Genomic DNA, 56,465 nt, shown 5'->3' with positions numbered 1-56,465 from the left:
CTGTGCAATGATCGTATGTAGGCCGGGGTGCACCTGACCGGCTTGCAGAGCCGTACCATCCAGCAGGGCGAATCCCTCGATCGGATCGATGCGCAGCCGGGCGAACAGCGGGTCCAGAAAGCTCTGTCCGCCCCCAACCTCGATTTGAACGCCGCGGCCAGGCCCCTCTTGCAGCAGCAGTTGAACCGTACGCTCCGCGACCAGCGGATGCCCGGGAACCGCATACACGACCTCTTTTTCCTCGACCGCTTTGGCCAGCAGTGTTTCGGCAATCTCTGCATATACCCGGTCAAAGCTGCCGTGCCGCTCGTATATATCGTCAAATGCGGTGTACGCAACCTCTCCCGCCAGCTCCGCTAAAACAGGGTGCTCACTGGTCCGTACATACAAGTGGCCGGCTTCTTTAAGCGTGCGATACAGGCCGTACGGCAGCTGGTCGAGATCGCCTGCGCCGAGGCCAACAACGGTAATCGTACCTTTTGGATTCATCAAGGCGCGTAGCCTCCTTCTTTCAAGTGAACTATTTGCGCAAAAGCTTGAGACGAACGAGCAAAGAGGCGATGCGCTCACCCTTTGGCAAGAAGCGGATGTCGGCCTGCGTCAGACCGCCTGTTTTGAGCAAAGCGACGAGATAGACTGCACCGCCCGCCGCTACGGCAACCAGGCCGACAATTGTATGGAGTATCCGATTGGATCCGACAACGCCCTCCAGCAGGAACAGCATTCCCCACTCCACGACTAGCACGACAACGGCCATCGCCAAGACCGATAAAAACGGTCTCCACGCGATCCGCTTAAGTCCGATCCGGGCTCCGGTATATTTCCGCACAGCCAGCACATTCAGTCCCATCGCAACGAAATACGCCAGCACGGTCGCGGCAGCGGCTCCGGAGATGCCCCAAAGCGGCACCAGAGCCAGGTTGAGGACCAGCTTGACCATCACGCCGATAAACAGGTTGCGGGCCGGTCTCATGACTCGCCCGAGCCCTTGCAGGATGCCCGCGCTGGCAATGCTCAAGGTAGCAAACAGGATCGTAAAGGATTGAATCGCCAGGGCCTGGGTGCCTTTATCGTCACCGTACAGCATGACGTTGATCGGTTCGGCCAGCAGTGCCAGACCGAAGGACGCCGGCAGACCGAGCAAAAAAGTCAGGCGGATGGCGACTTCCGACCTTCCCGCAATGACCCGCTGCTGCCGCTGGGCGACAGCTTCACTGATCGCCGGGACAAGCGCGAGCGACAGCGAGGTGGCAAAAAACGTTCCGAATTGAATCAGCGGCTGGCTGCGGTCGAATGCCCCTTTTAAAAGCTTGGCCCCATCTTCATGCATGCCGCTCCACTGCAGCATATTGACGACGGTCAGCGAATCGACCAGGGGAACCAGCGGAAGCACCAATGCCCCCAGGCAAATCGGCAAAGCGTAATAGAGCAAGCTCCGAATCACCTGACGGTTGGACCAGCCTGATCGGCTGGCCTGATCCTCACCGGCCACGGATAACGGTCCCGTCTGCTTGTCCTTTTTCCAGTACCACAGCAGAACGAGAACGGCTGTAACCGCTCCGGGAAACGCCGCAAATACAGCGCCTGTTCCGGCCAGATACGCGTCCTGGTATGCATTCATCGCCCAGAATGCCGCGATCAGGATAAAGATGACCCGGACCAGCTGCTCCATCACTTGGGACACGCCGGTTGGCATCATGTTTTGATGTCCTTGAAAATAACCGCGCAAAATAGCTACCATCGGTACGAGCGGAAGCGACCAGGCTACGGCCCGCAGCGGTTGTGTCAAATGCTCATCACCCATGAACCGCGCGATCAGACCCGCTCCCCCGTATAGCAACGCAAAGAAAAACAGACCGAGAATCACCAGTGTGATACTGGCTACGCGAAACGCCTTGCGCGCTCCCGCCGCATCACCGACAGCGATGCGCTCGGAGACTATTTTGGAAATGGCAATCGGAAAGCCCGCAGTAGCTAAAATCAACAAGGTCGTATATAACGGGTACACCTGCATATACACATACAAGCCGATGTCCCCGGCAATGTTTTGGTACGGAATCCGGTACACCGCACCCAGCAGCTTGGAGACGAGACCAGCCGCTCCCAAAATCGCGGCGCCTTTCACAAATTGTACGGATGCCTTTTCTTGAGCCATGTGTGTGAACGTTCCCCTCTCCAAACACAAACTGCGTACATTATACCACAACCATCTCTCCACAAAAAAATCGCCATGCACCCGGGCCCTTTGCGGGATCAGGCCTGTATGAACCCTCATTCTCGGTGCTGAAAACACCCGCACACGCATAGAAAAAACAGCCCCGCATCGAGGCTGTTTGGGTCAGGCTATTGCTCCATTTGCTTGGCCAGGAAACCTGCTGCGGTTTCTGCCATTTTTGTTTCCAGATCGCCCATTTTCGTCGTCTCGCTTTTGGTGAGGAGAATGACCGACCCGATCGGGTCGCCGCCAGCTACGATCGGGGAAACCACGAAGGAACCGTAGTTCTCGCTGTAATCGCGACAGATTTCGTAAGTACCCGCGTTTTTCTCCAGGCGCGTTTTTCTTTCCTCCAGGCATTTCTCCACAATGCTGCCAATTGCTTTCTCCATGTACTCCTTCTTGGATGCACCCGATACAGCAATGACGCTGTCGCGGTCGGAAATCAGCACGGTATGGTTCAAGCTCTCATACAGAGAGTCCGCATATTCCTTGGCGAAATCACCCAGCTCGCCGATCGGGGAGTACTTTTTCAGGATGACTTCCCCGTCGCGATCCACGAAAATCTCAAGCGGATCACCTTCACGAATGCGCAGTGTACGGCGAATTTCCTTTGGTATCACGACCCGACCGAGGTCGTCAATTCGACGAACAATACCAGTTGCTTTCATGTCATGTTGCCTCGCTTTCCTGAGAAGTGGGTTGTGACTAAGTTGGTGGTTAGCTGTATTTTTTCCTCAGATTCTCATTTTAACTACGGACCATCGGCTGCAACATTTTCCAGCTTGTTTCTGTACTCTCCCCCGGGCGGTAGCGAGTGACTATAGTATTCACCCGGACTTCAAATATATGCGAGAAAACGAAAAAACAGGGAACCCTGGGGTCCCCTGTTTTGCCGATTAAGACGCTGGTTTTGGCTGTGGAATATTGTACTTCGTAATCAGCTTGTCCAGCTCTTCTTTGTTAAATTTGTCGTACTCCTGCTCCAGCATTTTATTCTGCAGCTCAGGCTTCATTTCCTCGAATGTTCTTTCCTTGCGGCTTTCCACTTTCATGATGTGGTAGCCGTAAGAAGTCTTGACCGGGTCACTGATCTGGTTGAGCGGCAGCTTCAGTGCCGCTTCTTTGAACTCCGGCACCCACTGGCTTACATCGGCGTTTTCGTACAGACCGCCGGTTTCCTGGCTGCCTGGGTCGTCCGTGTTTTCCTTCGCCAGCTTCGCAAAGTCCTCACCCTTTTTCAGGCGGGCCAAGAGGTCGTTGGCCACTTTCAAGGCTTCCTCCTGGTTGTTGTTGTGCTTTTCAAAGGAAACCAGAATGTGACGGACGGAGGCAACGGTAATGGATTCTTTGTCCAAGCCTTCGTATTCCTTCTTCAGCTTGGCGTCATCAATGCCTTTTCTCAGCACGGCCATGGAATTGTTAATCAATGCCATTTGCTTGACGACTGTGTCCTTGTCGATTGCTTCTTTTTCCATCAGCTTGGCAAACTTGGACTCGTCTTTGCCGAGCAATCCCAAGTACTGTCCTTTGAGATTTTCAAAGGTCTTTTCCGCAAGCTCTTGAGACTCTTTTTCCATCGCCGCATCTGCCCGGGAAGCGAGAATCTTCGTAGCCGTATACTCACGGGCAAAGATTTTCAGCGACTCCTGATCGGCGCTTTCGATCATAGCCCCTTGCATCGGGTTCAAGAAATTGATCACACGCAGGAACGTCTCGAATTCTTGCGCAGTCAACTCTCCACCCTGATACTCCACAATAGCGGTTTTGGGATCAACCGAATATGGCAGCGTCAGTTTTTTAAACTGGTCGAGCACATCATCAGACTGGGATGCCTGTTCACCGTTGTTCGCAGGTTGCTGTGTTTGATCAGCCGGCTTCGCTGCGGAATCCTTTTCCGCTGCTGAGCCACACCCGGTCAACAGAGATACAGCCAGTACCGCTGATGACAATAAAGCAACAGATCGTTTCATTTTGGTTCTCCCTTCTCAAGGAAGCCCGTCACCATCAGGAAACGGGTCTTTCCGTATTGGTGTCTTTACGCACCAAATGAAATTGTCGGAGCAGCTTTTCGACGAGCTGTATGCCCTCGTCTTCTCGTAACCCCTTTACTTTAACAGTTATGGTGATCTGTTGTCCACCCGACAAGCCTACCCGTCTGCTCCAATTGCTGGCAAGAGCGAACAACGCACCGCCATCAATATTGTTGTTCTGGCTCGGGTGAAAGACCAGTTTGATCTCGTCCGGATTTTTCTGGCTGATCTCGGTAATCCGATGCTCCAGGGCATATACCCGCAGCCGGGAGATGGTCAGCAGGTTCTCAACCGGCTTGGTTAACGGTCCAAAACGGTCCAACAGTTCTTCCGCCAAATCATCCACATCCTCCAGTGACGATACGGCGACAAATTTTTTGTACATCTCGATTTTTTGCCGGCTGTCGGTAATGTACATGGACGGGAGATAGGCATCGATTTGCAGGTTGATCTCCACCGGAGAAGCCGCTTCCTGCTTCACTTCCCCTTTCAGCTCATCGATTGCGTCTTTCAGCATCTGACTGTACAGGTCAAACCCGACAGAGTTGATAAAGCCATGCTGCTCGGCCCCGAGCAGATTCCCCGCACCGCGAATGGACAGGTCGCGCATGGCAATTTTGAAACCGGAGCCCAATTCGGTAAATTCCTTGATGGCCTGCAGACGCTTTTCCGCCACCTCTGTCAGCACCTTATCCCGCTGGTAGGTGAAGTACGCGTAGGCGATCCGGTTGGAACGTCCGACACGTCCGCGAAGCTGGTACAACTGGGACAGACCCATCTTGTCCGCATTGTGAATAATCAGCGTGTTCACATTGGGGATGTCCACCCCTGTTTCAATAATCGTCGTACTTACCAGCACATCGTAGTTGCCTTCCAAAAAGTCGAGGATGACCGTTTCCAGCTCGCTTTCGTTCATCTGTCCGTGAGCTACCGCGATACGCGCATCGGGAACCAGCATGGAAATTTGCTCGGCCATCTGCTCGATCCCCTGGACCTGATTGTAGAGGAAAAATACTTGTCCGCCCCGGGCCATTTCCCGCTCGATCGCTTCCCGAACAAGCGCCGGGCTGTACTCCATGACATAGGTCTGTACCGGAAAGCGATTTTCCGGAGGTGTTTCGATGACAGACAAGTCGCGCACACCGAGCATCGACATGTGCAAAGTCCGCGGGATCGGTGTGGCCGTCAATGTCAGAACATCGACATTGGTCTTCATCTGCTTCAGCTTTTCTTTGTGGCTGACCCCAAAACGCTGTTCCTCGTCGACGATCAGCATGCCCAGCTCGCGGAACTGAATGTCCTTGGACAAGAGGCGATGCGTCCCGATGACGACATCGACCGTACCTTCCTTCAGCCCTTTCATCGTCGCGTTTTGTTCCTTGCGGGAACGGAACCGGCTCAATACCTCCACCCGTATCGGGTAGTCGGCAAAGCGTTCGCGGAAGGTTTCGTAATGCTGCTGAGCGAGGATCGTTGTAGGAACCAGCACGGCGACCTGCTTGCCGTCCATGACTGCCTTGAAGGCTGCACGAATGGCCACCTCTGTCTTTCCGTAGCCAACGTCTCCACAGACCAGACGATCCATCGGACGCCTTTTCTCCATGTCGGACTTGACCTCGGCAATGGCCCGAAGCTGGTCAGGCGTCTCCTGGTACGGAAACATTGCTTCAAACTCGCGCTGTTCCGCAGTATCGCGGGAAAAGGCATGGCCGACCGCTGCTTCGCGCGCGGCATACAACTTGATCAAATCCTCGGCGATGTCTTTTACGGATGACTGTACCTTTGTTTTGACGCGCTTCCATTCGCTGCCGCCCAGGCTGTAAATCTTCGGCTGGCTTTCCTCGCTGGCGACGTATTTTTGAACATGGTCAATCTGCTCGATCGGAACAAACAGACTGTCGCCGCCCGCGTATTGAATATGAAGGTAATCTTTATGAATTCCGAGTATTTCTTTCGTTTCTATCCCTAAATACTTTCCGATCCCGTGATTGACATGAACGACGTAGTCTCCCGGTTTCAGCTCCAGGTAGTTTTTGATCCGCTCCGCGTTGGTGATCGCCTTTTGCACCTTGCGCGCTTTCCGCTGCTTGGCAGTAAAGACCTCGCCCTCCGTGATGACGACCAGCTTGTTTAACGGAAGCTCAAAGCCCGTTTGCAGATTCCCCAAAATAATGGTCGGCCTGCCCGGCGGAACGGCTTCCACCTCATCCGTCAGCAGATCGGCTTCCATCTCGTAATCGTGCAGCACACGCTCCAGTCGCTTTGCCCGCTCCAGATCGGCAGCCACGAACACGATCTGGTCCTGCGACTTTTTCCAACGGGTCAGCTCTGTTTTCAGAACATTCATTTGCCCATGGAAATTTTGCATGGTGCGGCAGGTCAGGTTGACGATGTTTTGCGGCTGGGTCTTGGGGGATTGACGCAGAAACAGCGACAGATACACAATTTGGCGCTTCTTGGAGGCGACGGTCTCGTCATACGAACGGGACAAGGTCAAATTCGCCATGAACTCCCCTTCGGCAATTCGGCCAGTCAGCCACTCTCCTTCTTCCTTTTGCAGTTGTGCAGCTGTATCCAGCACACGCGACGGTTCGTCCACGATCAACAGCGTGTCGGACGGCATGTAGGAAAGCAGCGTATCGTTCGCCGGATAAATAACGGAGATGTACGAGTACAGATGGGCAAAGCGCTGTCCCTGCTTCAGGCGCTCAACGTCTCCGCCGATGTATTCCACCACTTTTTCTTTTGCAGCCCCATCCTTCAGCTTGGCGACAGTCTCTCCCAGCTTCTGCTCCAGGCGGACAGCCGATTCCTGCAGCAGTGCTGTGGAGGCGATCATTTCTTTCGCCGGGCCGATGGTATAGGATTGGATCGATTCCAGCGAGCGCTGTGTAGCCATATCAAAGGTACGGATCGAATCGATGTCCACATCAAACAGCTCGATTCTCACCGGCCATTCCGAATCGATCGGGTACAGGTCGATAATTCCGCCGCGCACGCTTAACTCGCCTTTTCTCTCCACCATGTCCACTCGCTCATATCCGAGCTCGATGCATCGGAGCAAAAAGGCGTCAATGTCCAATTCTTCTCCTACGTTCAGTTCGATTTGCGCTTCCTTCCAGACATGAGGCGGAACAGCAAGACGGCGCAAACCGGCAAACGGCGCAACCAAAAAACCCGTAAAGCCTTTGGCCAAACGGTTGCATACATGAATGCGCTGTGCCAGGATATCGGGACTCGCGATCGCCAGCTCCGATCCGATCAACTCGTTTCCAGGGTAGAGCAAGACGTCATCTGGAGGAACGAGCTCGATCAAATCCTCGTACACCTTTTGCGCCTGAAACATGTTATGGGTAATGACGCAGACGGGACGGTCGCTCATTTGCTTCAAGGCGACCATTAGCGCTTGTCGCGCAGAGCCAGCCAGTCCGGAAACGAGCTGCTCGTGCAGCCCTCTTTCCAGACCAGCGACGATTGTCCCGACATTGGCGTCCTGTTTCATCGGGTTAATGATGACTTGCATTCACTAGTCCCCTCTCAGGTTTTTCTGTGTCGAAAATCTGGTTTCGCCAAAATCGGCAGTGCATTGGATTTTCCTTTTGCGGGCGGTCGGCGAGGCAGATCAGATGCTGACCATGCCGCCACCAGTCGACCATGCGAAAAGAAGCCTTAGCTCATCAAGCCAAGGCCTTGTATTTGCAAGCCTTCGAAAGCGTTTCCCCTTTATTGAAGCGGGTTGCCAACAAGTGAGAGCTCCGGGTTTAATTGCAGCGCGTCGCGGCAATACCCGCACGTGATGCTCACAACCGTGTCTCCCCCTAGTTCTTTGGATATTATAAGAGCACGCTCTTCTGCGGTCAAGGAGTTCAACCCCAGTTGTTCTTCCGTCACTCTGGTTTCGTCAAATTCCGCAATCCTCGCTCCACAGCAGCGGCACTCGTAACGAATGCTCATTCACGCATACCCCCCAGTCATTCCTAGGCTTAGTATGACCGGGGGAGTGGAAAAACATACTAACGTGTCAACTCTTGTAGAACAGGCGAGAAAAGCCTTGCCTACCCTTGTTTTTTGGAGACGTTGTACTGGTTCATCACTTTTACAAACGGTTCTTTTGTCCACATCGCCGCTGCCGCAGCAGCCAGCTCTGCAGCTTCATCGATCAAGGGGCGCTCTGCCGTAGAAAACGGATGAAGGACATAATCGCTGACGCTCCGTCCCGGCTCCGGACGACCGATGCCGATTTTGATTCGTTTAAACTCTTGTGTACCCATATGCAAAATCAACGATTTGATTCCGTTGTGGCCGCCGGCGCTGCCTTTTTCCCGCAAGCGGAGTTGTCCGGGCGGCAGGTCCAGATCGTCGTAAATAACGACGACATCTTCCGGAGTGAGCTTGTAAAATTTTAAGATTTCCGCGATGGATTCGCCGGAGAGATTCATGTACGTCTGCGGCTTTACCAGGAGCACCTTTTCCCCTTCGATCCGTCCCTCGCCGATGAGTGCGCGGAACTTGTTTTGCACGACGGGAATGCCCCATTTGTCATTAATCTTATCTATGGCGATGAAACCGGCATTATGTCTTGTATCTTCATATTTTTTGCCGGGGTTGCCCAGTCCGACGATCACTTTCACGCTTGTTCCCTCCTCGTTCTTCTCTTCATTGTACTAAAACATAGGGCGGAACAAAAGGAACGGGGGTGCCTTTTCATTTGCGCTTTGGCCGGGACTTTGGGGGGAGGAGATGAAAAAGGGAGAAAAATGCTCGGGTTCGGTGGGACACTTGCATGGGGTCGGCCTGTCCGGCTTTCTTTCCCAAGCGGAACCGCGTCCAAAAGCAGCCTGTTCGGGGATGTTTCTCAGAGTTGGACGCGAAAAACGGTTCCGCTTGGAAAAGAAAGCCTGGGAAGTGTCCCAAAGACCCTCGCTTTTTTCTCCCTTTTTCATCTCTACGGCTATTCCTTTTACCGGAGCTTTATTAGCAAATTCAAAGGAGAAATAGAAGGATAGGAAAAGAAAACAAACCTTCAATCCCACTGCACAAGCGGGTCGAAGGCTTGTTTTCTTTGTTCATTGTTCATTGTTCACCGTTCATTTTTCATTATTCGTTGTTCTATACTTTCTTCGCTTCCTCGGTCTGGGCCTTGGCATCCTCAGAGACCGCTTCGGCAGCCTGCTCGGCGTCGATCGATTCATCTGATTTTGCTTTCACAGGCAGGACACTGATGACGACTTCCATCTCGTCCAATGCCAGATCGACTGTCGCAGGAATATCCAAGTCTTTTACGAGGACGACATCTCCGATCTGCAGTCCGTCGACATTGACTGTGAACGATTCGGGGATGTCGCCGGGGAGGCAGGATACCTCCACGCTGTGGCGTACCAGGGTAGCGACGCCCAGCTCGGGATCTCCCGTCATCAGAATCGGTACGCTCGTATGCACCTTTTCATTCATATTGATTTGCTTGAAGTCGGCGTGCAGGATGTTTCCCATCACAGGATGGCGCTGCAGCTCGTAAACCATCACGGTATGCTTGTTTCCGTTTATGACCAGTGTAAACGGTTTGTTTGTCGTCTGCTGGCGAAGGGCTTGGTCGAGGACACGTCCTTCTACCTGAATCGACAGGTTGGGGGTTTCCGAACCGTAGATCACCGCAGGAATCCATCCCTTTCGCCGCAATTCATTGTTCGTCTTCGCGGTCTCTCCCTTGCGACGGATCATCGCCTGAATTGCTTCCACAAAAAAACCTCCTCTGGCAGCTAGATTAGAAGTTTCTTCCTTCTAGCTTGTCCAGTGGAGGTCTTTTCCATCCCCATGCAGTGTTCAACGCCTAGATCACGTCAGGCTTCTAGTCAAACAGCTTGCTTACGGAAAGTTCTTCGTGAACGCGGATAATCGCTTCCCCAATGATAGGCGCAACCGACAGGACCTTGATTTTGTCAATCATTCGATCCTGGGTCAACGGAATCGAATTGGTTACGACCAGCTCGCTGATTTTGGAGTTGGCAATGCGTTCGATAGCCGGGCCGGACAAGACCGGATGCGTGCAGCATGCGTAAACATCTTTTGCACCCGCCTCGATCAAGGCACTTGCCGCCAGTGTAATCGTACCGGCCGTATCAATGATGTCATCGATGATGATCGCCGTTTTGCCTTCAATGTTACCGACAATGTTCATAACTTCCGCGACGTTTGGTTCCGGGCGGCGCTTGTCAATAATCGCGATCGGAGCCTCCAGACGCTCTGCGAGTCTGCGAGCGCGCGTGACACCGCCGTGGTCAGGGGAGACGACAACAATGTCCTTCAGCCCTTTCTCGGAAAAATACTTGCCCAAAATGGGTACACCCAGCAAATGATCAACCGGAATATCAAAGAATCCCTGGATCTGGGTCGCGTGCAAATCCATCGTGATGACGCGGTGAGCACCGGCTGTTTCGATCAGATTGGCTACCAGCTTGGCAGTAATCGGATCGCGGGCGCGCGCTTTGCGATCTTGGCGAGCGTAGCCGTAGTAAGGAATAACCACGTTGATGCTCTTTGCCGAAGCGCGTTTCAAGGCATCCACCATAACCAAAAGCTCCATCAGGTGCTCGTTTACAGGAGCAGATGTCGGCTGAATGACGAATACATCACAACCCCGAACACTTTCGTTCAATTTGATTTGACACTCGCCATCACTGAAGCGAATCGCCTCCGAATTGCCCAGAGGAACGCCAATATGCTCGGCAATCTCTCTTGCCAGCTCCCGATTTGCATTACACGTAAAGACCTTCAGTTTGGGGTCGCGGTAATTAGCCATTATCTTTCAAGAACCTCCCGTTGTTATTCCTTTTTGCTTTTTCGCGGCAGTTTGTTCGCGTATCCTGGTTTGTTCACCTGACGCTCGCGGGCAATCGCCAAGGCGTCGTCCGGCACATCCTGATTGATCGTCGAGCCCGCTGCTACGTATGCGTTTTTGCCCACGGTCACCGGCGCCACAAGATTGGTATTGCATCCGATAAAGGAACCGTCCTGCACGACAGTCTTGTGTTTGACAGCGCCGTCATAGTTTACCGTGATCGTGCCGCAGCCAATGTTGACACCTTCGCCAATTTCCGCGTCGCCTACATAGCTGAGATGGGGGATTTTCGTTCCTTTGCCGATTTTTGCGTTTTTCAATTCGACAAAATCGCCGATTTTCGTCTGGGGACCAATTTCTGTTCCCGGCCGTACATAAGCAAACGGGCCGACTGTAGCCTGCTCATCCACTTTTGCGTCTACCAGCACCGAGTATGAAATGGTAACCCCGTCAGCCACTTTGGTATTGCTCAGGTCAGCTTGCGGGCCAATGACGCAATCGCTGCCGATGGTTGTCCCTCTGCGAAGATACGTACCAGGCTGGAGAATCGTATCGGAACCGATTGTCACATCCGCCTCGATGTACGTGGACAGAGGATCAATGATAGAAACGCCGTTTTTCATGTGCCGAACAGCGATTCGCTTGCGCATGTATGCTTCCGCTTCCGAAAGCTGTGCCCGGTCGTTGACGCCCATTGTCTCATCGGGGTCTGCGGCTTCGAAGGCAACAACCTTCTCGCCGGCTTGGCGCAGAATACCAATGCAATCTGTCACATAGTATTCTCCTTGCACGTTATCATTTTTCACCTGGGCCAGCGCATTCCATAATTTTTGGTTGTCAAAACAGTATATTCCCGTATTAATCTCTTTGATTGCCCGAACCTCGTCAGACGCATCCTTGTGTTCAACGATTTCCATCACTTCTCCGGAATCGTTGCGGACAATACGCCCGTAACCGGTTGGATCCGGAAGGACAGCGGTCAATACCGTTGCGGCTGCCTTCTGGTCTTCATGGAAATGCAAAAGAGCGGTCAACGTTTCCTCTGACAACAGAGGTACGTCTCCGTACAAAATAAACGTAGTTCCTTCTTTCGCCTGTAAAAACGACGCTGCTTGCTGCACAGCATGTGCCGTTCCCAACTGTTCTTTTTGCAATGCGTATGCGACACGCTCGCCTAAAGTGGCCTGAACGGTGTCGGCACCGTGACCAACGACGACAACGACATCCTCCACCCTCATGGAAGCCAGTGTATCCACTACATGCTGGACCATCGGCTTTCCGCAAACAGGGTGCAGAACCTTGTACAGCTTCGATTTCATCCGTGTTCCTTGGCCTGCCGCCAATACCACGGCATGGATCTTAGACATGTCAACCCTCCAGCGTAGAAGTTCCACAATGACTATATCTTAAATCATATAAGGATTTCAAGATAATAGGCGCAGTATTCTATTTTCGTAACAAATCAACGACTCGCTTTTGCCACGTTTGACGCCTGTTTGCACCTATCTTATGATGGAAAGGGAAAAGATGACAAATGAACACAAGGCAAAGGAGGATGGATGCGATGAGTGCCGGCGTGTACATCTTGACGGGCTATCTTGGCAGCGGAAAAACGACGCTGCTGCAAAAGCTGCTAGCCTATCTGCGCAAGCAAGACGGACAGGTCGTCGTGCTGATGAACGAAATGGGCGAAGAAGATATCGACGGGGAACAACTGCAAGGCTACGGCTTTCCCGTAAAAAAGCTGCTGGACGGCTGCATCTGCTGCTCCATTCAAGGCGAGCTGACAGAAGGGCTGCAGGAAATTCTCTCCACGATCAACCCCGACCATATCCTGATCGAAACTACCGGGGTCGCTGATCCCGTAGATGTCGTCGATGCCCTGACGCACCCCGAGCTTTACGACAGGATGGAGCTGAAGGGCATTGTCAGCGTCGTGGACGCTTCCCGCTTCCGGGACCTGAACTCCCGCTTCCAATCGAAAAGCTCGCTCGTAAAAACAGTCCGCAATCAGGTGAAATACGCCGACTTGCTTCTATTAAATAAAAGCGATCTGGTCGCACCGGACGCTCTGGAAAAGGTAAAAGCGAAGTTGGTCGAGCTAAACCCATACGCTCCCATTCACGTCACCATACAGGGCGATATGGACCTGGATCAATTGCTGCAGGTAAAGAGAATCGCCGAGAAGGTCGCTTCCGAACGGGCCGACGACCGGACGAGAGGTCCTTTTGTGCAAAAAAGCATAGGCAAAATGTCTGCAATTGAAAAGGTCAAGCAATCGCTAGGACTTTCTGCTTCCGAACCTTCTTTGTACAACAGCATCGAAACATTTTCCTACCATTTTACCTATCCTGTAGATCCAGAAAAATTTGAAGATTTTCTCTGGGACCTGCCGAAAAATGTGTACCGGGCAAAAGGCTACGTGCTGTTTAAAGGGCGGGATGAGCTGATCTCGTTTCAGCATACCGATAATCAGGTCCATTTGTTCCCCTTTGAAAATTTTGGCCCCAAAATGGTCGCGGTCTTTATCGGCGAAGGATTGGACAAGGAAAAAATCATCCGGGATCTAGAAGCTTGTTATGAATAAAACAAGGCACCCTGTCATAGGACGGGGTGCCTGTTTTTCATTAGTTACGCGCCTGCTTCGATGGTGCTCTCTTCTTCCTGACCTACACGCTCGTACTCACTCAGTACAGCAGCTTGGATCTTTTCGCGTGTCGCCGAGGAAATCGGATGAGCGATATCGCGGAATTCCCCGTCTGGGGTACGCTTGCTCGGCATAGCTACGAACATGCCATTGTTTCCGTCAATTACACGGATATCATGAACCACGAATTCATGGTCGATGGTAATAGATGCAATGGCTTTCATGCGACCATCCGTATTCACGCGGCGAAGTCTGACGTCTGTTACTTCCATCAAGTTCACTCCCTTTATCTATAAAAAGCGTTTAGGAGTATTTCCACGCACTGGGTAAATATTCCTGCTACGTTTACCGAAATTTTGCAAAAAAAACTATAATTTTATCCAGCATACTCCAATTACTAGCAAAAAACAAGCCCGACACGCGAGTTGTGTCGGGCTGTCGTAGCTATTTTTGTCTTGTCTGTCCGTTATTCTCCCAGGTACGCAATCACTTCGATTTCCACCTGTACGTCGCGCGGGAGCCTTGCGACTTCTACTGTAGAGCGGGCTGGCTTGTGATCCCCAAAATATTCGCCATACACTTCATTCAGGCGTCCGAATTCGTTCATATCTTTGATGAACACCGTTGCCTTCACTACATCGGAAAGCGTCAATCCCGCCTCAGCCAAAACGCCTTTGATGTTGGCAAAAACCTGGTGAGTCTGCTCCACGATGTCGCCTTCCACCAAGGTACCGTCCGGACGAAGCGGAATCTGGCCGGATGCAAACAGGAAGGAACCTGCCTTTACCGCCTGGCTGTATGGCCCGATCGCTGCCGGAGCCTGGCTTGTCGACACAAATGAGATTGCCATGCCCTTCTACTCCTCTCTATTTTTGAAAATAACTGCCCAATTCCAGTTCGATCTGCTTGCCTTTGATGTCTACTTCCTGAAGCTTTGCCAGAGAGACGTATTCATCTACGAGTCTCTCGGATACGTCTGCCGTTTCCACAAGGACACCGCAGCCGACCACTGTAGCCCGGAACTCCTGCAAAAGATCGATCATGCCGCGAACCGTTCCTCCCGCCTTCATAAAGTCGTCCACGATCAAAACGCGGGACTGCTCAGGCAAGGCGCGGCGAGCCAGCGACATGGTTTGTATCCGCTTGCTGGAACCGGATACATAATTGATGCTCACAACCGAACCCTCGGTCACCTTGTTGTCTCTCCGGACGATGACAACCGGTACATTCAAATAGACGGCCGTCGCATACGCGAGTGGAATCCCCTTGGTCTCGACGGTCATGACCAGCTCGACGTTCTTGTCCGCAAAAGCGGAAGCGAACAGCTTGCCGATTTTCGACATGGTCGCGGGGTCGCCCAATATATCTGACATGTACAAGTATCCGCCGGGCAAGAGACGTTCCGGATTGCCCAAGTGGCCGATTAAATTGTTCATGAAGGCAAGCGCATCGTCCGTCTTGACCTTGGGAATGTACTTGACTCCGCCGGCCGCTCCCGCCACTGTTGTCAATACGCCTACACCCTGGCTTTCAAACGCTTCTTTAATGATCGACAGGTCCTCACTGATAGACGATTTCGCAGCCCCGTACTGCTCGGCGAACACGGTAAGCGGAATCAGCTTGTGGGGCTCGGCAAGCAAGTGCTGCGTCATATCGACAAGACGGGCACTTCTGCGCAATTTCTTCATGTTTCTTCCTCCAAAAAACCGAATATTATGGTGCTAATGTATCATTTCCATACGTGTTTGTGCAAGCATTTCCCCTTTCAGGGACACCTAACATACGGGCCACAAACACATCTTTTACAAATCCACGCAAGGCATTGTAGATGCGATGCACTTTTGCTTCCTTTTGGACAAGGGCGAAAACGGTAGGGCCGCTGCCCGACATCAAGACTCCGTCCGCTCCCGAAGCCTCCATCAGGTCCTTGATCTGCCGTACCTGCGGGTGCATATTCAACGTCACTTCTTCCAGCACATTGCCCAGGGTGCGGCACATCAGGGAGAAATTCTGCTCCTGTATCGCACGCAGCATGTTTTCCGTGGAGGGATGGCGCTCAATCCCCTTCACGCGCAAATTGCCGTACACATCTGCCGTGGAAACGCCGATCGGCGGCTTCGCCAGGATGACCCAGCACGGGGGAGGCGGCGCCAGATGGGTAATCTGCTCTCCGCGTCCACGGGCCACTGCCGTCCCGCCATAGACGCAAAACGGTACGTCTGAGCCGATCTCCGCTCCCACCTCTGCAAGCTCGTCCAGGCTAAGCCCCAAATTCAAAAGAAGGTTTAGCCCTCTGAGCGTTGCCGCAGCATCGCTGCTTCCTCCTGCCAGCCCGGCAGCGACGGGAATTTGTTTATCTATGTACAAATGCACCCCATAGGGCACCTGATAGCGTTCCTTCAGCAACAGCGCCGCCTTGTAAGCGTGGTTGCGAATGTCATCCGGTACAAAGCTTGCCGAACAATCAAGTGAAATGCGCCCGTCATCGCGCAAGGTCAGATCAACCCGGTCCGCCAAGTCTACTGTCGTCATCACCATTTCCACTTCGTGATAGCCGTCAGGGCGTTTGGCCAGTACATCAAGAGTAAGATTAATTTTGGCGGGCGCTTTGACCGAGATACGCACGTTGTTCACCTCTGCCTACGATCTGTTTTCCTAGTCTCTTATTGTAGCACAGGGGTATTCTGCCTTGCCAGTAGAGGGGAAAATAACCATACTATTCGCACCAAATACAGTCCGGCAGAAAATAGTCTTTATCGGGTCAAGAGTTTGGCACAAAAGAAAAGCCGGGTCTCCCCGGCCTTCCCTGTCAACGAGTGTCTGTGGTATTTTGCTTCGCTAGCGCTTCTTCGGCAATCTGAATGGCGCGTTTCACCAGATTTCCGGCGTCACGCGTAGTGATGCCGCCCCATCCCTCGGTTTTCACTGTATCGTAAAACCCCAGTTCCTTGGCCAGCTCCAGCTTGAACTCATCAGACATAATGCCTCGTCTGCGACCCATAACACCCTCCCTTTCTCGTTGACAGGCTTAGTATGTACGGCGGAGAAATCGAGTAGGAGGGGGCGACTAACCCCCGTCCTCTCACACCACCGTACGTACCGTTCGGTATACGGCGGTTCACCAAGCTTGACGAATTTGAGAATATCGTTGCACTAAGCTTTTCAGCCCTTGTTGTTGCCAGTAGGCAATGCCGAGGGCTTTGTGTATATGCGGAGATTTTGTGGTACGCCATGCACCCTTGCGGGTATTTGCAATTTCAATGGCTTTTACGTGAGATATGCCAAGAGAACGAAGTTCTCGATATCTGGTTCTCACGCGTTTCCACTGCATCCACAAACAAAGACGGAGCCTGCGCCTTGTCCATTCCTCAATGGATTGTAGAATGCCCTTCGCGTCTGCAAGGGCGAAATATCCAATCCAGCCCATGAGGTACTGATTTATTCTTTCAATCCGCTTCTCCATCGAGATGCTCCACACCGGATTCGTGATCGTGCGGATTTTCTCTTTTAGCTTGAGGAGGGATTTGGGGTGGATGCGAATCCTTGTCTGTTTTGCAAAGGTAAAACTAAAGCCCAAGAATTTTCGTTTCCATGGTCGGTCTATCGCGCTTTTCTCCTCATTTACTTTTAGCCTTAGTACCTTCTCCAAGTGGTTTTGAATACTCTTCTTTACTCGTTCCCCTGCCCGTTTTGTTTTCACGTAGATATTACAATCGTCTGCGTAGCGGCAGAAACGGTGGCCTCTCTTTTCGAGTTCCTTGTCCAAATCATCAAGTAGGATATTTGCCAAAAGTGGGCTTAACGGCCCACCTTGCGGTGTTCCTTCACTTGATGTTGTACAGACGCCATTTATCATGATCCCCGCATTCAAGTAGGAACGAATCAGTCTTAAAATTCTCTTGTCCTGAACTTTTCGAGCCACACGGCTCATTAGAATATCATGATTTACGCGATCAAAGAATTTCTCTAGATCGATGTCCACCACGAAACGATATCCTTCGGAGATATACGCTTGCGCTTTCCTTACTGCCATGTGAGCGCTACGTTTTGGACGGAACCCATAGCTAGATTCCGAGAAGGTGGGGTCGAAGATCGGCGTTAACACTTGGAGGATGGCCTGCTGAATAAAGCGGTCTACCACGGTGGGAATGCCTAATAACCTTACACCACCGTCAGGTTTCGGGATTTCGACTCTGCGAACAGGTGAAGGTCTATAGGTTCCCCTTTCCATCTTCTCGCGGATGGCTTGCCAGTGTTCACGTAGATAATCGCGTAGTTGTTCGGTTGAAACACCATCGACTCCACCGACACCTTTGTTTTCCTCCACTCGTTGGAGTGCCATCCGTAAGTTTTCCCGTGATAAGACTTTTTCCAGCAAATCCATAATGATGTTCCTTCCTTCGCACATGCGGACTCCGTGCTTGCTGTACGATACTCAGCCCTCTTTTGTACCCTCGGGGCTTCACCCCTGCTCTTCAAAAGTAGTTCCTTGACAGAATTCTGCTTCGACGTACCGTATCAAAAGACATGGATCGCATGCTGACTTGATGTTCGGCCCTTCCCCATTCAAGCGTCCTCTACTCGGGTACTATGGCCTCTGCTGACTTCTGCATGTTCAGCGTCTCCTTACGGAGACGGTTACCAACAGTTGAAGGCGTTTCATGCAGACCTCCCCAGGTAAGAACGATAACTTTCATCCCATGTACCTGCCCAAGTTTACTACTGTATCCCTTGGCTGTATGGGGCTTTGTCTTGTTTGGCAGACTCGCCCGGATACAACAGCCTCAAATTGGGTTCGTGTACCTCAGGTCGGGATTTTGCCGCCGGCTTCCTTCAGATTCGACCTCGCGGTCGACACCCTTGCCTTGAGCTAACGGTTGGTACAGCCAACCCCCGTTCGGGACTTTCACCCTATAGCTATCGCCCATGCTGGGCGCACCAAAAAAAACAATAGAGCCGAAAATGGCTCTATTGTTGAACAAAAGTAATGCGAATGTGCTCGTTCTCTCTGCAGACAGTCAACTCAACGGTTTCCGTCAAGATGTCAGCATAGCTGTATGAAACTCGTTCGAACAATTGGTCGTCATCGAGCTTTACTACGAATACTGATGGGTATGTTTCTTCGAGGATGCCCGTCCGCTCGACGGTCTTGCGTCGACCGCCATTGGCTTTTAGTAGGATGCGTTCGCCAATGTGCCCGTCTAAACTGCGCTTAATGTCAAGTAACGCGTTTCTTGCCATTGTTCCATCCACCTCGCTTAATCCCATTATAACAGCATACGCTTATTTTGTCAAAGAAATAAAAAATTATAGCAATCCGGCCGAGTTTTTGTCAACGGCCTTTTTTTCGATAAATGCGTTGATATTTGTCGATTTTTCCTACATTCCCAATATAACACCAAAAATCCCCTGCTTTTGCTGATTTGTCGCAAATAGCAGGGGATTTTTCGCTTGTTATTTACCCAGCAATTGACGTCGAATAATCTCGTTTGCCAGGCTTGCATATTCATCGATCGACAAAGTTTCGCCTCGGCGGCTCGGTTCGATCTCAAGGTCGCTTAGCATCTGTATTACTTCGTCTTTTCGCTGTTTATCAAACAGCCCGCTCATTAAATTGTTCAGCAGCGTTTTACGGCGCTGGGCAAAACATGCCCGAACGACCCGGAAGAAGAAATTCTCATCGTCTACCTCCACGGGAGGACGGTCCCGGATTTTCAGTTTGATCACTGCCGAATCAACATTGGGTCGAGGAATAAAAACGCTGGCCGGAACGATCATCGCCACTTCCGTCTCCGCGTAAAACTGAGCAGCTACGCTCAGCGAGCCGTAATCCTTGCTCCCCGGCTTTGCCGCTATCCGCTCAGCCACTTCCTTTTGAATCATGACAACGATGTTCTCCAGCGGCAATCGGCTCTCCAAAAGCTTCATCAATATCGCCGTGGTCACATAGTAGGGCAGATTGGCTACTACGCTCACCTTTTCATACCCGCTTAGCTTGTCCCGCGCGAGAGCAGCAAGGTCCAGCTCCAGCACATCACCATGTACGACCTCTATGTTGTCATAGGGGGCCAGCGTATCCTCAAGGATCGGCAACAGCCGCTGGTCGATCTCGATGGCGAGGACATGCCCTGCGGCTCTCCCCAACTGCTCGGTCAGCGCACCGATACCGGGGCCGATTTCGATGGCAGCCTTCGAGCTGTCCAGATCGGCCGCTTCCACGATGTTATGGAGGATATTCGTGTCGATCAGAAAGTTTTGTCCCAAACTCTTTTTAAAAGAGAAGCCGTATTTCTCCAGAACCTCTTTCGTTCTGGTCGGTGTTGCGATATCTTTCCCTGAGGCGTGCATCACGACTTCCCCTCCTCCTGATCTAGTGCTTCTATCGCTTTGAGAAATTCCTCACGGCTTATCTGAAACGCATTGAGGCGGGAGAGCATCTGTTTGGCATTGGCGTAGCCGATACCGAGGCTTTCCCCCAGCTTGATACGCCGTTCCTTGGAATCAGCCCCTGAGGTAAGTCTGTAGGCCAGCATGTCATCGGCAGTGATTTCTCCTGCACTTTCCGCCATCTCGGTCCGGACGTCGCTCAGCGCGCGGATAATCGTCTCTACCGACGCATTTTCCACGCCGATATCGTCTTTCTTTGTTCCGTCCGCTTGCGTGATAAAGGCATGCTTGCAGCCGGGTACTGCCTTGCTGATGATTTTGCGAATCCGCTCTCCCTGGTAATCAGGGTCGGTAAAGATAATAACGCCGCGCTTGGATTGAGCAAGGCGAATCTTTTCGATCGTTTTTTGATTGATGGCAGATCCGCCTGTTTCGATCGTATCTGCGTTGACTGCCCGCTTGATGGCAGCTGTATCGTCTCGTCCCTCTACGACGATGACTTCCTTGATCTTCATGTCGATGCTCCCGCTTTCATAAAATGTCGAAAACGACGGTTTTGAGGATAGTCAAAACAGTTATAGTTTGCGCCAAAAAAACAGGAATTCCTTCGTTTTTGGGTGAAACATTTTCGGCTCGCTTTCGTCTTACTTAATAACTCAGCTTAACACAACCCCGCCGGATTAGGAAACTCGGCTGCGAAAGCTTTCAACGAAGCTTTTTGCTATCTGCGATCAGGTCGATGATAAATAAAGAAGACAGGAGCATGGCTCCTGTCCTATGGCTTGTGCGGCCCGATGATATAGACAGTTCGGTTTCGCTTGCGTCCAAACTGAACCGCGTCCGCCTCGGTCCCGACGAAAACGTCGATTTTCGCGCCTTTGATCGCTCCACCTACGTCTTCTGCACGACGGTATCCGATGCCGTCAATAAACACCCACCACCCGAGCGGAATGACTTTCGGGTCAACCGCGATCGTGTGCCCTGCTTTTGCCTTTACGCCCGTAGCTGTACGCCCGTAGCCTGGCGAGCTTGGATGTTTGCCTCCACCTGCCGGTGAATAGGCGGTCAAAGTAACCCCGTTCAGGACCTGTTTTGGCCGGAACACTTTTCCGCCCCGGGAGACCATCCCCGCTGCGGACGCTACGACTCGATTCGATTTGTCATCGATTTGAACAGCAACGGCTGTTCCTACCGCTACAATTCGATCTTTCTTTGGTGTGATTACATCTCGCTTGATCAGCTCACGGGAAACTTCCTTTCCGTTTTCCGTGATGACTTTATAATGACCGATGGCTTTTCCCTCTTGGCCCTCTTGCATGACGCGCGTCGTCCCTTTTGACAATACGGGATCGTTTTTGCGCAGCTCCTGGAAGGCCAGGCGCTCCTCTTGCTGCACGACTTTCTCTTCGACTCGGGTAACGACGATTGTCGTCTGTTTGGAAAGTGAGTCTGTGAGAGCCGGTTTTACCCGGTCCTGCTTGCCTAATGCGATGCCAGCCTCCTGCAGAGCTCCAGCTACATCGCGCTTTAGCGTTTTTACTACTTTGGTCTGCCCGTCCACCTGGACCGGAATTGTCCAGCGTGTATGTAAGGTAATGGTTGTTCCGTCTTTTATTTTCGCGTGAATGTCTGGTTGTAGTAGATCATCTTCCGTTACCGTGATGTTTCGTTCTGCCAAAAACTGTTCAACGGTCGAGGCTTTGGTTCCCACTTTGCGGGTATCTCCGTCCATCGAAAACGTGATCTGTTTTGGCTGGGTTGCTTGGGCAGAGAAATAGCCAATCATGGGAACGAGCACCAGAGCCAGGCTGCCGAGAACGACAATCGCCCGGTTCTTTTGCCTTTCCCACACCGTGCGTAACTCCATTTCCCACACTCCTTTTTTGCTGAAAAGCGTAAAGCTTTTCGAGTCTAGCCAGGCAAGGGTTGATGAAATCGCACCAATATTTTGGAAATTGGCCAGTTCTGAACAAGGTCGGATTTGATTGTATTCTACTTTTTTCTCTTTGTCAAATTCCCCCTGCCGGACTGAGGATTTGATTGCTACCAGCCTAGCATTAACCGTTTGGCGAATGGAAGCGGGTTTCTGTCGAGGGTGCATGTCGATTCCGCAATAATCGTTCGACACATACTTTAATGCTATGCGGGATGTCCTTTGGAAGAACAGGTTTTTTGTTTCTGCTTCTAGCAAAAAGCGCACCTGGCTTTTGCAAAACCCGGTAGCAGCAAGCGTTTACGGCATCCGATTGCACGTGCCTTTGTAGAGTAGAGAACTGAAACTTTCGGGCGACCGTATGGTCGCCTTGCTCATTTCAGCTCCCCCTCATCAAACCGTACGTGAGGTTTTCCCTCATACGGCTTTCCGATGTTCTTCTTTCTTTGGCATTCGGCTTACTTTATCCGGCTAATTTCAATAAACTACCCTGCGTGTTTTGTATGACCTTCAGCTTTCCGGCATGTTTATTCCGCTTGCTTCTTTTCTTGTTGCAGAAGATTGTAAGGCGTTCAATCACATACCAGTCTATCCGTCTTGCCCATCGTTTGGCGATGGGCGAGATGAAGTAGTAGTTCTTGAACCCCCTTAGCTTGCGATTTAGCCCTTTCACTAGCTCTTCTAGAGACAGAAACAGTTTGTTCCTTGGTGCAGTGTATTCCTTAATTTTACGTCTCATTTCCTTCATTGCTTTCTTAGCTGGTACATGAGACATAGCAAATACCTTGCTCCCCCCTTTGTTGAACACGGGGAATTTGCGATGGTGCAGCCCAAGAAAGTCAAACCCAGTGGAATTGTCCCAAATATTAACGAGTCTAGATTTCTCTTTACTGAGACTAAGCTCCAGCTTGTTTAGAATAGCCATCAGCACTTGAATGCTTTCCAATGCTTCTTGTTTGGTTCTGCACATGATAACGAAGTCATCCGCATAGCGGATAAGTGTGCCAAGATGGGAGAATTGATTTTCCCAAATGGTGTCCATGTAGTTTAGATAGATGTTTGAAAGAAGAGGCGAGATTACCCCTCCTTGCGGAGTTCCCAGTTCTGTTTCATGGAATTGATCATTTTCCATGACCCCAGCCTGCAGCCATTGTCGGATAAGTTTCAGAACACGTCTGTCGCTGATTCTCATTTCGACCAGTTTCATCAACTTCTCATGGTTGATGTTGTCGAAATACCCTTTAATGTCAACATCTACGACCCAATAACACCTCTTGCTTGCTTTGCGTATCTGTGCAATTGCCTGGTGAGCATTTCTTCCTGGCCGAAAGCCATAAGAACAGTCCCGAAAATCAGCTTCAAAGATCGGTTCAATGACTAGCTTAGTAGCCATTTGGACCACCCGATCCTTGATCGTCGGGATGCCGAGTGGACGTTTCTTGCCATCCGGTTTAGGGATGTAAGTTCGACGAACCGGATGTGGACGATACCGCTTTTCTTTTAAATCTAGATAGATCTCGTTAAGAAAACGGCTCTCCCCATACTCCTCCACAATCTGTGCGATGGATTGTCCGTCGATTCCTCCGCTCCCTTTATTTGCTTTTACTCTCCTCCAAGCTGTCGCTAGAATATCCGGGCGGTAGATTTTGTCATACAAGGCATGAAATCGCCGTTTTGAGTTTGCCTTGGCACAAAGATATAGGGTTGTCCAAAGTTGTCGAGCTTTTACATCGGTGTAGTTAGCAAGTTTACTTGCATTCACTCACTCTTACCTCCTTCGACCCGTGAACAAAGCAGGGCTCCTTCCCTCCATAAGGTTGTGTTGTCCTTATGTTCATCGGTACTATGAACCCCTCCGACTCCCTCTCTGCCATCCACCACTTCCCTTACGGTTATAGGTTTCCGTTTTACGCTCCTGACGGGGCGTGCAGAGTAGGGTCTCCCCAGTTCCGTTAACTACTTTCTCAACATACCGCTCCCCATACCCCGAGGGATTCATAGGTGCTGTATTCCAAGTTCTCCACACCGTCCTTGGCCTTCGCCCATATGAAACAAGCTCGGCTTCCCTTTGTCCACCTCTCGGTGGTCTTTCTTAACGAGGCTGCAGGATTCACTTTATGTTACGGCCTGCTGATTTGCTCGCACTCTTTCGAGTTACTTTGTCACAGGGCTTCAACCTTAGGATTTCTCCACCAGTTGCCTGTCAGCTACGAGGTGACTTGGCTCCTGCCTCGGTTGGACTTTCACCAACTAGCAATTAACGGCTTGCTGGGCACGCTTCACGAAAAAACGAGCCTGCCCCCAGGGGACAAGCTCGTTTCATTTGTTTTTTGCCTCGACTGTCAATCCAGCCGGAACAGCCTCCGAGCATTCTCGGCAGTCTGTTTGGCCATCTCCTCGTACGTCATGCCATGGATGTTGGCCATCTCTTCGCAGACATAACGGACATAGCCGGATTCGTTTCGCTTTCCGCGGAACGGGTGCGGCGTCAGATACGGACAATCGGTCTCGATCAGCAGGCGGTCAAGCGGCACTTTCGCCGCCACTTCCTTTGGCTGCTTCGCGTTCTTAAACGTGAGCGGACCGCCAAAGGAGATGTAGAAGTTCATATCCAGTGCCATTTTTGCCGTTTCCCAGCTTCCGGAGAAACAGTGCATGATGCCGCCGACCTCAGCCGCCTTTTCCTCTCTCAGGATCGTGATCACATCCTGATGAGCGTCGCGGTTGTGGATGATGATCGGCAGGTTCACCTTCCTGGCCAAACGGATTTGCTTGCGGAACACCTCCGCCTGGACGTCCTTGGGTGAAGTGTCCCAATAGTAATCAAGTCCCATTTCCCCGAGACCGAGCACTTTGGGGTGACGGCTCAGCTCCTCCAGCCATTCCAGATGTTCGTCTGTCATGTCTTTGGCGTCCTGCGGGTGCCAGCCTACGACCGCATAAATGAAATCGTGCTTCTCAGCCAGCTGCAGGCAGGTGGGAATCGTTTCTGCATTGAACCCGATGTTGACGATCGTGCTTACGCCATTTTCCCGGGCACGTGCGATCACCTCTTCGCGATCTTCATCGAATTCCGGGGCGTTGAGGTGCGCGTGCGTTTCAAATAACACGTGTGCGTCCTCCCTTTCCTTATTTCACAATTGCTCCGTTTGGCATGGTCGGGTCTACAGTCGCCAGCGTCAGCTGGTCTCCGACGGATGCCGCCAGAATCATGCCCTGGGACATTTCCCCACGCAGCTTGACCGGTTTGAGATTGGCCACGAGGATTACTTTTTTCCCAACCATCTCTTCCGGCGTGTAGTACTTGGCAATGCCGGAGACGACCTGACGTTTTTCGTAGCCCAGATCCAACTGGAGAATCAAGAGCTTATCCGCGTTTGGATGCTTCGCGCATTCGACTACCTGTGCAACGCGAAGCTCGACTTTGGAAAAGTCGTCGATGCCGATCTCTTCTTTTGCGTCCGCCGGTTTTTCTGCAGCTTGTGCCTCGGTTTGGTTCGTTGCTTCACTCACGGTTGGTTCTCCTTTCAATGCGTCCTGCTTCTTCTTGTTTTCTTCTGCCTGACGGCGGGCTTCTGCTGTCGACTCGTCGATGAAAGCCAGCTCCGCCTGTACATCCAGGCGCGGGAACAGCAGCTCTTTGCGGCTGACTTTGCTTCCAGCCGGAAGGCCTCCCCAGACGCCAGCCGACTCCCAGCTGCATGCCTCCGGTTTGTCGAGAATGCCCAATTGGTCCCAAATTTTTGCAGGTGTTTTGGTCATGTACGGCTGAATGAGGATAGAGCAAATCCGGATGCTTTCCACCAGGTTGTACATGACTGTCGCCAGCCGTCCTTTGGTTTCGTCAGACTTGGCCAGATTCCACGGCATGGTCTCGTCAATGTATTTGTTGGCGCGTCCGACCAATTCCCAGATGTGGGCGAGAGCGTTGCTAAAGCGCATTTCATCCATATGCTCTTCCACCAGTGCTTTGGTCCTGGTCGCCAGACTGATCAGGCTGTCGTCAGGCTCTCCCTTGTCCTGCGGTGCGGGAACGACGCCGTCAAAGTATTTTTCAATCATCGTCGCCGTACGGCTGAGCAGGTTTCCGATGTCATTGGCCAGATCGTAGTTGAGTCGTTGAACAAAGCTTTCCGGGGTGAAGACGCCGTCCTGTCCGAATTGAATCTCGCGGAGCAGGAAGTAGCGAACACCGTCCGAACCATAGCGGTCGATCAGCAGCTTCGGATCGATCACGTTCCCTTTTGATTTGGACATTTTGCCATCGGGCATAAGCAGCCAACCGTGGCCGAACACTTTTTTCGGCAGCGGCAGGTCAAGCGCCATCAGCAGGATCGGCCAGTAGATGGTATGGAAACGAAGGATGTCCTTCCCAACCAGGTGAACATCAGCGGGCCAATAGCGCAAATATTTGCTGTCGTCATCGGACAGATAGCCGAGCGCGGAGATATAGTTGGTCAATGCGTCAATCCAGACGTAAATGACGTGCTTCGGATCGCTCGGAACCTTGATTCCCCAGTCAAATGTGCTGCGGGAAACGCTCAGATCCTGCAGACCCGGCTTGAGGAAGTTGTTGATCATCTCGTTGCGGCGGGTTTCCGGCTGGATGAAATCAGGATTAGCTTCGATGTGCTGCAGCAGTCTGTCTTGATACTTGGACAGGCGGAAGAAGTAGTTTTGCTCCCTCACTTTTTTGACCTCACGCCCACAGTCCGGACAGAAATACCCTTTGTCTGTCTTGCATTGTGTCTCCGTCCAGAAGGCTTCATCCGGCACACAGTAATAGCCCTCGTACTCTCCCAGATAGATGTCTCCCTGGTCAAGCAGGCGTTGGAAAATTTTCTGGACGACCTCTTTGTGGCGAGGCTGGGTGGTGCGAATGAAATCGTCATAGGAAATATCGAGCTTTTCCCATAGATCGCGAATCCAGTCGACGATCGGGTCGATGAACTCCAGCGGCTGTTTGCCGTCTTCTGCTGCTCTCTCCTGCAGCTTTTGCCCGTGCTCGTCCGTACCCGTCAAATAGTAGACATCATAACCGCGCAGTCTTTTGTAGCGGGCCATGGCATCTGCCGCAATGGTCGTGTAGGCGTTTCCGATGTGCAGCTTGTTGCTGGGATAATAGATCGGCGTCGTAATGTAATACGTCGGTTTCATAAGACAAGTGCCCCCCTTGATAAAATAGTAAAAGCCCGCCCCGGATTGGGACGAGCTTTGATCTCGTGGTACCACCCAAATGCTCCGCCTTCTCGCGAATGGCGGACTTGGCAAGTCAGTGCTGCTGACTTCACCTGTAACGTAGGCTTACGTCACGAACTACTGGTGCCAAGGTGCCCGTTCATCCGTGAAACTCAGGGTCCATGTTCGGCTTGGTCGCTTATACCGGTTCGCAGCTACCCCGGCTCTCTGTCATAAGTTTGCAAGCCTACTCTTCCCGTCATGGTCGATCATTTATGCTTCTTTACTATTCTATTGTACACATTGGGTTTTGTTTGTAAACCATTGCCTAGAAACAATCGCGCCTGCCTACTCTCTCGAAAATTTGCATCAGTTTGTCGAACAACAAATGGATATCATCGAAATTTGTCGAATAATATCCTTGGCATTCGACATTAACTGACTGCTTTCCCCCACAAAAATCCCAGTTAGTTTTTTCCATGCACACAGCCATATATACAAACATCACATGTAATTGATGCTCCTGTATGGATTTACAATGCCAAAAACACATTCATCTTCAATTAAATGTAAAATGAATGTTGACACCTTTGGGAATCGCTGGTATGATGAAAACACCGGAAATTGTCGAATATTGACGACTATAAATCCGTTTCAAACAATAAACGACATTTTGAAACATCTTGAGAGGAGAGGCTAGACATGATGAAATCTACAGGTATTGTTAGAAAAGTGGACGAGCTGGGTCGCGTCGTTATTCCAATTGAATTGCGTCGCACTTTGGGGATTGCTGAAAAAGATGCGCTGGAAATTTACGTGGACGGCGAGCGCATCATTCTGAAGAAGTACGAGCCTGCCTGTATCTTCTGTGGCAATGCGGACCGCGTATCCCATTTTAAAGGCAAGATTGTATGCCAAGATTGCCTGTCTGAGATGCCTGCAGTTAAGCGCTAGGCCCTCCTGATCGGAACAATTGCATCTATGATGATTGGATGAATAAAAAAGAGGCTGGTGCGAGAAACCAGTCTCTTTTTTATGTATGGCGGCTAGAGCGGCATCTCCCGGTGGTATTCGTTGTATACGTCCCTTTTCGACACGCCTCTGTCATCTGCCGCTTGTTTGATCGCTTCCTTCTTGCTAAAGCCCTGCTCACAATATCGGTCCACATGCTCCACGACACTGACCTGCATCCACCATTGATCTTCATCCGGATTTTTTTCGGCCTGCCCGGTGAACCCCTCAACGACCAGACAATATTCTCCGCGGGCTTCTCCTTCTCGAATATGCCGGATCAGCTCATCCAGCGTTCCGCGGGCAAACTCCTCATACCGCTTGGTCAGCTCGCGGGCCAAAACCGCCCGTCTGTCGCCCCACTCTTCCCGTATCGCTTCCAATGTTTTTGCGATCCGGTGCGGCGCTTCGTAAAACAGAAGCGTTTCCGGATAAAATTTGAGCCGCTCCAGTTCTTTCCGCCGATCCTTGTTTTCCCGCGGCAAAAATCCGCAAAACACAAACCGGTCCGTAGGCAGACCGGACGCAATCAGTGCTGTCAGCGCTGCATTCGCCCCAGGCACGGGCACGACCGGATACCCTGCCTCTACGGCATCCCTGACCAGATCCGCTCCCGGGTCGGAGATGGCCGGAAGCCCGGCGTCACTTACCAGAGCGATTTGCTTGCCTTCAGCCAACCACTGCAGCAGCCCGCTTCCGCTTGCCTCCTTGTTGTGTTCGTGGTAGCTGACCGTACGCTTCTCGATCTGAAAGTGGGTGAGCAGCTTTCTGGTCTGGCGTGTATCCTCGCAGGCGATTACATCCACAGAGCGGAGTGTCTCCAGGCAGCGGACGGAGATATCGTCCAGATTGCCAATCGGTGTCGCTACCAAATACAGCACACCCTTCTGTTCATCTGCAAAGCTTCGCTGGATGTTCACTCGCATCCTCCCTTCGCTTGACTGATAAGCGCTTCCTTTTGAAGGCGGGAAAGCCGCTTGATTGCTTCCTCCCGTTTCAGCCCCCACGAACGATCCACACCTTCTTCCATGTACATCAGCTCGACAGGGCCCCTTCCTCTCGTATATTTCGCTCCTTTTCCCTCGTTGTGCTCGCGGATTCTTCTCTCCAGCTCGGTTGTGTAACCGGTGTAGTACGTCCCGTCCGCACAACGCAGAATATAGACAAAGTGGCTTTTATGAGAGGGAATCGCGTTTTCCAAAGTAGATCTCCTGAAGTTCTTCACAGTATTCCTCCCCGTTCTCGTAAACAATCAGCGGGGGCTGGATGCGAAGCTCCGGTTTGCCGTTTCTGATTCCCTCGATCAACACCATATTGGGCTCGGCATCGCGTCTTGGATAGACGAGACGCATCCGTTTGGGCTCGATTCCGTACTGGCGCATCAAGGTCACGATGTCGATCAGACGTGTGGACCGATGGACCAAAGCCAATTTTCCGCCATTTTTCAACAGCTGGCTCCCTACCCGAATGACGTCCTCCAAGCATAACCGGATCTCGTGACGGGCAATTGCAAAATGCTCGCTCAAGTTGTGCTCTCCGCTTCCCGCCGGCATGTACGGCGGATTGCAGGTGATCAGGTCGAATTTCCCGTAGCCAAACAACTGCACCGCTTCTTTTACGTCGCCGAGATGCATAGTCAGCCGATCGCCCAGATTGTTTAATTGAACATTGCGACTGGCCATGTCGTACAAACGGGGCTGAAGCTCGATACCCTCAAATACAGCTTCCGGGGAACGCGTCGTCATAATCAGCGGAATCGCTCCGTTGCCGGTACACATGTCCAGCACTCTGCCGCGCTTGGGCACGGAGGCGAAACGTGCGAGCAGCACAGCATCCATCGAAAAACAAAACACTTCATGGCTTTGAATGATTTTCATTTCGTGAGTCAGCAGGTCATCGATCCGCTCCGACTCGTAAAGCGGCACGTTTTTCCCCGAATCCATTCGTCACTTTCTACTCCTTTGCTTTTGCAAGCCACGTCTTTTGCTCATACAGGTCTGAAAAAGCGACCTGTCATTTGGGCCCAGGTCGCTTTCCTTCCTTGTTCAGTTCTGTCGCATTGCTTCATGATTTCTGGTTTTATTTCTGTACCCCGCTGAGGAAAGAGAGGCAGAACAAGCAGTCCCCTTCCTTGCGCAAGCTGCCAAAATGCACATTGCAGATATGGAATCCTTCCGCGTATAAACGCGCTAGATTATCGTATCCTTCTCCGACTACTTTTTTCTTGGCTTCTTCGGTTTTGACCTGCTCGGACCGTTTTTGCTTCGGTGCGGGTTTGGTCGTCTTTTTGTCCAGTCGGTTGCGAAGGTGCTGGTTTTCAACGAGTAATTGGGCGTTCTCCTCCATCAAGACGACGATGACGTCCTTTAATTCGCCAATTTCTTGATACAGATCGCCGATTCGTTCCTCGATACTGGCCATCTTGACGAAGATTTCCCGTTTGTCCACTTGCTCACCTCATCCCCGCTACCTGTTCTTTTTCTATCGACTACTCAAACGTAGGCTGCCCCACGACGATTTCATCCAACGCAAATTCCATAATCCGTCTGTTCTCCGAAAGCTCCACCTGCATCGAGTGATCCAGGATGTTCAAGGAAACCACTCGTCCTACGCCCATCGGCGTCGTGACCGATGCTCCGATGTCAGGCATCTCGTCGCGCGTGCTTTCGTAGTTATCATTTTCATATTTCAGACAGCACATCAGCCGTCCGCACAACCCGGAGATCTTCGCCGGATTCAATGAAAGATTTTGGTCCTTGGCCATCTTGATCGACACGGGCTCGAAATCGCCCAAAAACGTGGAGCAGCAGAGAAGACGTCCACAGGGGCCAATCCCGCCGAGCATTTTGGCTTCGTCGCGAACGCCGATCTGGCGAAGCTCGATGCGCGTGCGAAAGACGGAAGCCAAATCCTTGACCAGCTCGCGGAAATCGACTCGTCCATCCGCTGTAAAATAAAAGATGATTTTATTGCGGTCGAAGGTGTATTCCACGTCGACCAGCTTCATCTCCAGCTTGTGTTCCTTGATTTTCGTCTGGCAAACGGAAAACGCGTTTTTGGCGGCTTGCTTGTTTTCCTCCACCTGCTTCGCATCCCGCTCATCTGCCATCCGGATGACTTTTTTCAACGGCAAAACCACGTCGGAGTCAGCCACTTGCTTGCGACCGATTACAACCTTGCCGTATTCTACCCCTCTCGCCGTCTCGACGATCACGGAAGAATCCCGCTCGATCGGCAGCTGGTCAGGGTCAAAGTAATATATTTTGCCCGCTTTTTTAAAACGGACACCTACAACCTCGTACAAGGTTATCCCTCCTGGATTTGAAGAACCAACCGCTCAAGGGCCAACTGTGCGTTGGCGTTTCGCTCTATCCGATTTTTCGTTTCCATGACCAGATCGATCCCATGCAAGAGCTCAGCTTTTGTCCAAATCAAGGCTTGTCCTTGCAGCACATCCTGTTGGTCGCTGTTGATGAGATGGGCATGTCTGTCTACTTGCACATACAGGATATCGCGCAGCCAAAGGATGAGCAAATCCAAAAAGAGGGGCAGTTCCTCCTTTAATTTGTCGCTCTTTTGCAACATATCGTGAATGGTATAGAGTGCTGAGGAGTTGTGTTGTTTGCATTCCTGCACCAATTGTATCATTACATTTCTTAGCTGTGCAAACCATTCTGCTTGACTGAGCACACGGGCTTCTTCCAAATTTGACGTAATGTGGGACGCGATCCTGGCCATTCCTGCGGAGACGCCCTCCAAGACCAATTTTTCGGCGATGGCTTCGGCAGAAAGTGGAGAGAAATGAATGATTTGACAGCGTGACAGGATGGTAGGCAAAATGGCGTGACTTTGCTCTGTCAAAAGCATGGCAATCACACCGGCAGGGGGTTCCTCCAAAAATTTCAGCAGACTGTTGGCTGCCTGGGTCGTCATTTTGTCTACATGCTCAAGAATGTACACCTTGTGAATCGATTCTACGGCGCGCATTGCCATTTCTTTTTGAAGATGGCGAATCTGATCGATTTTGATGGAAGCCCCATCCGGTGTGATGACCGTAATATCCGGATGGTTTCCGGCCTCAATGCGCCTGCATGAGAGACAGGCCCCGCAGGCATCCGCCTCTTTCTCTTGACAAAAGAGGGATTTTGCCAGATGCAGGGCCATCTGTTTTTTTCCCGCGCCCTTGGGTCCGGTAAACAGGTAGGCATGTGCCAGCCGGTCATTGCGCAGGCTATGATGGAGCAGCTCAGCCGCACGGGGCTGCTGCGAAAATGTTGTCCATGTCATGGTTTTCACCTAAAAATACATATTGATCAGCATCCCGCGAATTTCGCCGATCCGTCCCAGCATGTCGATAATGGGCGAATGGACATCTACGATTTCATCGGCAAGCCGAAGGAGCTGTGCATCTACTTCCTTGATCATTTTATACAGCTTGCTTTGTCCCCGGCGATTCGTCCCACTCCGGTCATCGAGGGCCATTCCGTATTTGACTGCCTCTTCCATGAACTCCTTGATCAGCTGTTTATAGCGGAAAAAATCGCGGATGGAGCGGGAACGGGCGAGAATTTGGCCTTGCTTGTCGATGTCGTTGAAAAGCTTGATCAGCTGGTCTCGGGACATGCGCTGCTCTTCTTCCCTGATCACTTCAGCAAAGGCTGCTTTCCCCGTCTCTGAAGTCTTCCGCATGTCTGAAGCTTTGCCCATATCCGCGATTGGTCTGAATCCTTCGCTGATTTTCATCCGGCACCTCCGACAAGTCTCCTTTGCCGCCTTGTTTCAGTATATACGAAAGCAGCCGCAAAAAGGAGATGCCTTGTACGCATCGTTGTTAAAATGAGTGAAACTGTTGGACATCCAAAACAAAGACCGCAGCGCCACCCACCTGAACCTCAAGCGGATAGGGCATAAACGAGTCGACGGCATTGCTCAAGGGTGAGACAGGGGTGACCATCTGTTTGCGTGATTTGCAGTTCTGTTGAATAATATCAATGACATCCGGCAGACTTTCGTCATTCGTACCAATCAAAAATGTCGTATTGCCTGCGCGCAAAAAGCTTCCGGTACTTGCCAATTTTGTGGCTCGGAAACCCTTCTTCACCAACTGCTGTGACAGACGACCACTGTCTTTGTCCTGAACGACAGCAACCACCATTTTCATACGGCGCTCACCCTTTCCGCGTAGTTTTGGTTTACAGTCGAATACCTGTCTTCCTTCTATAATATGAAGAAAGCTGGGGCAGTGTAACGATATTCTTCTTATTCATAGTATACAGCATGTACACGCAACTACGGTACCCCAACCTTACAAACGCGCCTCGAGCTGCGCTAATGCTTCCGCGAACACCTCATCTGCCGGCCGCTCCGCATCGATGACGATAAACCGATCGGCAAAACGGTCTTTGACAATCTGGTACCCTTCCCTGACTTTCTCATGGAACTCCAGCGCTTCCAGATCCAGTCGATTGACCTCCCGCCCTTTTGTGGCATTGATCCGGGCCAGCCCAACCTCGGGACGGACGTCAAAATACAGCGTCAAATCCGGCATGCAGTCTTCTACAGCAAACTGGTTGATGGCAAATACCTCGTCAATCCCCAGCCCTCTGGCGTATCCCTGGTAGGCAAGGCTGCTATCTATAAAACGATCGCATAGAACCAGTTTACCCTCTGCCAACGCAGGAAACACCTTTTCCGCCAAATGCTGCCTTCTCGCCGCTGCATAGAGCAGGGCTTCGGTCCGTTTGTCCATATTGACGTACTTTGGATCGAGGATGATCTCGCGAATTTTTTCAGCGATCTCAATGCCGCCCGGCTCCCGCGTCAGCATGACATCCCAGCCCTTTGTTCGCAGTTCGTCATACAAGCGGGCTGCCACGGTCGATTTTCCGGCCCCATCTGCTCCTTCTATGGTGATGAACCGACCAGTCTTTCTCGTTGTCACGACAATTGCTCCCTCCACATTTCAAATGAGCAGCCCGGAAGCTGCCTGCCCGGCGCTTCCGCATCAAAGTGCGGTTACCGGACGACTACTATCGAATCGAGCCGGGAATCCCGGACTCCCTGAAATCTGACCTGGCTTTTTCTCAGTTCTTTCAGCAAGGCAAGGAAGGATTCATCGATCCTCTCGCCCGGGGTCAACAACGGAATTCCCGGCGGGTAAGGAATGATCATTTCTCCCGCTATCCGCCCCAGCGACTGCTCCAGAGGCACACTGACCAGCGGGGCGTCCATCGCCTCGTGGATCGGCATCGCCTGCTCGCGCAAAAAGCTGGAGGAGACGATTCCCGGTTGCAGAATGCGTTTTGGCTGACGATCTGGCTTCTCCGGGATCGATGTCAGTGCATGCAGTAGCTGATCGATATCCGCCGGCCTGGTACCTGACGAGGCTGCCAGCAAAACATGCCCTGTGTCTGCAAGCTCGGGGTAAATCCGGAAATCCTCCAGAACCTGCTGCAGCCCGAACCCGTCCAAATCGGCAGCCCGCGGCATGAGCATCAGCTTTAGCGGATCCATCGTGCTATATACACTCGTGGACTCGATTCCCGCAAGCTCCAGCCATGACATTTCGCGGACAGCCTCCCTCAGCTCGTCCAGTAACGGGAGAAGCTCATCCCACTCCTGGGCCGCTTCCATAACGAGATGGCGTCTGGCGAGATCCAGCGAGGCCATCAACAGGTAGGACGGGCTGGATGACTGCAGCAGCGCGAGGCTGCGGGCCAAACGCTCCCGGTCGATCCGGTTGCCCTGTACATGCAGCATGGACGACATCGTGAGCGCCGTCGTCATTTTATGCGTGGACTGCACCGCAGCATCCGCCCCGCTTTCCATGGCCGACTGCGGAAAAGCCGGGTGAAAGCCGTAATGCGAGCCATGCGCCTCATCGACCAGCAGCGGCACGCCAAAGCGGTGAACCGTGGCGGCCATCTTGGCAAGGTCGATGCCCATGCCGTAATAGGTTGGATTGGTTAAAAAGACGGCTTTCGCATCCGGATGGGCAATCAGAGCCCGCTCTACGTCCTCCCGGCGCAAGCCTGCAGCAACCCCGCTGGCCGGATCGACCGCAGGCACAATATAGACCGGATTGGCTCTAGCCAGCATCATGCCGTGAAAAACGGATTTGTGGCAATTGCGCTGCACCAGAATTTTCTCACCGGGGCGACAAACCGCCATAATTAACGCCATATTTCCGACTGTGCTGCCCCCGATCAAAAACCGGGTTTCCTCGGCACCGAATGCTTCCGCCGCCAACTCCTGGGCTTCCGCAATCACGCCTTCGGGATGGTGCAGATCGTCCATCCCGGTTATTTCCGTCATATCCAGCTCCAGTAAGGGACCGAATGTTTCCCTGCCGATCTGGTCAAAGCTGTGTCCCATTTTATGTCCAGGCACATGAAAAGGATGCGGATGCCTGCTTGCGTGTTTGACTAACTGTTCGTACAAGGGAGCGCGCCGCTGCCTCTCCCCGTAGCCAGGGCTTTTTTCCCGCACGAGCTTCACGTCCTTTTTTTCAACTTTTTTCATTGTAGCATGATTTTACCCGCAAGTCGGCGAAAACGGAAAAAGGCACGGGCCCTTTGGCCAATGCCTTTTTTGAACGTAGCTACGCGTCTTTTGTGAGCCAGATGCGTCTCATCTGATGAATAAAAAATGGATATTTGGCATCTTGTACGTCAGTGTGCACCATTTCCTGCTCGCAATGTTGGCAGATAAACTGCTCACAGATCGCGATCCCGTCCAATCGTTCTTCCTCACAGACGATGCATCGCTGAGCAACTCTTTCCATAGTAAACGCCTGCCCTTTTCCCTCAATCTACCAACCATTATACCCCATTATAATCGGCTCCATTCCCAAACGTTCGTGTTTTCGCCGATAGCTCGGTAGATTATCCGGCATGATTCTGCTTCTTCTATAGGAAAGCATGAACAAGCATCGATGACAATCGGTTTGGCCATCTCCCTGGCCAGCACAGGCAGCGGCATCTCCGAAATAACCGGATCGGCGGTCCCAATCATCAGCAGATCCGACTGGGACAGGGCTGAACGCCAATCCTCGTATACAGACCATTCGGCGGGTACGGTTTCGGCTTTGGCGTGATCGACTGCGGAGGAGAACAGCCGAACTTCCTTTCCAAGCAACCCGCTTGCAGGAAATTGCAGCCAAAACGAAATATTTCCCCACAGTGTAATCCTATGTACATTTGTTCTTTTTAACACTTGCTGAAGCTGCTGGTCCAACCAGCGGCAGAGCCGTGTCTGGCTCTTCCGCTCCGGGTACAGCCAGCCTTGTCCGACTCGTTTGTCCATGCCGAGTGCACGCGCCAGCACCTGGATTCGCAGCTGCGAGCCTTCTTCGTCACATACCTCGCCAAGGCGCATAAAAAACCGTTCTTTCCACGTCAAATAAAGTCCCAGCTGACGGACAGCCTCGTCAACCTCACCTCTGCGGCATAGGAGCGAAATTATGTTTCGCCGGGCGAGCTGCCGACTCAGTTTTCGCATCCATTTGCCAGACGGCTCTCCGCCCAGCAGCACTTTGTCTCCGTCCGAAAAACGGAACATCCGGATCACTTCCCACCCGGGATGGGCAGCCGACCATTCATCTGCCAGCCCCGCCCGGATTTTGTCCCCATAGACGAGCAATAGACGGGGACCATCCCCCGCCTCAACAATTTGGATCCGATCCTCTACATGGTTGTCCGGCTGACCGCCCACCAGAATGCCGTCCGCTTGAATGCTTGCTCCGCTTTCCTCCCCGGAGCATATCTCCAGCCCGAGCTTGCGCAGTTCGGCCTTCCGCGATTCCGAAAGAGTCACACCGGAGATTTCCCTGAGTGTGATCATATCCTCTGGCAATATCGTTCTCCGCCTCCTGTTTCGTCGTCCTCTGCCAAGACATGCCCGTCTTCCTCGCAAAGAGAGGCTATGCCATAATAGGGATGTACCCCGTGCAGCCAGCACGTAAAGTGACGGGCATTTTTGAATAATTTTCCCGGTTTACGGCTGGATTATCCGAGGGTAGTAGTAAATGATGACACTCGAGTACGTAGAACGAATGGATGTGGCATATGGAAAACCAAACCATTTACAGCTATAAACTGGTGCGCCGTTTTCGCTGGCGCTTGGCCGGATCACTGTTACAGCTCTTGCTTTTCGGACTGGTTTTTGCGGCTGCTGCACGCCTGCTGGCAATCCCGGCTCCAGCCCTGGTTGTCTCATTGGCTGTGTTGCCGGGAATAGCGATCATCCATCTCTGTTTATTTCGCATGTACGTTCACTTGCGGGGGCATGCTCCTCAGACGACTCCAGACATGCTGTTCTCACCCTGGTGGGGAGCCGGCTATCGACTGCCTGTCCCGCTCTCGGCCTATCGTGGTGCGGAAGCGACCGTTCTGGCAGGAAGCCTGTTTCTGACCGCATTCCTGTACGTCTGGCTGCCCGTTCCCTATGGCATTACACTTTTTGCCGGTGCGATTATTGCTGCGCTGCCAAGGCTGTTGGCCCTGCTTGTTTCCCTCCGCCTGCCTAAGCATTGCCGCGTCAAATACGAAAATCGCAGTGTCGCCTTTCTGCTGACCGACGGCTGACTTTGTCAGCTTTTAGATCATCCACATTTTGATCACGATCAGAGCGGCCAGACCCGGCAATCGCAACAACCCGGTCAGTAGAGCCGTAACAGGGTTGATCGGAATGTGAAAGTCGGCCAGTTCCCCGACGAGGTTGGCGAAAAACAGCAAAACGGCGCCAATGACCAGCTGCATGACACCGAATCCAAGCCAGCGGATCGGCCCCCATACTGATTTGCTGGCCGCAATCAACAGCAACATCCCCGCAACGAGCAGGGCAATCAACCACCCTGATGTCATGGAAATCCCCCTTACGCTTGTTGGTGTTCCCGCTCCCTTTTCGCATGGGAGAGCAGATACATGTAGCGTTTTTCAGTTAGCTGCAGGTAGTAAATAGCATCTTCCAGCCCGTTGTCCGGCTCGCTGATTTCCATCAGATGGCTGGCGTGCTGCCAGTCGAGCCGAGCGCGGTTGACCGCTTCCTCAATTCCGTTGCTTCCCCATGTAACTGATGGTTTTTCCTGCCTCCAAAAGCCCATTGCCCATCCTCCCTATTGGAAGTAATAAAGAACACCGGCCATATTATTGAGTGCATGCAGGAGTACGGCCCCCCATATTGATTGGAAGCGATGACGCAGATACCCGAGGAATACGCCCATCGCAAACAGCGGTGCGAGCAAAGCGATATCCACATGCATCAACGCAAACCACAGACTGCTGATAAAAATGCCGATCACGGCACCGAGCCGCCTCACGAGGAACGTTTGCACCACACCGCGGAACAGCAATTCCTCCGCGAGTGGAACCAGCCCTCCGATCATCACTAGCGAGGTCAAGACAGCCCATCCATTGCGTTCGCGCGCATGGACGATCTCCTGTTCGATTTGCTTTTCTCTCTCCGAGTCGAGTGCCAGTCCAAACCATTCAGCGACCGGTTTGGTAACTGCCACATCAAGCAGCAGCATGACAGCCAAGAACAACAGGATCAAACTGACGATCATCCATCCCAGCTGACGTGGCCTGCGAACGCCTATCTGATCCAGGCGCCCTCGCAGCATCAGCGGCACAAGCACCAAAATAAAAAGCTGAAAGGAGGCAGATTCAACAAAACTGCCAACCGAACCTGCGGGAAAAAGCGTGGCAGGCAAAACCAATCCGTACATCACCAGCGTACATGTCTGAAACACGTGAAGCCATGCGACTACGTGCAGCACATCACTGCCCGTCACTTCGGACGGGGTCCACAGCCAGTCCCCTCTCCCCCGGTTTCTCGCCGCTTGCACCGCATACACGATGGAAACCAGCAGACTTATCCCTGTGACACTCAATATGAGAATAACGAGCCACGCTGCCGGCTCCTCAGCAGTTGTCGCCACCCATAAGCCGTCAGTTCCCCGCTGAAAGCGGACCATGAACAACTCCGCTGCAAACATGACCCAATAGCCGATAAACAGGACGATCGCCCAGCTCTTCGTCCGGTCTTTCTGTGTCCTTTCCGAGAGCAGCAGCCCCGGTCCATTCAGCATTGTCTCACTCTCCCCGTTACACTTTATGTCTCGTCCTAGCAAAAAAGTAGTTTTTTGAAAAAAAAAGACAGGCAAGCCTGTCTGGGTTTGAGGTATTGCATTTTCTCTTATAATTCCCGTCGCCCTTCCAATGCCTTGGTCAGCGTAACCTCGTCTGCGTACTCCAAATCACCGCCAACCGGCAATCCGTGGGCGATCCGCGTGACCCGAATACCGAACGGCTTGATCAGACGGGAAATGTACATCGCCGTCGCTTCTCCTTCGATATTGGGATTCGTCGCCAAAATGACTTCCTTCACCTGCTCGTCTCCCAGCCGCTTGAGCAGATCAGGGATGCGAATGTCCTCCGGCCCAATCCCATCCATAGGGGAGATGGCTCCGTGCAGCACATGGTAATACCCCTCGAACTCCCGGGTCTTTTCCATCGCCACCACGTCTTTCGGCTCCTGTACGACGCAGATGATCGAGCCGTCCCGACGTTTGTCGCGGCAAATATGGCACGGATCGAGATCGGTGATGTTGTTGCAAACAGAGCAATACTGCAATTGGCGCTTGGCATTGACCAGCGCCTTGGCCAAGTCCAGGACATCGTCCTCTTTCATATTGAGTACAAAAAAGGCCAGGCGTCCTGCCGTTTTCGGACCGATGCCTGGCAGTTTCATAAAGCCTTCGATCAGTTTTGAGACCGGTTCGGGATAAAACATCGCTTCTACTCCTTCAAAAGGCTCCGACGTGCGCGACTAGAACAATCCCGGAATGTTCATCCCTCCGGTAAAGCGTCCCATTTCTTTGCCGACCAATTCATCGACTTTGCGCAGAGCATCGTTGACAGCGGTCAAAACGAGGTCCTGCAGCATTTCCACATCATCGGCGTCCACTACTTCCGGCTTGATCGTAATGTCGATAATTTCCTTATGACCATTGGCCTTTACCATTACGGCGCCGCCGCCAGCAGAGCTTTCCACTACCTTTTCCTTCAGGCCTTCCTGGGCTTTTTGCATCTCTTCCTGCATTTTCTTTACTTGACGCATCATTTGTTGCATGTTTTTCACGTGGTTGTCCTCCTTAATCGGATGTGTGGTTATCTATTCTTTCACTTCAACAAGTCCCTCGCCCACCAGACGGATGGCCTCAGCCACAAACGGGTCCTGCTCCTCTTGCGTCTGAGCCTCTCCCTGCGCCGCTTGCTGGTGAACCGACTGCCACTCTTCTTCCATGACGGAGAGAAGCTGCAGCTGCTTGCCAATTACAGCGAAAATGGCCCGCTCGATCACGCTTTTCAATTCCGGCTCCATCGTCTTGTCGCAGTGAATCGGGCTGGTAAAGGTAACGATGATCGAATCGCCGCCAACTGCAGCGGGCTGCCCGTTAACCAACCAGGCTTGATACTGGATTTTGACCTTTTTGACCTCGGCCAATATCTGGCTCCACTGGCCACGGACCTGACGGGACATCGCTTCATCGATGGCCATTGCCGCTTCCCGCACCTTGTTCATCGGTGTCCGCGAACCCCCACCGGCAGCAGCCGGACGGCGCGCTTCACTTTTTCGCGGTTCCTCTGCTCTCGGTTGACCGGCTTCCATGGCCTGCCCCTGGGCGAGCTGCGCAAGCTTCTCTTCCAGCACTCTGACGCGATTGACAAGTGCAGCCAGGTCGTCATTCCCCACAGCACTTTGTACGGGTGCTGCCGGAGCTTTCCCCTGCACTTGGCATAATTTCACCAGCGTCAGTTCCACCAGTACGCGAGAGTAGGTAGACCATTTCAATTGGGTAAGTGCCTGATTGCATGTCTCAATGGCCTCGTAGAGGTCGGCTATCTCGTACAGCTTTGCCACTTGGGCGAACTGTTCGTCGATCGTTGTCCGTTCCACGATTTCTTCCAAGTGAGGTGCTGTCTTCAGGAGCAGCATATCTCGATAGTAGTGGAGAAAATCGTTTAAAAATTGCTCAGGGTTTTTCCCTTGCACCATCACCTTGTCAAACTGCTCCATGACCGGAGCTACATCGCGTTCGGCGATATGTTTGGCCAATACGGAAAAGTACCCCTGTGACACCGTTCCCGTTATCTGCATAATGTCAGCAGCTGTTACCTGATCCTTGGAGTAGCTGATCGCTTGATCCAGCAGGCTCAGCGCATCACGCATGCCGCCCTCCGCCAGTTTTGCCACCAGCGTCAAGGCTTGCTCTTCTACCCGCACCTGCTGCGCTTCACAAATATATGACAAACGCCTGACCATCTCCCTCAGCGGGATGCGGTGAAAATCGAAGCGCTGGCAGCGAGAGATAATCGTAGCAGGCAGTTTGTGCGGTTCAGTCGTCGCTAAAATAAAAATGACGTGGGGAGGAGGTTCCTCCAGCGTTTTTAACAGCGCATTAAACGCTTCCGTCGTCAGCATATGCACTTCGTCAATAATGTACACCTTGTACCTGACATCGCTGGGAGCAAATTTTACCTTGTCGCGAATGTCTCGTATCTCCTCAACCCCCCGGTTGGAGGCGGCGTCGATTTCCAGTACATCGGTGACGGAGCCGTCGGTGATTGCCTTGCAGGTATCGCACTGATTGCACGGCTCGCCATCCTGCGGCTGCTCGCAGTTTACAGCCTTGGCCATAATTTTGGCTGCACTGGTCTTGCCTGTACCTCGGGGACCGTTGAACAAATAGGCGTGAGACAGCCTTTGCTCGCGCAACGCATTGCGCAAGGTGACGGTCACATGCTCTTGTCCTACCACGTCTTGAAAGGCTTGCGGTCGGTAAACGCGATACAGCGCGGTGTAAGCCATGGTTGTGTGACACTCCAATCTGCACAGTCCTCTTCCGAATCTCATCTATTATACAACATCTGCTCCGCATCGTACAAAGAAAACGCCCCGTACTGCTTGCGGGACGCCTCGTAGAAGGTCTTGTTTACAAATAGGGGAGCAGGATGTGGAAGGTCGTGCCATATCCTTTGGTGGAAACGCGAATCTGTCCACCGATATCGTGAATGATCTTTTGGCAAACAGACAGGCCCAGGCCGGTCCCCTCTTCTTTTGTGGTAAAGAAAGGGTCGAATATTTTGTCAATAATGTACAACGGTATTCCCGGTCCGGAATCTCTGATATCAATGCTGACCTTGTCGCCGTCTGGATCGATGTGGTGGGAGATGTTCAAGGTCCCCTGTTCTCCCATGGCCTCAATCCCGTTTTTGCAAATATTGATGAAAACCTGTTTCAATAGTTCGGTATCCCCCACGACAAGCGGCAATTTGCCTCGGGACGAAAACTGGACTTCAACGCCGTAGAGCAAAGCCTGCGATTCCACGATCGGCAGGATTTCCTCAAAAACGGTATTCAAATCGACGATCGCGTACTGCACATCACGGGGCTTGCTCAGCAGTAAAAACTCGCTGACAAGAGAGTTGATCCGGTTGATCTCCGTCAACATGATTTCGGTGTAGGTTCGTTCGCGATCCATCCCGTTTTCGCTAAACGATTGCAAAAACATTTGCAAAAAACCTTTTATGGACGTGAGCGGATTGCGGATTTCGTGTGCGGTGCCGGCAGCGATCTGCCCGATCATGGCCAGCCTTTCGTTCCGCTCTATTTTTTGCTCGAAGGAGCGCAGGTTTGTTATATCCTTAAAGAGAAAGAAAGCACCTACGGTTTTACCCGATTCATCCTGAAGCGTGTTGGCGTCGACAATTAGTTCATAGCGTTGGTTGTCATTGCTCCATGACGTCGCCATGTTGTAGAGTTTGACACCGTCCAACAGTTCGCGTCTGATGAGTCGATGATCCTCCGGGATCCCGGCGAAGATTTGGTCTACGTGCTTATTGATGACCTCCATGCGGTTTTTTCCCAGCAGTTTGCAAGCCATTTGACTCGCTTCTACGATACGTCCTTGCTCATCCAGCACAAACAAACCCAGGCTGCTGTCATTCGTAAGTTTGTCAATCAGCCTTTGGGAGAGCGTGTTCTCCGTTTCTTTGCCCAGCTCAAACAAGTGGACCACATAAGACGGATGTTCTCCGGGCTGCATCATAATTATCGCTGGCGTTTTGCCAGTTCTGCCCTGACTGTCCTGCCAGAGCACATCCAGCGTTTGGTCAGCTTCCTGGCCCATTAGTTCCAAATACAACTGCTCTATCGTACCGTCGTACGGCAAAAGAAGGTGAAAGGGCTTGTTGATCAGCTCTTCGTATCGATAGCCTGTGACACGCAACAGCTGTTCATTCACCTCTACGATACATCCCGCTTGATCTACCAGGAAAATAGCAGTTGGCAACTGTTGGACAAACTGTTGCAATCTTTTGGACGAGCCGACGAGATGTAACGACATTGATTCTCCCACAGCTTGTCCCCCCTGACCTTAGCATTTTTCAAGCGTCTGCCGTTCACGTACAATTTCGTCAAAAAATGGGAATAACCTTCCGGAACAACCGATTTTTACCGGAAATGTTTTCGCTAGAGATCGCCAGAAAGCAACAAAAATTGTCATGAACGGCTCATGGCAGTCTATGGCTAAATAAAAAACGGTACGATCCGCTCAGGAACATACCGTCTGTTCTTCATTATTTATATTATATACCGTGCACCTATCGTCGATCGTCCCCATCCAAGCGTTACTTATGACTACAGCTCAGAACAGGCTACCCTGCGGCACACGCGATGATCCACTTATGGCTGCTTCCTTCCGGACCTGACCAGGTTCATGGGTTCACGTTGCACAGGACCCGCTCCTCAACACCGCCATCATAAGGCAGCCTCACATGAGAAGACCTCTGATAGGAATTCAACCCTGCTATTGCGGATTGCAGGTTACAGGGCACCGCAACCTCCCCGTCTAGCACGGTAGCATAAGCATACCAAAGATAAGGTGTAATCGCAAGGCGTAAAGCCAACCAAAAGAGGGAATCTCCCCCTCAGGCTTGTGCAGCTGCCGGCAGATCGCTTTGGTTGGTGTAGGATGGAAGCTTGTTTCTATGGAAACAACCTGCTTTGTAAGCCTTGCTGAACACCTGAACGATTTCCGGATCAAACTGGGTGCTGGCGCAGCGGAGGATCTCGGCATGAGCTTCCTCCATGGAAAGCGCTTTTCGGTAAGAACGAGTTGAAGTCATCGCATCAAAGGTATCGGCAACTGCCAAAATTCTCCCCATCAGCGGGATATCCTTTTCCGCCAGCCTGTCCGGGTACCCCCTGCCGTCCCACCTCTCATGATGATGGCGGACACCAGGGCTCACGTGGGCAAGACTTACGATTTGATTGACGATATTCGCGCCGATCGAGGCATGCAGCTTGATCAATTCATACTCCTCGTCCGTCAGCTTTCCGTCTTTGAGCAGGACGCGATCAGGTATCGCCACCTTGCCAATATCGTGCATCAACCCTGCAAAACGAAGGTCATCACGGGAAAATTCCGCTTTTTTTCGTTCGTCCATATGATCGTAGATAATCAGCGCATATTCCGTGACGCGTTCACTGTGCCCCGCGGTATATGGGTCCTTCATTTCAACGGCCAGATAGAAGCTCCGGACGATTTGATCGAGCCCTGTCTGCATGTAATCCCGCTCGCGTTGGATCAGCGTCTGAAGCTGTGAGGCCATTTGATTAAATTTATCCTCAAGCTGAGATATCTCCTGCAGCCCGTGTTTTTTTACCCGTATGGAGAAATCGCCCTGCTGCAAGGCTTCCGTCGCCTCGACCAGGGAACGGATCGGTCTGTCAATCCACTTGGCCACACGCCGGGTAATGATCACCGCCAACAACACCACCAGAATCGTGACCACCCAAAAGATCTCTTTCAGCGGATTTAGCTGTTGGTCAATCGCACTGTTCGGCAGGAGCTCTACGTAGGTGTATCCCGATACAGGCGACGTGTAGTGAAACAGGTGCATTTCTTCATTTCCATGAATGAACGGAATGACTTCTTTTCCGGTACCTTCCTGCAGCGCTTGGAGCACAGAGGAATATTCCTGACCCGTCCAGTCTTCCCTGTCGGTTCCGTCCTTGTCTCCAAAAAGCAGCATATTGCCTCTGGAAAAGATGAGCAGCGTCGTATTGGTCGGTCGGATATCTTTCTGCAGCCATTTGTTGATTTGTTTGGCATTCCACTCTATCGCCAGAACCCCAAAAAGCCTGCCCTGGTCATCCTTTATCAGACGGGAGGTCCACCAGCTCTCTCCTTCCCGACCGTCGCTCTTCATAATATGAAAATGGCCCTGCCCGTCCCTCAACGTATGATGGTAAACATCCCATCCTCGCGGGTCGCTTTCACTTCCCCCGTTTTTCGGCAGCAAGAAGAGGGAGGTCCCATCAATGCCGATCAGACAAATATTTCGCGAGTTTGCGTGTTTTTTCTGAATTTCGGTAAAAGCTTCAAGTACGGCCGCTGTCTCAGCAGTCGGAGTGGAGGGGGGATGGCCTCTGCCTGGAGGCATGATGAGCTTGCCGGAATTGATCGGGGCTGACAATTTTTCCGCCAGCTTGTCCAGTTCCCGTTGCCCTACCATCGAGTAGAGGGAAAGTTGGTCGTCAAGGCGGCGCATGTGTTCCCGGATGTTTGTCGAATACTGTTCAAACAGCGCCTTTTTCGCCGCATGATAGTTGACCAGGCTGACGAGGATGATGGGGATCAGGCACAAAAACAGCAAGGCTGCAAATATTCGATCTTTTGCTTTAGAAAACATGAGCCTCCCCCTTCTCAGTCAGTTTTTTGGCTGCGACGACACTTTGGCAAAAGGATATCTCCTGTCCTCCAAGCATACGCTATGAAAAGGAGATGCCCGCTCTGTTTGACAAACTGAATCTGGTTTGCTGCCAATATTCGGTGACACTTCAATACCTTCCACCTTGGAGTGGACAATAAACCTGTTATTTGTTGATTGAACGGATTTTTTTGCCATCAAATTTTCCATACATAGACAAAAGGAAATATTCGTATTATCCTAGCAAAGTACAAACACACTGTAAGGAGTTACATACCTATGCGATACATTCTGCTTGTCTTTTTGGGCGCATGCAGCTATGGAATTTTGTCGACGATTGTCAAGCTGGCCTACGGACAAGGATATTCACCGGCGGAAGTAGTAGGCGGGCAGATCTTTTTTGGTTTCGTACTAACGTGGATACCGGCCCTCTTTGCCCTGCGCCATAAGCCGCCTCTCAAGCGTATTCTTCTGCTTTTGGCTGCTGGACTTCCGGTCGGCTCCACCGGTTTGCTCTACTACAACGCCTTGCAGCATATACCCGCTTCTATTGCGATTGTTCTGCTGTTTCAGTTTACCTGGATGGGCGTCTTGCTGGAGACCATCCTCACACGCAAAAAACCTTCTGCGCCCACCTTGTTTTCACTCGTTCTGCTGCTCGCGGGCACGCTTTTGGCCGGGGGTGTGCTGGACAAAGGAATCAGCGAATTTTCGCTCGTCGGTGTCATCTTTGGGCTTTTGGCTGCCGTTTCGTACACCTTGTTTATCTTTTTTAGCGGAAAAGCGGCTGCCGACGTGAATCCCTGGATTCGTACATCTTTTATGTCGACTGGCTCTATGCTGCTCATATTTCTTATCTACCCGCCAGCCTTTCTCACCAGCGGCGTGCTGTGGGAAGGCCTGTTTGGATATGTGTTTCTGCTCGCCTTGTTCGGCGTGTTTGTCCCGACTGTTTGCTTTACTTTCGGAGTCCCGCACACCGGTCCGGGGATGGCCGGAATCCTGGGAGCTGCGGAGCTGCCGACGGCCGTCTTTTCTTCCTACCTCATCCTGCAGGAGTCTGTCAGCCTGCTGCAATGGCTTGGCGTGGTCGTCATCCTGCTCGGAATGGTGCTGCCTGAGTGGGCACGCCACCGCGGAAAAAGCAAAGCGCCCTCTCCCCTGTCTTGAGCAGGAAGAGGGCGCTTTTCGCATCTGCCTTAATGCGGCAAGAATGCAAGCTGATAAATAAACAGGATAGCAAAAATATAAACAAGGAGATGCACTTCTCTCCATTTCCCTTTCAACACCTTCATCAGCGGGTAGGAAATAAACCCGAGCGCGATCCCCGTCGCGATGCTGGAGGTGAGCGGCATGCTGACGATGACGAGAAAGGCGGGGAAAGACTCGTCCATCGCATCCCAATCGATATAGCGGACATTGCCCAGCATCATGGAGCCTACCACGACGAGCGCCGGAGAAGTAATCACAGAAATCCCTGATACGGCACCCACCAGAGGGCCAAAAAACGCTGCGATTCCAAACAGGAGCGCCACCACTACCGCTGTGACTCCCGTGCGTCCTCCTGCCGCTACCCCTGAGGCCGACTCGATGTAGGCGGACGTCGGACTGGTTCCGAATACGGAGCCGATCAGTGTAGCAGCGGAATCCGCAACCAGCGCCCTCTCTGCCCGGGGAAGCTTGTTGTCCACCAGTAATCCCGCTTGCCTGCTCACTCCGAGCACAGTTCCAGTCGTATCAAACAAGGTAACCAGCAAAAAGGAGAAAACGACGGCGTACAATCCGTAGCTGGCCACATCAGAAAAAGCCTGAATCGGGCTTAAAACGATCAAACCATTCGGCAGTGAAGGAGTGGAAATGAGTCCTTTTTCAAAAGTTAGCTGCCCATTCAGGCAAGCCAGCAGTCCGGTGACCACCATTCCGAAAAAAAGCGCACCGTTCAGATTGAGCGATAAAAATACAAGCGTGACACCGAGCCCGATCAAGGCCAGGACAACTTGCGGAGAGTGAAGGTCGCCCAACGCGACCAGATTGGTCGGGTGATCAGTGACAAGCCCTGTTAAGCGCAGACCGATAAAAGTAATAAACAAACCGATCCCGGCCGTAATGGCGTATTTGAGATTATCGGGGATCACTTCGATCAGCTTGGAGCGAAGCGGCGTCAAAGACAACAGGACAAACACCACTCCGGCGACAAAGACAGCCGAAAAGGCGACAGTGTACGTCAGGGCGCCCTCCGCTTTCACAACCGAGTAGGCGAAATACGCATTAAGCCCCATAGCCGGCGCGATAGCGATCGGGTAATTGGCCCACAGGCCCATGATCAAGGTTCCCGCCACAGTGGCTATGATCGTTGCGGTGAAGCCCTGTTCAAACGGCAAACCGGCATCGGCCAAAATAAGCGGGTTTACCACCATAATGTAAGCCATCGTAAAAAAAGTCGTAAGACCTGCGATCACTTCCTGCTTCCAGGTCCACTTGCGCTGGTTGATCATGTGCAGAGCTGCTCCTGTATATCCGATTTTTCAAAGCTCCAGATAAAAACGGCAAAAATTGCGCTTTGTCTCCCTCCGATAAAGGATGGATACACGTATTTTGATCAAATGCGGCCCACTTCATCCGCCTTTTCCTTGTGGTCTGACAGCTCCGTCACGTAGATTCCCGCAAGCATGAGAGCCACCCCGATCACTACGACAGTGGTCAGCGGTTCTCCCCACAGGAGCCAGGAGAAAAGAAAAGCAAAAACCGCTTCCAAGGAGAGCAGGATGCTCACGTGAACCGGCGGAGAAAATTGTTGTGCCTTGATTTGAACGACATAGGCCAAAAGCGTCCCGATCAGGCAGTCAAACCAGAAAGCAAACCAGCCGTACCCGCTGAGCTGATGAGGAATCGGCTCGCTGACGGCAGCAATCGCCGTATCGATCACGCCCACAACCATCAGCTGAATCATCACAAAGGCAAGCGTATCGATGTCCTGGTGCTTTTCATAGGCTCGGTCGACCATCAGGATGTGCAGCGCAAAAAAGACGGCACAGAGGAACACGAGCAGATCGCCCGACGACAGCCCGGCCCATTCCCCTTCCCCCGACAAACAAAGCAGACCTGCGAAAGCGAGCAGAGAGCCTATGACTGCCCCCTTTTTTACCGGCAGCCTTCTCCACAGGAAATACAAAAATGGAACGAGAATCACATTGGTTCCTGTAATAACTCCGGCCTTGCCCGGTGTCGTCCTCTCGATCCCCAGGATTTGCAAGGTGTAGGCGGCACACAAGGCAATTCCGCAAACCGCTCCTTGTATCCACACCTCCCGGCTAACGGACCTCAGACGTTTCCAAACAAACGGCAACAGGATCAAAGCCGCGACGAGGAAGCGCGTTCCGGTGAAAACGAAGGGTGTCAGCTCCGTCAGCAGATCCTTGGACAGGATAAACGTATAGCCCCAGGCAAGAGCTATAAAAAGTAACGACAAGTCTGCCCAAAGAAGTTGTTTTTTTGTATGCACACTATCACGCCTCCCATAATCATCCATTATAAGTGAGAGATGAGAGAGCAAGCTTGCATTGCAAGAAAAAAAATACCTCCGCTTTGCAGCGGAGGGCGAAAAGACAATGGACATTTTATTTATACTAAAAATTATTCATTCAAGCTACCCATTGGACCAAAAAACTCGTAGTGGATGCGTTCATGCGGTACTCCCCATTCCTGCAGCGCGCGATAGACGGTTTTCATAAACGGAACGGGGCCGCAGAAATAAAAATCAGCCCGGTTATCGGGGAGCAGTGACTGCAGCAATGGCAGATCGACATGGCCTTCCTTGTCAAAGCCGCCGAGCTTGCGGTCTTCCTCAGTCGGCTCAGAGTAAAGAACATATGACCGTACATTTTCATGACGACGTGCAAGCTGAGTTACCTGCTCCTTCATCGCATGAGTCAGACTGTTGCGAGCCGCATGAATGAACATGACCGGCCTTTTCGGTTGACGCTGCGCTAGTGTTTGAAGCATGCTCACCAGCGGCGTAAGCCCAACGCCGCCACTTAACAGCACCACAGGCGTGTCGGCTTCCGTATCCAGAATGAAATCGCCGGCAGGTGCGCTGATTTGCAGGATATCGCCTTCCTGCACATGACTGTGAAGATAGCAGGAGACGATTCCAGCCGGTTTCTCCTCTCCTCCGTCTTCACGCTTGACGCTGATGCGGTAATATTCCTTGCCGGGACTGTCGGACAGGCTGTACTGGCGAATATGCGTATGAGTCTCACCGGGTACTGTCATTTTCACGCTGATGTACTGGCCAGGCTGGAAGGGAGGAAGCGGTCCGCCATCCTTTGGCTTCAGGTAGAAAGATGTTACGACAGCGCTCTCTTTCTCCTTTTTGACCACGACGAAATCGCGAAAATCTCTCCAGCCCCCCTCTGCTGCCTCGGCTTCCCGGTACATGCCTTCTTCCACGCTGATAAAGGCATCGGCGATGACACCATATGCTTCGGCCCAGGCATTGATGATTTCATCGGTCGCCGCATCGCCCAGGACATCCTTGATAGCGGCAAGCAGATTCTCCCCGACGATGGGATAATGCTCCGGCTTGATGCCCAGACTCCGATGCTTATGGGCGATTTGCTTCACTGCCGGCAGGATCGCTTCCAGATTGTCGATATGGGCAGCCGCCGCATAAACGGCATTGGCAAGGGCTGTTTGCTGACGGCCTTGCTTTTGATTGGCGTGATTGAATATGTTCAAAAGTTCGGGATGGCTTGCAAACATCATTTCGTAAAATCTGGTTGTAATGGCTTTGCCGTGCACCTCGAGGACAGGCACAGTCGATTTGATGATCGCAATGGTTTGTGGACTAAGCATGCTAGGCCCTCCTTCTTTCCTGAGGTCAATTTCTTTGACAACTCTCAGTATAAAGGGGGGCATTTTCCGCATCTGTGACTGGAATCACATCAAACGTGGAAGGTTTGTGAACGGCAGGGCGGGTCTTCGTTTCTATTGAACCGGCTGGGGCTCTTCTTTTTCCGGCCGCCAGTCGCGGACGTCGTTGTCCTCCAGAATGCCCAGCGTGACATCCGTAATGTCCGGGTCCTTCAACAGCTCGTCCCGCACCCGGAATTTGATATCGTCTGCATCCGCAAGCGTCAGACCTTTTACCAGCTCCAGATAAACTTCAACATGGTAAAAGCGCCCTTCTTGCATAATTCTCATCCGATTGATATCCGTTACAGAAGGGTCCTGAAAAATAATGCGCGCCACCCGATCCTCCACCTCGCGAGGAGCGGCCACGCCGATCAAGCCCACCATATTGTCGTAGCCAACCTTAAACGCCACCAAGACCATCAGGATTCCGATCAGAATCGTCGCAATGCCGTCCAGTGCCTTCACAGGGGTCAACTGGGTGACGATGACCGCTAGCAACGCGAGCAAAGCCCCTGATGTCGCAACCAGATCTTCGTAAAACACCAGCCGGGTCGGAGGCGCCGCACGCCCAACATTTTGAAATGCGACTTTTATAACAGCCATTCCTTTTGCTTCCGTCCTCGTCTCTCGGGCGATTTCCTTCATCGCTTTCACCAGGATAAAGCCGTCTACGCCAACAGCCAGGAGCAATACGACAAGATTGAGTATAAAATGTCCGGCCTGTACGGGGTGGGCCAGCAGATGGAAGCCCTCCAGGATCGTCTCATACGCCATGATCGTAACCACAATTACAGCCACCATGCAAAAGATGTTGATGACCCGGCCAAAACCGGACGGAAATCGACGAGTTGGCTCCTTTTCCGCAAGCACACTTCCCGCATAGACAAATCCTTGGTTGACGGCATCGGCGACAGAATGCATGGCCGAAGCAAACATCGCCCCGCTGCCGCTCAAAGCAGCCGCGATGCCTTTTATGATCGCCAGGCCCGTGTTACCCAGTGCTGCCGCCGCAGAAGATTTATTGCCTTTTTTCATCAATTGCCACAAGGTCAATTTCCCCAACGTTATCCCCCTCTTAACAAGCCCTTTCATGATTAAATGGATAAGCGAAACAAGTGATGTTCATGATAACGGATGTGACTGATTTTTCCAATCAATTTCTCCGTCTCAAGGTGGATCTCCTGTTCAAGCTTTTGGCTGTTACGAAAGCAGGTGCTGTTTCGTATTATAAGGACATAGACATTATTATTTCGTTATCTGGGAGGATCTATCATGGATCATAAGGGAGTAAAAGCTATCACGCACGCCAGCGCTTTTTTCGCACCTGTATTGGTGCCGCTGCTCGTCTGGCTGCTCATGGCCGATCGAGAGGTTAAGAATACAGCGCTTCAGGCATTGCTGTTTCACGTGATTATCGGGGTTCTGATTGCAATATCCTGGCCGTTTGTCTTCATCCTGATCGGCATTCCATTCTTTGTCGTTTTTGGCCTGATGGCGCTGTACTACCCGATCAAAGGTATTTTGTATTCGCTCGGCGGACGTCCTTTCTCCTATCCGATCATTGGCGCTTTGGTCGGGTAACGCAGGGCGAACGATAGCCTTCATCAAAAAAATTTGATTTTATGGATTGCCAAAAACATCCGTTTCGCATATGATTGCCTATATCAAAAGTTTTTGATGAAAGGAACGGACCATGAAAGAAATCAGCACAGTTTCTGAAACAGCTCCGTCGGACACAGCATCTACAGAACCAGCTTTTGACCTCTTTGAAAGTAAATTCAAGGCTTTGGCAGATAAAAAACGACTGCAGATCATGCACGAGCTGACCAAGCACGGCCGGGTCTGCGTATGCGACCTGGCGGAAGTGCTGGAGATGGCGCAGTCTAAGCTTTCCTATCACCTGAAAATTTTGCTCGATGCCGGGTTGATCCAGAAGGAAAGCGACGGCGTCTGGAACTACTATTGGCTGAATCACGCAGAGGTCAACCGCTTGTTATCCGAAGAGCTGTGCTGTGTATTTCGCTGCAGCAGCGATTGCTGCTGATTTCTTTTTCGTCTATTCATCAATTTTTTTTGATATATCCATCAAATATTTTTGATATAGGAGGTTGTTTTCATGAAATATGCACATGTCGGAATCAATTGCACACGGCTTGATCAATCGGTTGACTTTTATACCCGTCTTTTCGGTGTTGACCCGGTCAAGACAAAGGACGACTACGCCAAGTTTCTGGTCGAGGCTGTCCGCCTGAATTTTACACTCAATGCCCGGTCCAAGGTAGGCGGCAATCAGGTCAACCATTTCGGCTTTCAAGTGGACAGCGCGAGGGAAGTGGCCGAACATCGCGAGCGCCTGCAAGCAGCCGGACTCACCATCGAAAAGGAAGAGGTCGATACCACCTGCTGTTATGCGGTACAGGACAAATTTTGGGTAGTAGACCCCGACGGCAATGAGTGGGAGTTCTTTTATACAAAAGAGGACGCCGATGTTCATTCCAAAGATGCGACTGTTTGCTGCAATCAAAAATAAACAAGGGAGACGAGATAGGATGGACAATATTTATGTAGCGGAGATGCAGGTTATGGAAAGGCAGCGGGAGCTGGATTTCATTTCTCGGCATGCATTGAAGTATCTCAAGCAGAAATCTATCAGGCGGATTGCCGTTTCTGCGCTTTGGCAAAAGGCGCGTTTACTTGCGGGAAAAAGCGGCGCCACTATCGCTTCGGCACCGCAAACCTGCTGTTGTTCCTGCGCTTGATGCTCCCTGTAGCCAGTCCCAGTTTCCCTTACCAATCCCACTTTCCTTTTTGAATGCCCAGTTTTTCTTGCAGCCAGGCGGAAAGCGTTATTTGAATCGGCTGCAAGGACTGCTCGGTACAGGCTGACTCTGGGCTGTAGGAATGCGTCCGAGCCTCTCCAAGGGTAGATTCGGCGATATGATTGGTCTTTTGCGCCTGTTCGTAGCATGGCGGAGAGATATAGGTGCGATGAGTATGCTCCAGGATCATTCGGGTATCGTCGGGAGGGGCTGCTGTTATTTTGGTAAAATTGGCTGCCAGGACAACCGCGGCCAGTGCTGCTGCCCCTCCGAACAGGAAACGGAAGAAAATCCTTTTGTTATTCATCATGCTGCTCATTCTCACGCTTTCTGATTGTAATTTTTACTGGCGAGGCAGACCTGTCCTCTTCGCCATCGGAAGGCTTTCGGCTAACCAGACTGGCGAAGGCCCCCTGCAAGCCGGATGTTCCGTACTGGGCGCGGTACTCCTCAATCGTTCCCGTACTGACCATCTTTCCGTCCATCAGAAAAATGGCCCGGTCGGCCGCTTCCTCAGCCACCTGCAGCTGATGCGTCGAGAAGATGACGGCTTGCCCTGCCTGTTTCACTTCCTTGACCAGACTGACAAACGTATCCATCCAATACGGGTCCAAACCGTTTGTAGGCTCGTCCAAAACAACCAATGCAGGTTTGTCCAGAATAGCTTGAGCAAAGAGCAGTCTCTGCTGCATCCCTTTGGAAAACACCGAGACCCGTTTGTTGCGGGCTTCCTCCAGACCGACAGCTCTTAGCGCGGCCTCTGCCTCTTGTGCAGTACGCCCCTTGAGGGAGGCAAAAAAACGGATTGTCTCGCTGGCGGTCAAGCCCGCACCAAAGTTGAAGTGATCAGGCATGTAGCCGATTTGCCGCAAATAATACTCGCGGTCAAGCTTCCGGTCCAGTCTATTCAGCTCAATGGTGCCAGAGGTCGGCTGGGTTAGTCCCGCAATCATTCGCAAAATCGTGCTTTTTCCTGCCCCGTTGCCGCCGCAAAGCGCAACGACCTGCCCTGGCCTGATGGTAAGATCAAACGGGTGGACAATCGTTTTTCCCTTTATTTTTTTCGTCACTTGCACCATTTCCAACCCGATATTAATCACGGTATCTCCCTCTTTCCCAGATGAATGTGGCAATCCCCATCGTACAGACAATCCACCCGATACTGAGAGCGATAAACCCGACAATGCCAAACGGAGACTGCATCCAGGTGACCCAGTTATAATATTCCGGACCAAAGATGGAGCCGCCCCCCATTCTGACTACCGAGAAAATCCGTACAAACTCGGCCGGATTGAGGCAGGTGGCGATTTGCAGGATTGGCTTGATCCATGTATAAGGCAAAAAGCTTACTACCGAGATGAGTATCGTCGGCCATGCGAGAATAAAGAAGAACCAGATGCTCACCCCGAACGTGAGCGCCTGCCAGCGGTTTTTGCTCAATGTACCGACGACGATCGCGATTCCCAAAAACAGCAAAACAATGCAAACGGAGAAGAACAGGAAAAAAAGCAGGGCGGAAAGTGTAAAGCCAGTCCCTAAAAACGACCCGAGCAGCCCGGATACGCCGTAACCGAAGCAGACGATCGAAACGAGCACCACCGCCAATCCAAAATATTTGCCCCATAAAAAAGCGGGCGTGGTGATCGCGTATGTAGAAAGCAGCTGCCAGCTCCCCTCCTCCTTTTCTGCGGTAAGAGAAAAGGAGGCGAGCAGCATCGTCATCAGGGGAAGGAGGTACAGAATCAGGTTCAGCATAGTCCCTGTCGTGTACGTGTACCCTTCCATAAACGATTGGGATTGGATGATCAGCAAGGCTAGGCTGAACAGAGAAAAAAGAGCCATAAAGGAATATGCCCACGGATTGCGAAAACCGATCTTGATCTCCCGTTTGGCAATTTTATCGATGTGCACTTCTGCCACTTCCCCTGATCAATTGTGTTTGCCTTGCGTTTCGGCACTTGGCGTGTGCGAGCCATTTGCGTCCGCATTCGCGCCGTGGGTACCGGATTGGCCGTCACCATTGTGGCCTCCCCCATGCTCTTCCTTATGCTTCTTCATACTGGATTCCCAGCTGTGGCTGCTCAAATCTTGCGCACTCATCACTTTGCCTGCTTGCTGCTCCTGTACGAATACCTCTGCAGCCGTTTTCTCTTTGAAGGAGTACACGCCATAGCCCATCGGCGTTTTATAGCTCTCGTCATAAGCGTAGCTGGCCTGATCGGATTTCACCCATTCCTTGGAAAGGTAGTCGCGAACAAATTGGACATCCACTTGCTCTGTTCCGTTTTCATTCGTCCAGCGGTACATGCAGCCGATGTCATCAAATTTCAAAGCTTTTCCGTCCTTGAGCACAATTTCGGTCGCGTGCTGGTTATTGGCGACCTCCATATGGCAAATATCGCACTTGTCCACGCCCTCCACAATCTCTACCGGCTGTGCCTCCTCTTTGCCACAGCCCATCATCAGTACAGAAGCTACCATCATCGCGCCTGCTGCAATTGTCCATTTCTTCATTTTTGTCTCACTCCCATATAGATTCCCAAACTCGTCAGCGCCAGTAAGCATGCACTGATACTCATCACCCAGGTACGCTCCTCGGGTTGCTCCTCGGTCTGCTCTGCGGGCAGAATCCCGTCGGTAGCCACCAGTACCGTTTTAGCAGGTGCCATCAGTGGACGAGGATCCCGGATGGCCGTACCTGTACCGGATGTAAACA

General features: G+C 51.9%; 60 protein-coding genes, 1 other RNA gene and 1 other annotated feature (2 of these 62 cut by a window edge). Of the genes, 8 read left to right on the top strand and 53 right to left on the bottom strand.

Annotated elements, in window-relative coordinates; translation table 11 throughout:
* The 10 genes from mazG to glmU form a co-directional block, all read right to left on the bottom strand.
* Nucleotides 1-489, bottom strand: the 5' portion of a protein-coding gene (gene mazG, locus NSQ24_RS00820; RefSeq protein ID WP_339168003.1) for a nucleoside triphosphate pyrophosphohydrolase. It extends 993 nt beyond the left edge of the window; only the first 489 of its 1,482 coding nucleotides appear in the window; the start codon lies at nt 487-489; its stop codon lies beyond the left edge, outside the window.
* Nucleotides 490-520: 31 nt separating this feature from the next.
* Nucleotides 521-2,155: a polysaccharide biosynthesis protein gene (locus NSQ24_RS00815; RefSeq protein WP_039070466.1), complete on the bottom strand. Its 1,635-nt coding sequence runs from the start codon at nt 2,153-2,155 to the stop codon at nt 521-523.
* Nucleotides 2,156-2,343: 188 nt separating this feature from the next.
* Nucleotides 2,344-2,886 carry a stage V sporulation protein T gene (gene spoVT / locus NSQ24_RS00810; RefSeq protein ID WP_003390235.1) on the bottom strand — a complete coding sequence of 181 codons (543 nt, stop codon included), beginning with the start codon at nt 2,884-2,886 and terminating at the stop codon, nt 2,344-2,346.
* Nucleotides 2,887-3,114: 228 nt separating this feature from the next.
* Complete coding sequence (locus NSQ24_RS00805; RefSeq protein ID WP_003390234.1) at nt 3,115-4,188, bottom strand: peptidylprolyl isomerase; 1,074 nt, start codon at nt 4,186-4,188, stop codon at nt 3,115-3,117.
* A gap of 34 nt (nt 4,189-4,222) precedes the next feature.
* Nucleotides 4,223-7,771 carry a transcription-repair coupling factor gene (gene mfd, locus NSQ24_RS00800; RefSeq protein WP_024983374.1) on the bottom strand — a complete coding sequence of 1,183 codons (3,549 nt, stop codon included), beginning with the start codon at nt 7,769-7,771 and terminating at the stop codon, nt 4,223-4,225.
* A 200-nt stretch (nt 7,772-7,971) separates the two neighbouring features.
* Entirely contained in the window at nt 7,972-8,202 is a 231-nt protein-coding gene (locus NSQ24_RS00795; protein ID WP_003390232.1) for an anti-sigma-F factor Fin, read from the bottom strand.
* A gap of 101 nt (nt 8,203-8,303) precedes the next feature.
* Nucleotides 8,304-8,879: an aminoacyl-tRNA hydrolase gene (gene pth / locus NSQ24_RS00790; protein ID WP_031933419.1), complete on the bottom strand. Its 576-nt coding sequence runs from the start codon at nt 8,877-8,879 to the stop codon at nt 8,304-8,306.
* Nucleotides 8,880-9,357: 478 nt separating this feature from the next.
* Nucleotides 9,358-9,984, bottom strand: a complete 627-nt coding sequence (locus tag NSQ24_RS00785; RefSeq protein ID WP_024983377.1) for a 50S ribosomal protein L25 — start codon at nt 9,982-9,984, stop codon at nt 9,358-9,360.
* A 109-nt stretch (nt 9,985-10,093) separates the two neighbouring features.
* Nucleotides 10,094-11,044, bottom strand: coding sequence for a ribose-phosphate diphosphokinase (locus NSQ24_RS00780; RefSeq protein WP_003390228.1), 951 nt, complete (start codon nt 11,042-11,044; stop codon nt 10,094-10,096).
* A gap of 23 nt (nt 11,045-11,067) precedes the next feature.
* The gene (gene glmU / locus NSQ24_RS00775; protein ID WP_024983378.1) at nt 11,068-12,450 is read right to left on the bottom strand and encodes a bifunctional UDP-N-acetylglucosamine diphosphorylase/glucosamine-1-phosphate N-acetyltransferase GlmU; all 1,383 of its coding nucleotides are present in this window, start codon (nt 12,448-12,450) and stop codon (nt 11,068-11,070) included.
* Between the two features lie 197 nt (nt 12,451-12,647).
* On the opposite strand from glmU, the gene NSQ24_RS00770 reads away from it, so the two are divergent.
* Complete coding sequence (locus tag NSQ24_RS00770) at nt 12,648-13,670, top strand: GTP-binding protein (protein ID WP_039070471.1); 1,023 nt, start codon at nt 12,648-12,650, stop codon at nt 13,668-13,670.
* A 44-nt stretch (nt 13,671-13,714) separates the two neighbouring features.
* On the opposite strand, the gene spoVG is transcribed toward NSQ24_RS00770, so the two are convergent.
* From spoVG to metG, 13 genes are all read right to left on the bottom strand, one after another.
* Nucleotides 13,715-14,002, bottom strand: coding sequence for a septation regulator SpoVG (gene spoVG / locus NSQ24_RS00765; RefSeq protein ID WP_003390224.1), 288 nt, complete (start codon nt 14,000-14,002; stop codon nt 13,715-13,717).
* Between the two features lie 194 nt (nt 14,003-14,196).
* Nucleotides 14,197-14,580: a RidA family protein gene (locus NSQ24_RS00760; protein WP_339166977.1), complete on the bottom strand. Its 384-nt coding sequence runs from the start codon at nt 14,578-14,580 to the stop codon at nt 14,197-14,199.
* 16 nt (nt 14,581-14,596) lie between these two features.
* Entirely contained in the window at nt 14,597-15,418 is an 822-nt protein-coding gene (gene purR, locus NSQ24_RS00755) for a pur operon repressor (RefSeq protein WP_003390221.1), read from the bottom strand.
* Nucleotides 15,419-15,443: 25 nt separating this feature from the next.
* Nucleotides 15,444-16,355: a 4-(cytidine 5'-diphospho)-2-C-methyl-D-erythritol kinase gene (gene ispE, locus NSQ24_RS00750; RefSeq protein ID WP_339166975.1), complete on the bottom strand. Its 912-nt coding sequence runs from the start codon at nt 16,353-16,355 to the stop codon at nt 15,444-15,446.
* A gap of 184 nt (nt 16,356-16,539) precedes the next feature.
* Nucleotides 16,540-16,731 (bottom strand): small, acid-soluble spore protein, alpha/beta type, encoded by a 192-nt coding sequence (locus NSQ24_RS00745; protein ID WP_003390219.1) that lies wholly within the window; start codon nt 16,729-16,731, stop codon nt 16,540-16,542.
* 117 nt (nt 16,732-16,848) lie between these two features.
* On the bottom strand, nt 16,849-18,114 hold the full coding sequence (gene ltrA, locus NSQ24_RS00740) for a group II intron reverse transcriptase/maturase (protein ID WP_024985202.1): 1,266 nt from the start codon (nt 18,112-18,114) through the stop codon (nt 16,849-16,851).
* Between the two features lie 584 nt (nt 18,115-18,698).
* On the bottom strand, nt 18,699-18,971 hold the full coding sequence (locus NSQ24_RS00735; protein WP_003390218.1) for a Veg family protein: 273 nt from the start codon (nt 18,969-18,971) through the stop codon (nt 18,699-18,701).
* A gap of 213 nt (nt 18,972-19,184) precedes the next feature.
* On the bottom strand, nt 19,185-20,078 hold the full coding sequence (gene rsmA / locus NSQ24_RS00730) for a 16S rRNA (adenine(1518)-N(6)/adenine(1519)-N(6))-dimethyltransferase RsmA (protein WP_172920686.1): 894 nt from the start codon (nt 20,076-20,078) through the stop codon (nt 19,185-19,187).
* Entirely contained in the window at nt 20,078-20,632 is a 555-nt protein-coding gene (gene rnmV / locus NSQ24_RS00725) for a ribonuclease M5 (protein ID WP_003390216.1), read from the bottom strand. Before rnmV ends, rsmA begins: the two co-directional genes overlap by 1 nt.
* Nucleotides 20,633-20,892: 260 nt before the next feature.
* Nucleotides 20,893-21,984, bottom strand: coding sequence for a 3D domain-containing protein (locus NSQ24_RS00720; protein ID WP_031933416.1), 1,092 nt, complete (start codon nt 21,982-21,984; stop codon nt 20,893-20,895).
* A gap of 529 nt (nt 21,985-22,513) precedes the next feature.
* Nucleotides 22,514-23,812, bottom strand: coding sequence for a group II intron reverse transcriptase/maturase (ltrA, locus tag NSQ24_RS00715; RefSeq protein WP_024985477.1), 1,299 nt, complete (start codon nt 23,810-23,812; stop codon nt 22,514-22,516).
* 580 nt (nt 23,813-24,392) lie between these two features.
* Entirely contained in the window at nt 24,393-25,160 is a 768-nt protein-coding gene (locus NSQ24_RS00710) for a TatD family hydrolase (protein WP_003390214.1), read from the bottom strand.
* Between the two features lie 19 nt (nt 25,161-25,179).
* Nucleotides 25,180-27,207, bottom strand: coding sequence for a methionine--tRNA ligase (metG, locus tag NSQ24_RS00705; RefSeq protein ID WP_003390213.1), 2,028 nt, complete (start codon nt 27,205-27,207; stop codon nt 25,180-25,182).
* A gap of 43 nt (nt 27,208-27,250) precedes the next feature.
* Nucleotides 27,251-27,500 (bottom strand) — a binding site (T-box leader).
* A gap of 430 nt (nt 27,501-27,930) precedes the next feature.
* On the opposite strand from metG, the gene NSQ24_RS00700 reads away from it, so the two are divergent.
* Nucleotides 27,931-28,182 (top strand): AbrB/MazE/SpoVT family DNA-binding domain-containing protein, encoded by a 252-nt coding sequence (locus tag NSQ24_RS00700; RefSeq protein WP_003390211.1) that lies wholly within the window; start codon nt 27,931-27,933, stop codon nt 28,180-28,182.
* Between the two features lie 92 nt (nt 28,183-28,274).
* Here the strand turns inward: NSQ24_RS00700 and rsmI are convergent, their stop codons facing one another.
* The 12 genes from rsmI to NSQ24_RS00640 form a co-directional block, all read right to left on the bottom strand.
* The gene (rsmI, locus tag NSQ24_RS00695) at nt 28,275-29,159 is read right to left on the bottom strand and encodes a 16S rRNA (cytidine(1402)-2'-O)-methyltransferase (RefSeq protein ID WP_003390209.1); all 885 of its coding nucleotides are present in this window, start codon (nt 29,157-29,159) and stop codon (nt 28,275-28,277) included.
* Nucleotides 29,156-29,440: a GIY-YIG nuclease family protein gene (locus NSQ24_RS00690; protein WP_003390207.1), complete on the bottom strand. Its 285-nt coding sequence runs from the start codon at nt 29,438-29,440 to the stop codon at nt 29,156-29,158. Before NSQ24_RS00690 ends, rsmI begins: the two co-directional genes overlap by 4 nt.
* Nucleotides 29,415-30,182 (bottom strand): tRNA1(Val) (adenine(37)-N6)-methyltransferase, encoded by a 768-nt coding sequence (locus NSQ24_RS00685; protein WP_003390206.1) that lies wholly within the window; start codon nt 30,180-30,182, stop codon nt 29,415-29,417. The genes NSQ24_RS00690 and NSQ24_RS00685 overlap by 26 nt, the downstream gene beginning before the upstream one ends.
* Nucleotides 30,183-30,318: 136 nt before the next feature.
* Entirely contained in the window at nt 30,319-30,687 is a 369-nt protein-coding gene (gene yabA, locus NSQ24_RS00680; RefSeq protein ID WP_003390205.1) for a DNA replication initiation control protein YabA, read from the bottom strand.
* A 40-nt stretch (nt 30,688-30,727) separates the two neighbouring features.
* Nucleotides 30,728-31,543, bottom strand: coding sequence for a stage 0 sporulation family protein (locus NSQ24_RS00675; RefSeq protein WP_003390204.1), 816 nt, complete (start codon nt 31,541-31,543; stop codon nt 30,728-30,730).
* 2 nt (nt 31,544-31,545) lie between these two features.
* The gene (holB, locus tag NSQ24_RS00670; RefSeq protein WP_024984326.1) at nt 31,546-32,526 is read right to left on the bottom strand and encodes a DNA polymerase III subunit delta'; all 981 of its coding nucleotides are present in this window, start codon (nt 32,524-32,526) and stop codon (nt 31,546-31,548) included.
* A gap of 9 nt (nt 32,527-32,535) precedes the next feature.
* The gene (locus tag NSQ24_RS00665) at nt 32,536-32,982 is read right to left on the bottom strand and encodes a YaaR family protein (protein WP_024984325.1); all 447 of its coding nucleotides are present in this window, start codon (nt 32,980-32,982) and stop codon (nt 32,536-32,538) included.
* Nucleotides 32,983-33,070: 88 nt separating this feature from the next.
* Nucleotides 33,071-33,400 (bottom strand): cyclic-di-AMP receptor, encoded by a 330-nt coding sequence (locus NSQ24_RS00660; RefSeq protein ID WP_003390201.1) that lies wholly within the window; start codon nt 33,398-33,400, stop codon nt 33,071-33,073.
* Between the two features lie 144 nt (nt 33,401-33,544).
* Entirely contained in the window at nt 33,545-34,186 is a 642-nt protein-coding gene (gene tmk / locus NSQ24_RS00655) for a dTMP kinase (RefSeq protein WP_031933413.1), read from the bottom strand.
* Nucleotides 34,187-34,254: 68 nt separating this feature from the next.
* A complete protein-coding gene (locus tag NSQ24_RS00650; RefSeq protein WP_152562266.1) occupies nt 34,255-35,760 on the bottom strand; it encodes an aminotransferase class I/II-fold pyridoxal phosphate-dependent enzyme in 1,506 nt (501 codons plus the stop codon).
* Nucleotides 35,761-35,839: 79 nt separating this feature from the next.
* Nucleotides 35,840-36,022: a sigma factor G inhibitor Gin gene (locus NSQ24_RS00645; RefSeq protein ID WP_003390198.1), complete on the bottom strand. Its 183-nt coding sequence runs from the start codon at nt 36,020-36,022 to the stop codon at nt 35,840-35,842.
* A 47-nt stretch (nt 36,023-36,069) separates the two neighbouring features.
* Nucleotides 36,070-37,092 (bottom strand): hypothetical protein, encoded by a 1,023-nt coding sequence (locus NSQ24_RS00640; protein WP_024984322.1) that lies wholly within the window; start codon nt 37,090-37,092, stop codon nt 36,070-36,072.
* Nucleotides 37,093-37,304: 212 nt separating this feature from the next.
* On the opposite strand from NSQ24_RS00640, the gene NSQ24_RS00635 reads away from it, so the two are divergent.
* Complete coding sequence (locus NSQ24_RS00635) at nt 37,305-37,823, top strand: hypothetical protein (protein ID WP_003390196.1); 519 nt, start codon at nt 37,305-37,307, stop codon at nt 37,821-37,823.
* A 12-nt stretch (nt 37,824-37,835) separates the two neighbouring features.
* Here NSQ24_RS00635 and NSQ24_RS00630 read toward each other — a convergent pair whose 3' ends face one another.
* The 9 genes from NSQ24_RS00630 to NSQ24_RS00590 form a co-directional block, all read right to left on the bottom strand.
* Nucleotides 37,836-38,102: a pro-sigmaK processing inhibitor BofA family protein gene (locus tag NSQ24_RS00630; RefSeq protein WP_003390195.1), complete on the bottom strand. Its 267-nt coding sequence runs from the start codon at nt 38,100-38,102 to the stop codon at nt 37,836-37,838.
* An 11-nt stretch (nt 38,103-38,113) separates the two neighbouring features.
* Complete coding sequence (locus NSQ24_RS00625; RefSeq protein WP_003390194.1) at nt 38,114-38,341, bottom strand: DUF2508 family protein; 228 nt, start codon at nt 38,339-38,341, stop codon at nt 38,114-38,116.
* A gap of 12 nt (nt 38,342-38,353) precedes the next feature.
* Nucleotides 38,354-39,328: a CPBP family intramembrane glutamic endopeptidase gene (locus tag NSQ24_RS00620; protein ID WP_024984319.1), complete on the bottom strand. Its 975-nt coding sequence runs from the start codon at nt 39,326-39,328 to the stop codon at nt 38,354-38,356.
* 107 nt (nt 39,329-39,435) lie between these two features.
* The gene (recR, locus tag NSQ24_RS00615; RefSeq protein ID WP_003390192.1) at nt 39,436-40,032 is read right to left on the bottom strand and encodes a recombination mediator RecR; all 597 of its coding nucleotides are present in this window, start codon (nt 40,030-40,032) and stop codon (nt 39,436-39,438) included.
* A gap of 36 nt (nt 40,033-40,068) precedes the next feature.
* On the bottom strand, nt 40,069-40,380 hold the full coding sequence (locus NSQ24_RS00610; RefSeq protein ID WP_003390191.1) for a YbaB/EbfC family nucleoid-associated protein: 312 nt from the start codon (nt 40,378-40,380) through the stop codon (nt 40,069-40,071).
* A 33-nt stretch (nt 40,381-40,413) separates the two neighbouring features.
* A complete protein-coding gene (dnaX, locus tag NSQ24_RS00605) occupies nt 40,414-42,111 on the bottom strand; it encodes a DNA polymerase III subunit gamma/tau (protein ID WP_311067894.1) in 1,698 nt (565 codons plus the stop codon).
* Nucleotides 42,112-42,235: 124 nt separating this feature from the next.
* On the bottom strand, nt 42,236-43,648 hold the full coding sequence (locus NSQ24_RS00600) for an ATP-binding protein (protein ID WP_031933409.1): 1,413 nt from the start codon (nt 43,646-43,648) through the stop codon (nt 42,236-42,238).
* Nucleotides 43,649-43,896: 248 nt separating this feature from the next.
* An RNA gene (gene ffs, locus NSQ24_RS00595) (signal recognition particle sRNA large type) lies at nt 43,897-44,161 on the bottom strand.
* A gap of 70 nt (nt 44,162-44,231) precedes the next feature.
* Nucleotides 44,232-45,998, bottom strand: a complete 1,767-nt coding sequence (locus NSQ24_RS00590) for an HD domain-containing phosphohydrolase (RefSeq protein ID WP_311067895.1) — start codon at nt 45,996-45,998, stop codon at nt 44,232-44,234.
* Nucleotides 45,999-46,295: 297 nt separating this feature from the next.
* Here NSQ24_RS00590 and NSQ24_RS00585 point away from each other — a divergent pair, with 297 nt between their 5' ends.
* Entirely contained in the window at nt 46,296-47,186 is an 891-nt protein-coding gene (locus NSQ24_RS00585) for a DMT family transporter (RefSeq protein WP_122958741.1), read from the top strand.
* A gap of 29 nt (nt 47,187-47,215) precedes the next feature.
* On the opposite strand, the gene NSQ24_RS00580 is transcribed toward NSQ24_RS00585, so the two are convergent.
* The 4 genes from NSQ24_RS00580 to NSQ24_RS00565 all read right to left on the bottom strand — a co-directional run bounded on the left by NSQ24_RS00580 (nt 47,216) and on the right by NSQ24_RS00565 (nt 51,965).
* Complete coding sequence (locus NSQ24_RS00580) at nt 47,216-48,511, bottom strand: NCS2 family permease (protein ID WP_339166968.1); 1,296 nt, start codon at nt 48,509-48,511, stop codon at nt 47,216-47,218.
* Nucleotides 48,512-48,615: 104 nt separating this feature from the next.
* Nucleotides 48,616-49,518, bottom strand: coding sequence for a DMT family transporter (locus NSQ24_RS00575; RefSeq protein WP_339166966.1), 903 nt, complete (start codon nt 49,516-49,518; stop codon nt 48,616-48,618).
* 131 nt (nt 49,519-49,649) lie between these two features.
* Nucleotides 49,650-50,870: an NO-inducible flavohemoprotein gene (gene hmpA / locus NSQ24_RS00570; RefSeq protein ID WP_031933407.1), complete on the bottom strand. Its 1,221-nt coding sequence runs from the start codon at nt 50,868-50,870 to the stop codon at nt 49,650-49,652.
* A gap of 132 nt (nt 50,871-51,002) precedes the next feature.
* Entirely contained in the window at nt 51,003-51,965 is a 963-nt protein-coding gene (locus tag NSQ24_RS00565) for a cation diffusion facilitator family transporter (RefSeq protein WP_085974964.1), read from the bottom strand.
* 237 nt (nt 51,966-52,202) lie between these two features.
* Between NSQ24_RS00565 and NSQ24_RS00560 the strand changes: the two genes are divergently transcribed.
* The 4 genes from NSQ24_RS00560 to NSQ24_RS00545 all read left to right on the top strand — a co-directional run bounded on the left by NSQ24_RS00560 (nt 52,203) and on the right by NSQ24_RS00545 (nt 53,689).
* Complete coding sequence (locus tag NSQ24_RS00560; RefSeq protein WP_003390180.1) at nt 52,203-52,511, top strand: DUF4870 domain-containing protein; 309 nt, start codon at nt 52,203-52,205, stop codon at nt 52,509-52,511.
* 112 nt (nt 52,512-52,623) lie between these two features.
* The gene (locus tag NSQ24_RS00555) at nt 52,624-52,974 is read left to right on the top strand and encodes a metalloregulator ArsR/SmtB family transcription factor (RefSeq protein ID WP_003390179.1); all 351 of its coding nucleotides are present in this window, start codon (nt 52,624-52,626) and stop codon (nt 52,972-52,974) included.
* A gap of 72 nt (nt 52,975-53,046) precedes the next feature.
* A complete protein-coding gene (locus NSQ24_RS00550) occupies nt 53,047-53,460 on the top strand; it encodes an ArsI/CadI family heavy metal resistance metalloenzyme (RefSeq protein ID WP_024982958.1) in 414 nt (137 codons plus the stop codon).
* A complete protein-coding gene (locus tag NSQ24_RS00545) occupies nt 53,417-53,689 on the top strand; it encodes a hypothetical protein (protein ID WP_171506605.1) in 273 nt (90 codons plus the stop codon). The genes NSQ24_RS00550 and NSQ24_RS00545 overlap by 44 nt, the downstream gene beginning before the upstream one ends.
* A gap of 28 nt (nt 53,690-53,717) precedes the next feature.
* On the opposite strand, the gene NSQ24_RS00540 is transcribed toward NSQ24_RS00545, so the two are convergent.
* The 5 genes in view from NSQ24_RS00540 to NSQ24_RS00520 are tightly spaced (at most 18 nt apart) and all read right to left on the bottom strand, a layout consistent with a single transcriptional unit that may run on beyond the window.
* Entirely contained in the window at nt 53,718-54,059 is a 342-nt protein-coding gene (locus NSQ24_RS00540; RefSeq protein ID WP_227278100.1) for a hypothetical protein, read from the bottom strand.
* Nucleotides 54,049-54,849 (bottom strand): ABC transporter ATP-binding protein, encoded by an 801-nt coding sequence (locus tag NSQ24_RS00535; protein ID WP_024982956.1) that lies wholly within the window; start codon nt 54,847-54,849, stop codon nt 54,049-54,051. Before NSQ24_RS00535 ends, NSQ24_RS00540 begins: the two co-directional genes overlap by 11 nt.
* Complete coding sequence (locus NSQ24_RS00530; protein WP_003390174.1) at nt 54,842-55,660, bottom strand: ABC transporter permease; 819 nt, start codon at nt 55,658-55,660, stop codon at nt 54,842-54,844. Before NSQ24_RS00530 ends, NSQ24_RS00535 begins: the two co-directional genes overlap by 8 nt.
* 18 nt (nt 55,661-55,678) lie before the next feature.
* Nucleotides 55,679-56,263 carry a nitrous oxide reductase accessory protein NosL gene (locus NSQ24_RS00525; protein ID WP_243014916.1) on the bottom strand — a complete coding sequence of 195 codons (585 nt, stop codon included), beginning with the start codon at nt 56,261-56,263 and terminating at the stop codon, nt 55,679-55,681.
* A protein-coding gene (locus tag NSQ24_RS00520) for a NosD domain-containing protein (RefSeq protein ID WP_231504267.1) crosses the window boundary here: on the bottom strand, nt 56,260-56,465 show its 3' portion. Its footprint extends 1,159 nt past the window's final position; only the last 206 of its 1,365 coding nucleotides appear in the window; its start codon lies off the right edge, out of view; the stop codon is at nt 56,260-56,262. Before NSQ24_RS00520 ends, NSQ24_RS00525 begins: the two co-directional genes overlap by 4 nt.

Source organism: Brevibacillus sp. FSL L8-0520 (assembly GCF_037963895.1).
Classification (GTDB): domain Bacteria; phylum Bacillota; class Bacilli; order Brevibacillales; family Brevibacillaceae; genus Brevibacillus; species Brevibacillus borstelensis.
The sequence above is the reverse complement of the archived record's forward strand: the minus strand, read 5'-3'. Positions and strand labels throughout refer to the sequence as shown.

What these genes read in the sequence shown, in the direction of transcription:
- NSQ24_RS00815 (WP_039070466.1), bottom strand. Translation starts at nt 2,155, where the DNA reads ATGGCTCAAGAAAAGGCATCCGTACAATTTGTGAAAGGCGCCGCGATT.
- spoVT (WP_003390235.1), bottom strand. Translation starts at nt 2,886, where the DNA reads ATGAAAGCAACTGGTATTGTTCGTCGAATTGACGACCTCGGTCGGGTC.
- NSQ24_RS00805 (WP_003390234.1), bottom strand. Translation starts at nt 4,188, where the DNA reads ATGAAACGATCTGTTGCTTTATTGTCATCAGCGGTACTGGCTGTATCT.
- mfd (WP_024983374.1), bottom strand. Translation starts at nt 7,771, where the DNA reads ATGCAAGTCATCATTAACCCGATGAAACAGGACGCCAATGTCGGGACA.
- NSQ24_RS00795 (WP_003390232.1), bottom strand. Translation starts at nt 8,202, where the DNA reads ATGAGCATTCGTTACGAGTGCCGCTGCTGTGGAGCGAGGATTGCGGAA.
- NSQ24_RS00780 (WP_003390228.1), bottom strand. Translation starts at nt 11,044, where the DNA reads ATGGCTAATTACCGCGACCCCAAACTGAAGGTCTTTACGTGTAATGCA.
- glmU (WP_024983378.1), bottom strand. Translation starts at nt 12,450, where the DNA reads ATGTCTAAGATCCATGCCGTGGTATTGGCGGCAGGCCAAGGAACACGG.
- NSQ24_RS00770 (WP_039070471.1), top strand. Translation starts at nt 12,648, where the DNA reads ATGAGTGCCGGCGTGTACATCTTGACGGGCTATCTTGGCAGCGGAAAA.
- spoVG (WP_003390224.1), bottom strand. Translation starts at nt 14,002, where the DNA reads ATGGAAGTAACAGACGTCAGACTTCGCCGCGTGAATACGGATGGTCGC.
- NSQ24_RS00760 (WP_339166977.1), bottom strand. Translation starts at nt 14,580, where the DNA reads ATGGCAATCTCATTTGTGTCGACAAGCCAGGCTCCGGCAGCGATCGGG.
- purR (WP_003390221.1), bottom strand. Translation starts at nt 15,418, where the DNA reads ATGAAGAAATTGCGCAGAAGTGCCCGTCTTGTCGATATGACGCAGCAC.
- NSQ24_RS00745 (WP_003390219.1), bottom strand. Translation starts at nt 16,731, where the DNA reads ATGGGTCGCAGACGAGGCATTATGTCTGATGAGTTCAAGCTGGAGCTG.
- ltrA (WP_024985202.1), bottom strand. Translation starts at nt 18,114, where the DNA reads ATGGATTTGCTGGAAAAAGTCTTATCACGGGAAAACTTACGGATGGCA.
- NSQ24_RS00735 (WP_003390218.1), bottom strand. Translation starts at nt 18,971, where the DNA reads ATGGCAAGAAACGCGTTACTTGACATTAAGCGCAGTTTAGACGGGCAC.
- rsmA (WP_172920686.1), bottom strand. Translation starts at nt 20,078, where the DNA reads ATGCACGCCTCAGGGAAAGATATCGCAACACCGACCAGAACGAAAGAG.
- rnmV (WP_003390216.1), bottom strand. Translation starts at nt 20,632, where the DNA reads ATGAAGATCAAGGAAGTCATCGTCGTAGAGGGACGAGACGATACAGCT.
- NSQ24_RS00720 (WP_031933416.1), bottom strand. Translation starts at nt 21,984, where the DNA reads ATGGAGTTACGCACGGTGTGGGAAAGGCAAAAGAACCGGGCGATTGTC.
- metG (WP_003390213.1), bottom strand. Translation starts at nt 27,207, where the DNA reads ATGAAACCGACGTATTACATTACGACGCCGATCTATTATCCCAGCAAC.
- NSQ24_RS00700 (WP_003390211.1), top strand. Translation starts at nt 27,931, where the DNA reads ATGATGAAATCTACAGGTATTGTTAGAAAAGTGGACGAGCTGGGTCGC.
- NSQ24_RS00685 (WP_003390206.1), bottom strand. Translation starts at nt 30,182, where the DNA reads ATGGATTCGGGGAAAAACGTGCCGCTTTACGAGTCGGAGCGGATCGAT.
- holB (WP_024984326.1), bottom strand. Translation starts at nt 32,526, where the DNA reads ATGACATGGACAACATTTTCGCAGCAGCCCCGTGCGGCTGAGCTGCTC.
- NSQ24_RS00665 (WP_024984325.1), bottom strand. Translation starts at nt 32,982, where the DNA reads ATGAAAATCAGCGAAGGATTCAGACCAATCGCGGATATGGGCAAAGCT.
- NSQ24_RS00660 (WP_003390201.1), bottom strand. Translation starts at nt 33,400, where the DNA reads ATGAAAATGGTGGTTGCTGTCGTTCAGGACAAAGACAGTGGTCGTCTG.
- NSQ24_RS00650 (WP_152562266.1), bottom strand. Translation starts at nt 35,760, where the DNA reads ATGAAAAAAGTTGAAAAAAAGGACGTGAAGCTCGTGCGGGAAAAAAGC.
- NSQ24_RS00645 (WP_003390198.1), bottom strand. Translation starts at nt 36,022, where the DNA reads ATGGAAAGAGTTGCTCAGCGATGCATCGTCTGTGAGGAAGAACGATTG.
- NSQ24_RS00635 (WP_003390196.1), top strand. Translation starts at nt 37,305, where the DNA reads ATGGAAAACCAAACCATTTACAGCTATAAACTGGTGCGCCGTTTTCGC.
- NSQ24_RS00630 (WP_003390195.1), bottom strand. Translation starts at nt 38,102, where the DNA reads ATGACATCAGGGTGGTTGATTGCCCTGCTCGTTGCGGGGATGTTGCTG.
- NSQ24_RS00625 (WP_003390194.1), bottom strand. Translation starts at nt 38,341, where the DNA reads ATGGGCTTTTGGAGGCAGGAAAAACCATCAGTTACATGGGGAAGCAAC.
- NSQ24_RS00620 (WP_024984319.1), bottom strand. Translation starts at nt 39,328, where the DNA reads ATGCTGAATGGACCGGGGCTGCTGCTCTCGGAAAGGACACAGAAAGAC.
- recR (WP_003390192.1), bottom strand. Translation starts at nt 40,032, where the DNA reads ATGTTTTATCCCGAACCGGTCTCAAAACTGATCGAAGGCTTTATGAAA.
- dnaX (WP_311067894.1), bottom strand. Translation starts at nt 42,111, where the DNA reads ATGGCTTACACCGCGCTGTATCGCGTTTACCGACCGCAAGCCTTTCAA.
- NSQ24_RS00600 (WP_031933409.1), bottom strand. Translation starts at nt 43,648, where the DNA reads ATGTCGTTACATCTCGTCGGCTCGTCCAAAAGATTGCAACAGTTTGTC.
- NSQ24_RS00590 (WP_311067895.1), bottom strand. Translation starts at nt 45,998, where the DNA reads ATGTTTTCTAAAGCAAAAGATCGAATATTTGCAGCCTTGCTGTTTTTG.
- NSQ24_RS00585 (WP_122958741.1), top strand. Translation starts at nt 46,296, where the DNA reads ATGCGATACATTCTGCTTGTCTTTTTGGGCGCATGCAGCTATGGAATT.
- NSQ24_RS00580 (WP_339166968.1), bottom strand. Translation starts at nt 48,511, where the DNA reads ATGATCAACCAGCGCAAGTGGACCTGGAAGCAGGAAGTGATCGCAGGT.
- hmpA (WP_031933407.1), bottom strand. Translation starts at nt 50,870, where the DNA reads ATGCTTAGTCCACAAACCATTGCGATCATCAAATCGACTGTGCCTGTC.
- NSQ24_RS00565 (WP_085974964.1), bottom strand. Translation starts at nt 51,965, where the DNA reads ATGAAAAAAGGCAATAAATCTTCTGCGGCGGCAGCACTGGGTAACACG.
- NSQ24_RS00560 (WP_003390180.1), top strand. Translation starts at nt 52,203, where the DNA reads ATGGATCATAAGGGAGTAAAAGCTATCACGCACGCCAGCGCTTTTTTC.
- NSQ24_RS00555 (WP_003390179.1), top strand. Translation starts at nt 52,624, where the DNA reads ATGAAAGAAATCAGCACAGTTTCTGAAACAGCTCCGTCGGACACAGCA.
- NSQ24_RS00550 (WP_024982958.1), top strand. Translation starts at nt 53,047, where the DNA reads ATGAAATATGCACATGTCGGAATCAATTGCACACGGCTTGATCAATCG.
- NSQ24_RS00545 (WP_171506605.1), top strand. Translation starts at nt 53,417, where the DNA reads ATGTTCATTCCAAAGATGCGACTGTTTGCTGCAATCAAAAATAAACAA.
- NSQ24_RS00540 (WP_227278100.1), bottom strand. Translation starts at nt 54,059, where the DNA reads ATGATGAATAACAAAAGGATTTTCTTCCGTTTCCTGTTCGGAGGGGCA.
- NSQ24_RS00525 (WP_243014916.1), bottom strand. Translation starts at nt 56,263, where the DNA reads ATGAAGAAATGGACAATTGCAGCAGGCGCGATGATGGTAGCTTCTGTA.